Origin of the sequence: Burkholderia anthina, assembly GCF_001547525.1 — a bacterium.
GTDB classification, from domain to species: domain Bacteria; phylum Pseudomonadota; class Gammaproteobacteria; order Burkholderiales; family Burkholderiaceae; genus Burkholderia; species Burkholderia semiarida.
Map to the genome: position 1 here is coordinate 2,549,011 of NZ_CM003768.1, position 57,671 is coordinate 2,606,681.

43 protein-coding genes and 1 pseudogene (2 of these 44 only partly in view) are annotated in these 57,671 nt (G+C 66.6%); 27 read left to right on the forward strand and 17 right to left on the reverse strand.

Going from position 1 to position 57,671, the window contains the following annotated elements:
* From gatB to WS64_RS11665, 3 genes are all read left to right on the forward strand, one after another.
* A protein-coding gene (gene gatB, locus WS64_RS11655; protein ID WP_060966510.1) for an Asp-tRNA(Asn)/Glu-tRNA(Gln) amidotransferase subunit GatB crosses the window boundary here: on the forward strand, nucleotides 1–244 show its 3' end. 1,232 nt of this gene lie to the left of the window's left edge; only the last 244 of its 1,476 coding nucleotides appear in the window; its start codon lies beyond the left edge, outside the window; it ends in the stop codon at nucleotides 242–244.
* Between the two features lie 117 nt (nucleotides 245–361).
* Nucleotides 362–1,201: a polyphosphate kinase 2 family protein gene (locus WS64_RS11660; RefSeq protein ID WP_060966511.1), complete on the forward strand. Its 840-nt coding sequence runs from the start codon at nucleotides 362–364 to the stop codon at nucleotides 1,199–1,201.
* A gap of 34 nt (nucleotides 1,202–1,235) precedes the next feature.
* A complete protein-coding gene (locus WS64_RS11665) occupies nucleotides 1,236–2,009 on the forward strand; it encodes an exodeoxyribonuclease III (RefSeq protein ID WP_059573624.1) in 774 nt (257 codons plus the stop codon).
* A 106-nt stretch (nucleotides 2,010–2,115) separates the two neighbouring features.
* Here WS64_RS11665 and WS64_RS11670 read toward each other — a convergent pair whose 3' ends face one another.
* The gene (locus tag WS64_RS11670; protein WP_059573625.1) at nucleotides 2,116–3,168 is read right to left on the reverse strand and encodes an NAD(P)-dependent alcohol dehydrogenase; all 1,053 of its coding nucleotides are present in this window, start codon (nucleotides 3,166–3,168) and stop codon (nucleotides 2,116–2,118) included.
* 227 nt (nucleotides 3,169–3,395) lie between these two features.
* Between WS64_RS11670 and WS64_RS11675 the strand changes: the two genes are divergently transcribed.
* Nucleotides 3,396–4,340, forward strand: a complete 945-nt coding sequence (locus WS64_RS11675) for an AraC family transcriptional regulator (protein ID WP_059573626.1) — start codon at nucleotides 3,396–3,398, stop codon at nucleotides 4,338–4,340.
* 21 nt (nucleotides 4,341–4,361) lie between these two features.
* On the opposite strand, the gene WS64_RS11680 is transcribed toward WS64_RS11675, so the two are convergent.
* From WS64_RS11680 to WS64_RS11700, 5 genes are all read right to left on the reverse strand, one after another.
* Nucleotides 4,362–5,405 carry a M48 family metallopeptidase gene (locus WS64_RS11680; RefSeq protein WP_060966952.1) on the reverse strand — a complete coding sequence of 348 codons (1,044 nt, stop codon included), beginning with the start codon at nucleotides 5,403–5,405 and terminating at the stop codon, nucleotides 4,362–4,364.
* Complete coding sequence (locus WS64_RS11685) at nucleotides 5,395–6,816, reverse strand: AmpG family muropeptide MFS transporter (RefSeq protein ID WP_059573627.1); 1,422 nt, start codon at nucleotides 6,814–6,816, stop codon at nucleotides 5,395–5,397. Before WS64_RS11685 ends, WS64_RS11680 begins: the two co-directional genes overlap by 11 nt.
* Nucleotides 6,817–6,932: 116 nt before the next feature.
* Entirely contained in the window at nucleotides 6,933–7,541 is a 609-nt protein-coding gene (gene metW, locus WS64_RS11690) for a methionine biosynthesis protein MetW (RefSeq protein ID WP_059573628.1), read from the reverse strand.
* Nucleotides 7,538–8,683, reverse strand: coding sequence for a homoserine O-succinyltransferase MetX (gene metX, locus WS64_RS11695; RefSeq protein WP_059573629.1), 1,146 nt, complete (start codon nucleotides 8,681–8,683; stop codon nucleotides 7,538–7,540). Before metX ends, metW begins: the two co-directional genes overlap by 4 nt.
* 266 nt (nucleotides 8,684–8,949) lie before the next feature.
* On the reverse strand, nucleotides 8,950–11,925 hold the full coding sequence (locus tag WS64_RS11700) for an autotransporter family protein (protein ID WP_060966512.1): 2,976 nt from the start codon (nucleotides 11,923–11,925) through the stop codon (nucleotides 8,950–8,952).
* Between the two features lie 502 nt (nucleotides 11,926–12,427).
* On the opposite strand from WS64_RS11700, the gene WS64_RS11710 reads away from it, so the two are divergent.
* The 19 genes and pseudogenes from WS64_RS11710 to WS64_RS11795 all read left to right on the forward strand — a co-directional run bounded on the left by WS64_RS11710 (nucleotide 12,428) and on the right by WS64_RS11795 (nucleotide 40,897).
* Nucleotides 12,428–14,314, forward strand: coding sequence for a hypothetical protein (locus WS64_RS11710; protein ID WP_155720419.1), 1,887 nt, complete (start codon nucleotides 12,428–12,430; stop codon nucleotides 14,312–14,314).
* A gap of 444 nt (nucleotides 14,315–14,758) precedes the next feature.
* The gene (locus WS64_RS11715) at nucleotides 14,759–15,307 is read left to right on the forward strand and encodes a fimbrial protein (protein WP_059646110.1); all 549 of its coding nucleotides are present in this window, start codon (nucleotides 14,759–14,761) and stop codon (nucleotides 15,305–15,307) included.
* A 91-nt stretch (nucleotides 15,308–15,398) separates the two neighbouring features.
* Nucleotides 15,399–16,130, forward strand: a complete 732-nt coding sequence (locus tag WS64_RS11720) for a fimbria/pilus periplasmic chaperone (RefSeq protein WP_081059361.1) — start codon at nucleotides 15,399–15,401, stop codon at nucleotides 16,128–16,130.
* A 36-nt stretch (nucleotides 16,131–16,166) separates the two neighbouring features.
* A complete protein-coding gene (locus tag WS64_RS11725) occupies nucleotides 16,167–19,028 on the forward strand; it encodes a fimbria/pilus outer membrane usher protein (RefSeq protein ID WP_081103817.1) in 2,862 nt (953 codons plus the stop codon).
* Between the two features lie 49 nt (nucleotides 19,029–19,077).
* Nucleotides 19,078–19,632 carry a fimbrial protein gene (locus WS64_RS11730; protein ID WP_432206240.1) on the forward strand — a complete coding sequence of 185 codons (555 nt, stop codon included), beginning with the start codon at nucleotides 19,078–19,080 and terminating at the stop codon, nucleotides 19,630–19,632.
* A gap of 34 nt (nucleotides 19,633–19,666) precedes the next feature.
* Nucleotides 19,667–20,368 carry a DotU family type IV/VI secretion system protein gene (locus tag WS64_RS11735; RefSeq protein WP_060966515.1) on the forward strand — a complete coding sequence of 234 codons (702 nt, stop codon included), beginning with the start codon at nucleotides 19,667–19,669 and terminating at the stop codon, nucleotides 20,366–20,368.
* Complete coding sequence (locus tag WS64_RS11740) at nucleotides 20,365–22,032, forward strand: OmpA family protein (RefSeq protein ID WP_060966516.1); 1,668 nt, start codon at nucleotides 20,365–20,367, stop codon at nucleotides 22,030–22,032. The genes WS64_RS11735 and WS64_RS11740 overlap by 4 nt, the downstream gene beginning before the upstream one ends.
* 356 nt (nucleotides 22,033–22,388) lie before the next feature.
* Nucleotides 22,389–22,925 carry a type VI secretion system contractile sheath small subunit gene (gene tssB, locus WS64_RS11745; RefSeq protein WP_059573636.1) on the forward strand — a complete coding sequence of 179 codons (537 nt, stop codon included), beginning with the start codon at nucleotides 22,389–22,391 and terminating at the stop codon, nucleotides 22,923–22,925.
* A gap of 48 nt (nucleotides 22,926–22,973) precedes the next feature.
* A complete protein-coding gene (gene tssC, locus WS64_RS11750; RefSeq protein WP_059573637.1) occupies nucleotides 22,974–24,473 on the forward strand; it encodes a type VI secretion system contractile sheath large subunit in 1,500 nt (499 codons plus the stop codon).
* Nucleotides 24,474–24,678: 205 nt separating this feature from the next.
* Entirely contained in the window at nucleotides 24,679–25,161 is a 483-nt protein-coding gene (locus WS64_RS11755; RefSeq protein WP_059646121.1) for an Hcp family type VI secretion system effector, read from the forward strand.
* A 134-nt stretch (nucleotides 25,162–25,295) separates the two neighbouring features.
* A complete protein-coding gene (gene tssJ / locus WS64_RS11760; protein ID WP_081059360.1) occupies nucleotides 25,296–25,838 on the forward strand; it encodes a type VI secretion system lipoprotein TssJ in 543 nt (180 codons plus the stop codon).
* A 1-nt stretch (nucleotide 25,839) separates the two neighbouring features.
* Nucleotides 25,840–27,189: a type VI secretion system baseplate subunit TssK gene (tssK, locus tag WS64_RS11765; protein ID WP_059573640.1), complete on the forward strand. Its 1,350-nt coding sequence runs from the start codon at nucleotides 25,840–25,842 to the stop codon at nucleotides 27,187–27,189.
* Nucleotides 27,186–28,490 carry a type VI secretion system protein TssL, long form gene (gene tssL / locus WS64_RS11770; protein WP_060966517.1) on the forward strand — a complete coding sequence of 435 codons (1,305 nt, stop codon included), beginning with the start codon at nucleotides 27,186–27,188 and terminating at the stop codon, nucleotides 28,488–28,490. The genes tssK and tssL overlap by 4 nt, the downstream gene beginning before the upstream one ends.
* A gap of 14 nt (nucleotides 28,491–28,504) precedes the next feature.
* Entirely contained in the window at nucleotides 28,505–32,413 is a 3,909-nt protein-coding gene (gene tssM / locus WS64_RS11775; RefSeq protein ID WP_060966518.1) for a type VI secretion system membrane subunit TssM, read from the forward strand.
* The gene (locus WS64_RS11780; RefSeq protein ID WP_060966519.1) at nucleotides 32,410–33,195 is read left to right on the forward strand and encodes a TagF domain-containing protein; all 786 of its coding nucleotides are present in this window, start codon (nucleotides 32,410–32,412) and stop codon (nucleotides 33,193–33,195) included. The genes tssM and WS64_RS11780 overlap by 4 nt, the downstream gene beginning before the upstream one ends.
* Nucleotides 33,176–33,739, forward strand: a complete 564-nt coding sequence (locus tag WS64_RS11785; protein ID WP_059573644.1) for a hypothetical protein — start codon at nucleotides 33,176–33,178, stop codon at nucleotides 33,737–33,739. The genes WS64_RS11780 and WS64_RS11785 overlap by 20 nt, the downstream gene beginning before the upstream one ends.
* A 103-nt stretch (nucleotides 33,740–33,842) precedes the next feature.
* A pseudogene (locus tag WS64_RS11790) lies at nucleotides 33,843–36,092 on the forward strand (type VI secretion system Vgr family protein); the annotation flags it as partial.
* Nucleotides 36,093–37,160: 1,068 nt separating this feature from the next.
* Nucleotides 37,161–37,427 (forward strand): PAAR domain-containing protein, encoded by a 267-nt coding sequence (locus tag WS64_RS32715; RefSeq protein WP_081059253.1) that lies wholly within the window; start codon nucleotides 37,161–37,163, stop codon nucleotides 37,425–37,427.
* Between the two features lie 20 nt (nucleotides 37,428–37,447).
* Nucleotides 37,448–40,897 (forward strand): RHS repeat-associated core domain-containing protein, encoded by a 3,450-nt coding sequence (locus WS64_RS11795; protein ID WP_060966520.1) that lies wholly within the window; start codon nucleotides 37,448–37,450, stop codon nucleotides 40,895–40,897.
* 115 nt (nucleotides 40,898–41,012) lie between these two features.
* Here the strand turns inward: WS64_RS11795 and WS64_RS11800 are convergent, their stop codons facing one another.
* The 8 genes from WS64_RS11800 to WS64_RS11835 all read right to left on the reverse strand — a co-directional run bounded on the left by WS64_RS11800 (nucleotide 41,013) and on the right by WS64_RS11835 (nucleotide 49,848).
* Nucleotides 41,013–42,368, reverse strand: a complete 1,356-nt coding sequence (locus WS64_RS11800) for a GlcNAc-transferase family protein (protein ID WP_060966521.1) — start codon at nucleotides 42,366–42,368, stop codon at nucleotides 41,013–41,015.
* Between the two features lie 39 nt (nucleotides 42,369–42,407).
* The gene (locus WS64_RS11805; protein ID WP_244166551.1) at nucleotides 42,408–43,319 is read right to left on the reverse strand and encodes a fimbrial protein; all 912 of its coding nucleotides are present in this window, start codon (nucleotides 43,317–43,319) and stop codon (nucleotides 42,408–42,410) included.
* Between the two features lie 158 nt (nucleotides 43,320–43,477).
* Nucleotides 43,478–44,536 carry a type VI secretion system protein TssA gene (locus WS64_RS11810; RefSeq protein ID WP_060966523.1) on the reverse strand — a complete coding sequence of 353 codons (1,059 nt, stop codon included), beginning with the start codon at nucleotides 44,534–44,536 and terminating at the stop codon, nucleotides 43,478–43,480.
* Nucleotides 44,533–45,594, reverse strand: coding sequence for a type VI secretion system baseplate subunit TssG (tssG, locus tag WS64_RS11815; RefSeq protein ID WP_059584015.1), 1,062 nt, complete (start codon nucleotides 45,592–45,594; stop codon nucleotides 44,533–44,535). The genes WS64_RS11810 and tssG overlap by 4 nt, the downstream gene beginning before the upstream one ends.
* Nucleotides 45,595–45,597: 3 nt before the next feature.
* Complete coding sequence (tssF, locus tag WS64_RS11820) at nucleotides 45,598–47,478, reverse strand: type VI secretion system baseplate subunit TssF (protein ID WP_059642570.1); 1,881 nt, start codon at nucleotides 47,476–47,478, stop codon at nucleotides 45,598–45,600.
* A gap of 1 nt (nucleotide 47,479) precedes the next feature.
* Nucleotides 47,480–48,001: a type VI secretion system baseplate subunit TssE gene (gene tssE, locus WS64_RS11825; protein ID WP_060966524.1), complete on the reverse strand. Its 522-nt coding sequence runs from the start codon at nucleotides 47,999–48,001 to the stop codon at nucleotides 47,480–47,482.
* The gene (locus tag WS64_RS11830; RefSeq protein WP_060966525.1) at nucleotides 47,985–48,836 is read right to left on the reverse strand and encodes a type VI secretion system accessory protein TagJ; all 852 of its coding nucleotides are present in this window, start codon (nucleotides 48,834–48,836) and stop codon (nucleotides 47,985–47,987) included. The genes tssE and WS64_RS11830 overlap by 17 nt, the downstream gene beginning before the upstream one ends.
* Nucleotides 48,817–49,848 (reverse strand): TagK domain-containing protein, encoded by a 1,032-nt coding sequence (locus WS64_RS11835; protein ID WP_081103818.1) that lies wholly within the window; start codon nucleotides 49,846–49,848, stop codon nucleotides 48,817–48,819. The genes WS64_RS11830 and WS64_RS11835 overlap by 20 nt, the downstream gene beginning before the upstream one ends.
* A 520-nt stretch (nucleotides 49,849–50,368) precedes the next feature.
* Here WS64_RS11835 and tssH point away from each other — a divergent pair.
* Entirely contained in the window at nucleotides 50,369–53,038 is a 2,670-nt protein-coding gene (gene tssH, locus WS64_RS11840) for a type VI secretion system ATPase TssH (RefSeq protein ID WP_060966526.1), read from the forward strand.
* Between the two features lie 68 nt (nucleotides 53,039–53,106).
* Here the strand turns inward: tssH and slmA are convergent, their stop codons facing one another.
* The 3 genes from slmA to argB are packed head-to-tail and all read right to left on the reverse strand — an operon-like array spanning nucleotide 53,107 to nucleotide 55,426.
* Entirely contained in the window at nucleotides 53,107–53,772 is a 666-nt protein-coding gene (slmA, locus tag WS64_RS11845; protein ID WP_059584006.1) for a nucleoid occlusion factor SlmA, read from the reverse strand.
* Nucleotides 53,739–54,530, reverse strand: coding sequence for a pyrimidine 5'-nucleotidase (locus tag WS64_RS11850; protein ID WP_059642560.1), 792 nt, complete (start codon nucleotides 54,528–54,530; stop codon nucleotides 53,739–53,741). Before WS64_RS11850 ends, slmA begins: the two co-directional genes overlap by 34 nt.
* Complete coding sequence (gene argB / locus WS64_RS11855; RefSeq protein WP_006490510.1) at nucleotides 54,527–55,426, reverse strand: acetylglutamate kinase; 900 nt, start codon at nucleotides 55,424–55,426, stop codon at nucleotides 54,527–54,529. Before argB ends, WS64_RS11850 begins: the two co-directional genes overlap by 4 nt.
* 293 nt (nucleotides 55,427–55,719) lie before the next feature.
* On the opposite strand from argB, the gene WS64_RS11865 reads away from it, so the two are divergent.
* The 3 genes from WS64_RS11865 to WS64_RS11875 all read left to right on the forward strand — a co-directional run.
* Entirely contained in the window at nucleotides 55,720–55,944 is a 225-nt protein-coding gene (locus WS64_RS11865; RefSeq protein WP_059584003.1) for a cysteine-rich CWC family protein, read from the forward strand.
* 110 nt (nucleotides 55,945–56,054) lie between these two features.
* Nucleotides 56,055–57,473 (forward strand): ATP-binding protein, encoded by a 1,419-nt coding sequence (locus WS64_RS11870; RefSeq protein ID WP_060966528.1) that lies wholly within the window; start codon nucleotides 56,055–56,057, stop codon nucleotides 57,471–57,473.
* A 13-nt stretch (nucleotides 57,474–57,486) separates the two neighbouring features.
* Nucleotides 57,487–57,671 carry the start of a response regulator transcription factor gene (locus tag WS64_RS11875; protein ID WP_059642552.1) on the forward strand. It continues 358 nt past the right edge of the window, so only the first 185 of its 543 coding nucleotides appear in the window; it begins with the start codon at nucleotides 57,487–57,489; its stop codon lies off the right edge, out of view.

Genomic DNA, 57,671 nt, shown 5'->3' on the forward strand with positions numbered 1-57,671 from the left:
GGCGACCGACGAAGGTGCGGCCGATCGCATCATCGACGCGAAGGGGCTGAAGCAGATCTCCGACACCGGCGCGCTGGAAGCGATCATCGACGAAGTGCTCGCGGCGAACGCGAAGTCGGTCGAGGAATTCCGCGCGGGCAAGGAAAAGGCGTTCAACGCGCTGATCGGCCAGGCGATGAAGGCGACGAAGGGCAAGGCCAATCCGCAGCAGGTCAACGAACTGCTGAAGAAGAAGCTCGGCTGAGCATGCGCGCGCGCCTGACCCGCGCTTGACGACGGGCCGCACCGGACGCGTTCGGGCGGCCCGTCGCATTTGGTGGATGCGTTATCGTATGCATCGCACCGCCCAACGGAGGAACGAATGGCGAAACAACCGTCGCTCGACGATTTCCGCGTGCCGTACAGCACGCGCGAGAAGGAAGCCGCCGCATTCAAGCTCGACGCGTTCGACCCGGCCGCGAAGCCGTTTTCGTCCGGCTCGAAGGAGGCCGACCGCGAACGGCTGTCGGCCGTGTCGACCGAGCTCGACGTGCAGCAGGAGCGCCTGCACACGCAGCAGAAGAAGCGCGTGCTGCTCGTGCTGCAGGGCATGGATACGAGCGGCAAGGACGGCACCGTGCGCGCGGTGTTTCGCGACGTCGATCCGCTCGGCCTGCGCATCGTGCCGTTCAAGGCGCCGACGCCGATCGAGGCCGCGCACGACTTCCTGTGGCGCGTGCATGCGCAGGTGCCGGCCGCGGGCGAGCTCGCGATCTTCAACCGCAGCCACTACGAGGACGTCCTCGTGCCGCGCGTGCTCGGCGCGATCGACGACAAGGAGTGCGAGCGCCGCTACCGGCAGATCCGCGATTTCGAGACGATGCTGTTCGAGAACGGCACGACCATCGTCAAGTGCTTCCTGCACATCTCGAAGGACGAGCAGCGCGAGCGGCTCCAGGCGCGCATCGACGATCCGACCAAGCACTGGAAATTCGACATCGCCGACCTCGACGCGCGCAAGCACTGGGACGCCTACCAGTCCGCGTACCGTGACGCGCTCGCCGCGACGTCGGCCGAGCATGCGCCGTGGTACGTGATCCCGGCGAACTCGAAGACGCACCGCAACGTGATGATCGCCGAGCTGCTGCTGCGCACGATGACCGACATGAAGCTGGAATTCCCGCCGCCGAAGCCCGAGCTCGAAGGCGTGAAGATCCGATAACCCTGTAAAAACATCGAACTGAACGGAACCCGACATGATGCGAGTGATTACCGCCAACCTGAACGGCATCCGCTCCGCCGCGAAGAAGGGCTTCTTCGACTGGCTCGGCGAACAGAACGCCGATTGCGTATGCGTGCAGGAAATCAAGGTATCGGCCGACGACCTGCCGGCCGAATTCGTCGAGCCGCACGGCTTCAAGAGCTATTTCCACCACGCGGAGAAGAAGGGCTACAGCGGCGCGGGCGTGTACAGCCGCCGCGAGCCCGACGACGTGATCATCGGCTTCGGCAGCAGCGAATTCGATCCGGAAGGGCGCTACGTCGAGGCGCGCTACGGCAAGCTGTCGGTCGTGTCGGTGTACGTGCCGTCCGGCTCGAGCGGCGAGGAGCGCCAGCAGGCGAAGTACCGATTCATGGCCGAATTCATGCCGCACCTCGCCGCGCTGAAGAAGAAGCGCGAGGTGATCCTGTGCGGCGACGTGAACATCGTCCACAAGGAAATCGACATCAAGAACTGGAAGAGCAACCAGAAGAACTCGGGCTGCCTGCCGGAAGAGCGCGCGTGGCTCACGAAGCTGTTCGACGACGTCGGCTACGTCGACGTGTTCCGCACGCTCGACCCGCGTCCCGAGCAGTACACGTGGTGGAGCAACCGCGGCCAGGCGTACGCGAAGAACGTCGGGTGGCGGATCGATTACCAGATCGCGACGCCGGGCGTGGCCGGCACCGCGAAACGCACGTCGATCTTCAAGGACATCAAGTTCAGCGACCATGCGCCGCTGACGATCGACTACGACTATACGAAGTGATGGCCGGCGCCGCGCCTGGCGCGCAGCCGCCGAGCCATTCGTCCGGTCGCCGGATGCAAGACGGGCCGCCTGTCCGACAGGCGGCCCGTTTCGTTTGCCGCGGCGCTTACTGCTTGAGCGATGCCATGTCGATCACGAACCGGTATTTCACGTCGCTCTTGAGCATCCGCTCGTAAGCGGCGTTGATCTGCTGCATCGGAATCGTCTCGATGTCGGACGTGATCCCGTGCTCCGCGCAGAAATCGAGCATTTCCTGCGTTTCCGCGATCCCGCCGATCAGCGAACCCGCGAGGCGGCGGCGCTTGAAGATCAGGTTGAACACCTGCGGCGACGGATGGTCGTGCTCCGGCGCGCCGACGAGCGTCATCGTGCCGTCGCGCTTCAGCAGGTTCAGGAACGGATTCAGGTCGTGCTGCGCGGCGACCGTGTTCAGGATGAAGTCGAAGCTGTTCAGGTGCGCGTTCATCTGCGCTTCGTCCTTCGAGATCACCACTTCGTGCGCGCCGAGCCGCTTGCCGTCGTCGATCTTCGACGGCGACGTCGTGAACAGCACGACGTGCGCGCCCATCGCGCGCGCCAGCTTCACGCCCATGTGGCCGAGGCCGCCGAGGCCGACGATGCCGACCTTCTTGCCGGGGCCGACGTTCCACTGCCGCAGCGGCGAGTAGGTCGTGATCCCCGCGCACAAGAGCGGCGCGGCGCCGGCCGGGTCGAGCGTGTCCGGCACGCGCAGCACGAACGCCTCGTCGACGACGAGCTGCGTCGAATAGCCGCCGTACGTGATGTCGCCCGTCACGCGGTCCTGACCGTTGTAGGTGCCGACGAAGCCGTTCTCGCAATACTGCTCGAGGCCTTCTTCGCAGCTTGCGCAGGTGCGGCACGAATCGACGAGGCAGCCGACGCCGACCAGCTCGCCGACCTTGAAGCGCGACACCTGCGGGCCGGTCGCGGTCACGCGTCCGACGATTTCATGGCCCGGTACGACCGGGTAGATCGTGTTGCGCCATTCGTTGCGCGCCTGGTGAAGATCCGAGTGGCAGACGCCGCAGTAGAGGACGTCGATCTGGACGTCGAGGTCGCGCAGCGCGCGACGCTGGAATTCGAACGGGGCGAGCGGCGATTGCGAATCGGTCGCCGCGTAGGCATAGGTCGTGCTCATGCAATGGGCTCCTTGTCCGGAAAACATCCGGCGAAACAGACTGCCGCCGCACCCTGTGGCGATGCGGCGAGACAGGCCCTCATCGTAAGGAGCGCGGCGCCGCGGCGAAATACACGAAGGTCTGGAAGATTTGCCTATTCCTCTCGAATTGGCCGCGAACGGCCGTCAAAATACGTTCAAGGTGCTACATTGCGAGCCAGATTCTCTTGCCGGACAGGACCACGCCGATGAGCTTCCAGCCCCTTTTGGCCGACGCGGGCGAACGCCTGCAGCGCCGCATGATCGAGCTGCACACGCGCCTCGCGCCGAACGAGGGCGACACGCTCGCGGCGCTCGACGGCGTGCGCTTCATCCGTGTGACGCATCCCGTGCCGCGCATGCCGGTGCTGTACGAGCCGAGCATCATCGTCGTGTGCCAGGGGCGCAAGCTCGGCTATCTCGGCGACCGCTCGTTCGTGTACGACGCGCAGCAATACCTGGTGCTGTCGGTGCCGCTGCCGTTCGAATGCGAGACGTTCGCGAGCACGGACGAGCCGTTTCTCGCGATCTCGATCCGCGTCGATCTCGCAGTGATCGCCGAGCTCGCGATCCTGCTCGACGAGACGCTCGGCGCGGCGGTCAGCGAGCCGCTCGGCGTGTACTCGACGCCGCTCGATGCGCCACTGGCCGATGCCGTCGTGCGGCTGCTCGAAGCGCTCGCGTCGCCGCACGACACGCGCGTGCTCGGGCCGGCGATCATGCGCGAGATCGCGTATCGCGTGCTGACGGGCGAACAGGGCGACGCGATGCGCGCGGCGCTCGTGCAGCAGCACCATTTCGGCCGCATCGCGAAGGCGCTGCGGCGCATTCACGCGGAGCTGAAGGCCGATCTCGACGTCGAGACGCTCGCACGCGAAGCCGGGATGAGCCTCGCGGTATTCCACGCGCAGTTCAAGCACGTGACGGCGACGTCGCCGATGCAGTACGTGAAGACCGCGCGGCTGCACCAGGCGCGGCTGATGATGGTGCGCGACGGGCTCGGCGCCGGCGCGGCGGCCGCGCGGGTCGGCTACGCGAGCGCATCGCAGTTCAGCCGCGAGTTCAAGCGGCTGTTCGGCCGCAGCCCCGGCGACGAGGTGCGCTGGATGCGTGACAGCGGCGTGCGCCCGGCGATGGCCGACGCACACGCGTAGCGCGCGGCGCCGTGCGGCCGCTCAGCGCCGCACGACCTTGCGCCGCTGCGCGCTGATGCCCGCGTAGTCGGGCAGCGATTCGACGCGCTTGCCCGTTGCTTTCGCGTACAGCGGCATCAGGTCCGGCAGCCGGTTCAGCAGATCCTGGCGGCGCGCGGCGCCGTACGGATGCGTGTAGATGAAACCCGTCGCCTTGTTCGCGCGCGTCGCGGCCGCGAGCTTGTCCCACAGCGTGATCGCCGCGCGCGGATCGAAGCCCGCGCGGGCGGCGATGTCGCCGCCGATCACGTCGGCTTCGGTCTCGTCGGTCGGATCGTAGTGGAGCGACTGCAGGCGCTCGCCGAGGTTCAGCGCCTGCGGCAGCGGATCGCCGACGCCGAACAGCGGCGGCAGCGCGGCCGCGCGCAGCGACGTCTGGGAGGTCGCGCCGAAGTTGCTGCGCGCGTGTTCGCGCAGCGCATGCGCGATGCCGTGCGCGAGCAGCACGCCGAGCTCGTCGTCGTTCAGGCGCACACGCTCGAGCATGCCGCCGTACACGAGCACCTTGCCGCCCGGCAGGCAGGTCAGGCGAATGTCGCGCGAACGGATCGCATTGACGTCCCATGCCCAGCTTTTCACGCGGTCGTTCCACTTCACCGAATACGGCGCGAGCTTCGCGACGATCGCGCGCAGGCGCTTCACGCGCGGCTGGTTCGCGGGCAGCAGGCGGTTGCTGTCGGTGGCCGTCTGCACGATCTGCGCGTATTCGTTCGCGGTGAGCTGTTCGAGCAGCGGCGACGGGATCAGCGTGCGGAACGCGATCGCGTTGCCGTAGCGGACCTGCTGCGGCGTCGGCGTATAGGCCTTCGCCGGCACCGCGGCGCCGGTCGGCTGCGCGCCTTCGGCGGCGGACGGCGCGGCGGGCGCGGCAGACGTGGCGGCGGCGGGCGGCGTGGCTTGCGCCGCGGCCGGCGCGGAGCCCGCGGCCGTCGCGCCGGTGTCGGTCGCGTGCGCGGCGAGCGCCGCGGCGCCGACGCCCAACGCGGCCGCCACGCGTGCGAGACGGCGCAGGCGGTTACCGCGCACGGCTCGCCTCGCCGTTGCGCGCGGCACCGTTCCACGGCGCGATCCTGAACAGCAGCAGCATGCCGGGAATCGCGAGCGCGGTGCACACGATGAAGTAGTCGAACCAGCCGATCTTCGCGACGATGAAGCCGCTCGCCGCCGACGCGAGCGTGCGCGGCACGGAGGCCAGGCTCGTGAACAGCGCGAACTGCGTGGCCGTGTAGCGCGGATCGGTCGTGCTCGCGATGTACGCGACGAACGCGGCCATCGTCAGCCCGGTCGTGAAGGTTTCGAAGCCGTAGACGATCGCGAGCGCGACCGTCATCGGGCTGAATTGCGGCGTGACGGCGATGCCGAACACCGACAGCGCGGCCGCGATCGCGTGGCTCGTCGACACGGTGAAGTCGTACAGCATCGCGAGCACGGGTGAACCGGGGCCGAGCTGCGCGAGCCATGCGAAGCCGAGCGTCGACACCATCTGCAGCGCGCCGAAGATCCACAGCCCGCGGCCGATGCCGATCTTCACGAGCCAGATGCCGCCGATGATGCCGCCGGCGACGCTCGCGACGAGCGCGGTGGTTTTCGCGACGATGCCGATTTCGGTGCGCGTGAAGCCGATGTCGAGGAAGAACGACGTCGACAGCGTGGTGGCCATCGTGTCGCCGATCTTGAACAGGAAGATGAACGCGACGACGAGCAGCGCGCCGGCCCAGCCGTCGCGCTGGATGAATTCGCGAAACGGCAGCACGATCGCGTCGCGCAGGTTGCGCGGCGGCGCGCCGGCCACTTCCGGCTCGCGCACGACGAGCGTCATCAGGATGCCCGGCAGCATGAATGCGCCGGTGATCGCGAACACGGCGTCCCACGGCATGTGGTCGGACAGGATCAGCGCCAGCGAGCCGGGGATCAGCGCGGCGAGCTTGTACGCGTTCACGTGCACCGCGTTGCCGAGGCCCTGCTCGGTGTCGCGCAGCAGTTCGCGGCGGTACGCGTCGATCACGATGTCGGCGCTCGCGCCGAAGAACGCGACGAGCGTCGTGAGCGCGGCGACCGTCCAGATCGAGTCGCGCGGCGACACAAAGCCGAGCGCGGCGATCGCGCCGGCGACCAGCACCTGCGTGAGCAGCAGCCAGCCGCGCCGGCGGCCCGGCCGCCAGCCGGGCAGCCGCGGGATGTAGCGGTCCATCAGCGGCGCCCACAGGAACTTCCACGTATACGGGAACTGGATCAGCGCGAACAGGCCGATTTCCTTCAGGTTCACGCCCTCGGAGCGCAGCCATGCCTGCACGAGGTAGACGAGCGTGAACAGGGGCAGACCCGACGTGAAGCCCAGGAACACGCAGATCAGCATGTGCTTGTTCAGATAGGCGCGCCAGCCGGGGTGATCCTCGTGAGCGGTGAGTGCGGGCGCCTCGTGTGGCGTTTTCGACATGGACTGGAACTGGGTAGCGTTGACTGAAGGCGGCGGCAGCGCGGGCGGCGCGGCCGGCGAAGGTGGGGCGGCCGCGCGCGTGGGCGGGCCGGATCTTCCGTCAACGGCTCCCCGGCTCAGCTGCGCTTGACGCGATAGACAGCAAGACTACCACGCCAGTTCGCTCCCCATCGAATCGGCTGGCCTTCGTGCAGCACGACGCGGTCGAGGATCGTGACGCCGACTTCGGGCGCGAGCGCCTCGAAATCCTTGATCGTCAGCACCCGCACGTTCGGCGTGTTGTGCCACTGATAAGGCAGCGACTTCGACACCGGCATCCGGCCGCGCAGCACCGACAGCCGGTGCGCCCAGTAGCCGAAGTTCGGGAACGACACGATGCATTCGCGCCCGACGCGCGCGGTTTCGCGCAGGATCGCGGCGGTCTGGTGGATCGTCTGAAGCGTCTGCGACAGGATCGCGATGTCGAAGCTGTGATCCTCGAACAGGCGCAGGCCGTCCTCGAGGTTCTGCTGGATCACGTTGATGCCGTTTTTCGCGCTCGCGAGCACGCCCGCGTCGTTCAGCTCGATCCCGTAGCCGGTCACGTCCAGTTCTTCCATCAGCAGCGCGAGCAGCGAGCCGTCGCCGCAGCCGAGGTCGAGCACGCTCGAGCGCGGCTCGACCCAGCGGGCGATCGTGCGGAAGTCCGCGCGCGCGGACAGGGAATTCAGCGCTTGCTGGTTCATGCTCCCACCTCGATGGCGATTCGTTCGTAATACGCGCGGATCAGATTGTGATAGCGCGCGTCGTCCAGCAGGAACGCATCATGGCCGTGCGGCGCATCGATTTCCGCGTAGCTGACCGTGCGCTTGTTGTCGAGCAGCGCCTTCACGATCTCGCGCGAGCGCGCGGGCGCGAAGCGCCAGTCGGTCGAGAAGCTCGCGATCAGGTACTTCGCCTGCGTATGCGCGAGCGCGGCCGTCAGGTTGCCGTCGAACGCCTTGGCCGGATCGAAGTAGTCGAGCGCGCGCGTGATCAGCAGGTAGGTGTTCGCGTCGAAGTAGTCGGCGAACTTGTCGCCCTGGTAGCGCAGGTACGACTCGACCTCGAACTCGACGTCGAAGCTGAAGTTGTACGCGTCGAGCGCGCCGTCCGCGCGGCGCAGCGCCCGGCCGAATTTCTCGGCCATGTCGTCGTCGGACAGGTACGTGATGTGGCCGATCATCCGCGCGACGCGCAGGCCGCGCTTCGGCTTGACGTTGTGCGCGTAATAGTCGCCGCCGTGGAAATCGGGATCGGACAGGATCGCCGAGCGCGCGACCTCGTTGAACGCGATGTTCTGCGCGGACAGCTTCGGCGTCGACGCGATGTCGATGCAGTGCGCGACGCGCTCCGGATACATCAGGCTCCATGCGAGCGCCTGCATCCCGCCGAGGCTGCCGCCCATCACGGCCGCGAAGCGCTCGATGCCGAACGCGTCGGCGACGCGCGCCTGGGCGTGCACCCAGTCCTCGACGGTGACCACCGGGAACTTGGCGCCGTACGGCTTGCCGGTCGACGGATCGACGCTCATCGGGCCCGTCGAGCCGAAGCACGACCCGAGGTTGTTCACGCCGATCACGAAGAAGCGGTTGGTGTCGAGCGGCTTGCCCGGGCCGACCATGTTGTCCCACCAGCCGGTGCTGCGCGGATCGTCCGCATAGACGCCGGCGACGTGGTGCGACGCGTTCAGCGCGTGGCAGACGAGCACCGCGTTCGAGCGCGCGGCGTTGAGTTCGCCGTACGTCTCGACGACGAGCTGATAGTTGCCGAGCACGCTGCCGCTTTGCAAGCGCAGCGGTTCGGCGAAGTGCATGGTCTGTGGAGCGACGATGCCGATCGATTCCATTCGTTCCGCCTTATGACTGGGCGGCTAAACGGTGTCGGCGATGCGCGGAGGCGAAGGTGCGCGGCTGACGACCTCTTTAGCCGCATTTGTAGTGAACCCACCGGGGGAGCGACGCATCGACGCATCAAACCCCGGCCGGTTCGCGCGCCCGCAATCGAGTCAGCAAATCGGCGCGCTTCCGACCTGCCGCCAGGGGCGGCAGTCGGCAAAGTATAGCGGAATTCGGCGGGCGCGCGAATTCCGCCGCTCGTCGGCCGCCGCGGCCGTCACCAGCGATATTTCGCCGAAAGCTGCCCGGTTACCACCGAGTAGTCGGACAGGTTGCCTTCGACGCCAAGGCTCGCCGATATCGAGAATTGGCGGCTCACCTGCCCGGTGGCGCCGAACCTGACCGCGACGCGATCGCGCGGCACGTCGAACGAGAAGGCGTTGCGGTCGAGCGTCAGCGTACGTGAGCCGGGACCGTGCCACCAGTTCGCTTCGATGAACGGCCGAAGTTCACGCCCGTTCGGCATCGCGGTCACGCCGTGTACGCGCACGCCGAGCCGGGTCAGCACGTCGGTTGCACCCTGCCCGTCGAGACGGCCGCCGGCCGTGCCGTGTGCGTCCGCGCGGTAGTCCGACACGACGAGCTGCGCTTCGGGCTCGACGAAGAACCGCGTGTCGCCGCGCTCGTAGAACCCGAACGAATAGCCGGTCTCGATCGAACCCGTCACGGTGCGTGATCGATACGAATCGGCCGCGAGGCTGCCGCCGACGCTGTTCGCGTAGGCGCCGTACATGAACCACGCATCGACGTAAGGGCCGGTCAGGATGTCGCGGCTGCCGTACCACGTGCCGTACACGCCCGCGTTGTAGCCCGACACGCTGCCGCGCGCGGTGGCGTTCATCACGCGATGCTCGATCGCATTCCACAGCGGGCGCGTCGACCAGCTGGTCTGACTACCGTACATGCCCATCGCGCCGATCCGGAAGCTGCCGCCGCGACCGTCGTCGAAGCGGAGCAGATCGGCGCCCGCGTGAATCAGGCGACCGTTACCCGACACGCTGCGGCCACTGCCCGACATCGACGTCGTATTGCCCTCGGCGCGCAGCCACACGGCTCCGTCGAGCGGGCCGGCGGCCTCCGTGCGCAATGAGCGATCGTTGCGCTGATGCAGCGTATGGACCGCCATCGTCGATGCCGCATCCGCGTTCGCCAGATAGGCGTCCGGCTCCGGGGCCGTCGTGCGCGCAGGCGGCGTGGTTTCGGGTTCGATCGGCGGATCCGGGTTCACCGGGCCGGGCGGCAGCGGTGGTACGGGCGGTACGGGCGGTTCGGGCTTTGCCGCGGACACGAGATACCAGTCGTTGTCCCGCCCGCCGTCGCCGCCGCCGCGCTTCAGCATGTAGTCATAGCCGCCCGCGGACAATGTGCCGAATCCTTGCCGGTAGCCGTCGGAACTCGCGTCGAGCGTGAATGCCGACACGTCCGTCGTACCGCCGTTGCGCGTTTCGACGATCGGGATGCCGACGCTCGTCGGCGCGCCGTTGCCGCCGGCGCGCTTGACGACGACTCCGGTGTCGCCCGACGCATGGCCGCCGTCGATCACGAGCCGGTCTGTCGGCGATGCATCGTCCTGCAGCGTCGTATGGAGAACCAGCTTGCCGTTGCGCGCGGCGTAGTCGCCGGATACGACGAGCGTGCGCGGCGTCGCCGGCGCGCCGGCAGCCGGATCGGCGAACGCGATCGTCGAGTCGTTCAGCGCGACGGAGCCGACCGACGAATTCGCGGTGACGGTCCAGCGGCTGTCCGTGTCGAGCGACAGCGTGCGCACCGCGTTCGTCGCGCCGGTCCAGGCGGACGCGTTGGACAGCGTGACGTCTGTTGTCGCATGCGTCGGGCTGCCGTCGGCGGCGGGATGATTCACGATGTCGCCGTTGGCATGCGAGCCGGTGTCGAGCGTCAGCCGCACCGGCGCGTCGGGTTGCGCATGCACGGACAGCAACGTGCCGTTGCCGCCGCTGGCGCGCGTGCCGTTGCGCAGCACGATGGTCGCGCCGGACGCGTCGATTGCGCCGTGCCGCTCGCTGACGAGCGAACCGTCGTCGATGGTCAGTGCGCCGTCGTACACGCTTGCGGCATAGGCATCGTCGCCGCTCGCGCGCGCGGCGGTGCGCACGAGGTCGATCCGGCCGCCGGCGCTCGCATGAAGTGCGCTCGCGCCGGGCCCGCGCGTGTCGACGGTCATGTCGGTGAGGGCGACGACGGAGTCCGTGCCGCTCGACATCGCGCCGCGTGCACGCTCGCCGTCGGTTGCGATGCTGCCGCGCGTCATCGCGATCTTGCCGCCGAGCCGCGCGATCGCGCCGATCGAGCGGTCGCCGGTGGTCGTCACGTGCGTATCGGTTGCGTCGACGACAGGCGTGTCGGCGTACTCCTTCGACGCATACAGCCCGTGCGCGCTGGTGCCGTGCGTGACGACGCGCGTGCGTGCGAGTGCGACGTCGCCCGCGCGGGTATCGACGCCGACGGCGGCGTCGCCGCCCGTTTCCAGGTACGAGTCGTTGAATGCGACCGTCGACGCGCTCGGCAGGTACAACACGGACGCGTAGTCGCCGTCCGTCCGGATATCGGTGCGATCCAGCGTGGCGTGCGCGCCGTCGTAACTGATGGACAGGCCGGTCGCGATCAGGCCGCTGGTTCTGATCAACGTATCGGCGACGTTGACGGTGCCGCCCGGCGCGCCATTCACCGCGATGCCGGAGCTTTCCTTGCCGCGCGTGACGATCACGCTGTCCGAGAGGCGGAGCCGGCCGTTCGCGCCGTTGACGTACGCACCGTGCGCGAAATCGCCATCGGTGTCGATCGACGAGCGTTGCGCGGACGCGCCGGCGCCCTGACGGACGTCGATGCCGATGCTGTTGCGGCCGCGCGTACGGATTTCGGTATCGCGGAGTTCCACGCTCGAACCGGCGCCCGATGCGGCGGCACCGGCCGCGACGTGGCCCGTCGAGAACGCGCGGGTTTTGCCGACGGTCGTCAGGCGGCCGCCGTTGATCGCGGACAGGACGGACTGGCCGATTTGGGATGTCGAATAGTCACCCGGCGCGACTTCGAGCTCGATGCCGTTGGCCTGTTGCGGGCCGCCGGTGATTTGCGCGGCGGACGGCCACGGTATCACGGCGCCGGCAATCAGTGCGGAATGCGCGAGATGGCGGCCGGTGCGTGCTCGGGAAAATGGAAAACGACGGTGGTTCACCCGTGTACCTCCTTGTTGCGACGGGCGAAAAGTAACTTTCCAGCGCGAGTTTGGAAATTGGACGAGTTCGAATCTTGCGGAATCCATGAGCAACGGCCCGGCAGTTGCATGAAGACGGTCACGAACCGGCGACGGCCGGCGGCGGCATTTGCGCCGAATTGGTTCAAGCAGACGAGTCGCACGATCGCAATGGCCGGATGCGGCACGTCCGATCCGAACCCGACGCGCATTGCACCGAATGCCCGCGCGCCCGATCGCCGACCGCAGCCGGCCCGCGTTCGCTTGCGGGCATGAGCGGCAGCGCCTTTCGACGGTTGATCCAACGCATGCGATCGGGGTGGGGCGGGGCGCTTTGTGTCGATAAATCAGACGTGTCTGCGTGTCTCGGTATCGATTTCAAATATCTGTCCCATTGTTGATGCCGGTGCCCTTGGCTAGATTTGCGGCTTACCTCGAATGGACAAGGGCGCACACCGGCGGGCATGGGGCGGCCGATACGAGCATGACGAACGGAACGAGCAGGAAAGGCCGACGCGCGCGAGCCGCAGCGGTGGAATGGGCGAAGCGAAGTGCGGGCGGCACCGGTGTCATGACGGCCGCACTGATGGCCACCGCGCCGTATCTCGGTTCGTGCGCACCGGACGACTCCGGAGCGGCACGGGCGCCGGCGTCCGAGGTGCCGCGCAGCGTGCCGGCATCCGCGTCGTCGGCGGCGCCGCCGGCGGGCGTGCGCGATGTCGACGAGCGGACCGATCCGCCTGTGCAGTCTCGCTTCGACGAAGAGAAGGCTCCCCATCCCGTCCCGCCGCCATCCGCGTCTTCAGCGACCCCGTTCGCGCCGGTGCGGCGGCCGGCCATCGCCGCCGGACTCGACGATCGTCTGCTCGGCGGCCCGCTCGCGGCCGACAGCCTGGTCGACCGGCCGCCGCTGCCGAATGGTCCGCTGCCGGACGAACGTTTCGATCTGTTCCGGCCGCATCGCGGCGGGCCCGTGCTCAGTTATACAGGCGCGGCCGAGCCGTTGCGCGCGCGGATGCTCGACGGTGAGCGTCTGGCCCGCATCGCATCCCCGGACCTGCCCCCATTGCCCGGCGTCGCCGTCGAACTGGCCGGCGCGACGGATTCCCCGTTCTATGCCGATCAGGTGGCCGACGCGCTCGCGCGCTACGCCGCGGCGGGCGGTGCGGCGGTGCACGACGAAGCCGAGGCGGTCCGCACGGCGAGTGCGGACCGCGGCGACGCATCGGGGCGCGGCCTGGCCGCAGAACCGTTTTACGCGGATCAGATCGCGTATGCGCGGACACGCCCGTTGCCCGGCGGCGCGCCAGCGCTCACGGCCGACGCGAGCGAAGGCGTCGCGTCACTCGTTTCGCGATTCCCGTTCGATCTGTCGGGTCCGACGCGGGCCGCGCCGCCCAGTATCGCGTTGTCCACGCTGGGCGGCGAGGTGGCCTATCACGCGTTGTCCGAGCGACGTGCGGCGTCCGTCGAGCCGCGGTCGCTGACCGGCTTGCTCGATACGTTGAAGCCGGTTTTGGCGTTGCCCAAGCCGGTGACGGGAGCGGTCTCGACGGTCGCGCACGGTGGCGCCGTGCCTGCCGAAGCACGGATCGGTGACGCGGCCTTCGCGTCGCGCTTATCGCCTGCGGTGCGCGTGGCCGGATCGGCGCGGCCGCTCGACGGCCAACGGGCCGCGATGCTGGCGACGTCGGCGAGTCTTCCCGAGCTTGCGGCCCGGGTCGCGAGCATCGCCGGGCAGCGTCAGACACTGCCGGAGCTTGGCGCGCGCCCGCAGGGCGGCACCGCGTTCGCTTCTCAAGCGTGGCGCGTGACGACGCGCGTCTCCACGAGGGCGGTGCTCGGCGCGGGTGCCGGAGAACGAAGCCAGCCCGGTCGCGGCGCGCGCGGCGCGAAAAACGGACATGCATCCGAAGGGCTTCCGACGATCGTTGCCGATACACGGAACGTGTTGGCGTACGCGTCGCGCGCACCCGAGCGGCCTGCCGTCATCGATGGTTTGCCGAGCGCGGTGGAGATGGCCGCGGCACTGGTCCGGCCCGAAACGAGCGGGCGCGTGCCCAAGGGGGCGCGAGCGTCGTCGCGGATCGCGCGCGGCACGACGCATGCCGATGCGGCGCAGGACACCGGCTGGCGCACGGCGGCCATGAAGACCGAGGGTGACCAGCGGTACGGGCGTTTTCGCCGAGGCGATCCGCTCTACGACAACGTCATGGCGTCGGTGGCCACCGCGCGGCATCGCAGCGTCGCGATCGACATGCCGCCGCAGCGCCCATACCGCGACGTCGCGACGAGCGTGATCCTGGCGTCGAGCGGGCCGTCCGTCGATGCCGAACAACAGCGCGCGGCGACGATCGGCCACGTGTATTGATGCGAGCCGCGCCATCGGCGGCACGATATCGGATGCGGGCGTGTCGGTCGAACGCGGACGATCGACCGGCGGCACGGCGGCAACGGCACGGGAATCCGCAGCGTCGCTTCCGGCTGCAGATTGAGCAAGCGTCGTTGGCCGCACGACCGGATTTGCGTGTCGGCAGCGCCCAAATGCATGCGCCGCCGATCGCGATCGCGCTCGGCCATCGAGAGGCGGGTCATCGATTTCCTGACAAATTACACAATTCACTCGGTCTTTTACGAGAGTCCGGCCCGGATTCCTTTGAGGTTTGAACTCGTCCTATATCCCCGATATTGGGGGATTGATAAGATTTTTCGCGGGTTCGATTGCGCGAGATAACCGTGGTGCAGATGGGCGGCATGACGCCTCGTGAACCCGGTCGACCTGTTTGGCGTATTTCTATTTAAGTAGGAGTGTTAAATGAATAAGAAGGTATTGGGTGCTTCCGCTGCGATGCTGCTGGGTGTGCTGGCTGCATCGCCGGCGTTCGCGCAGGCCGTGACGCAAGGCAAGGTGACGTTCGACGGCGAACTGACCGCGAGCACGTGCTCGATCAAGGCCGGGGACGAAGAGAGGAAGGTGCTGCTGCCGAAGGTTTCGACGGTGACGCTGGCGAAGAAGGGCGACACGGCCGGCTCGACTTCGTTCGATATCACCGCGGAGAAGTGCGCTGCTGACGTGAGCAAGGTCGCCGCTCACTTCGAGATGACCAACATGGACCCGGCTACCGGCTTCCTGAAGAACCTGCTGACGGATCCGCAGACCGCGGCGACGAATGTCGTCGTCCAGTTGGTGAACGCCGACGGTACGGGGATTCGGGCCGGCACGACGGGCGCGTACTTCGACGTGACGGGCACGGGCGACACGCGCGGCGCGACGATGCTCTACGGCGGTCAGTACTACGCGACCGGCGCCACCACGGCCGGTAAGGTGAACACCTTCGCTCGCTTCACGCTCGCCTATCAGTGATCTTGAGTCGCAAGTAGCCCGCAAGCGGGCTCCGGAGATTTTGTCGTTCGGCCTCCGGAACTCGCTGCGGCGATGGATCAAGGAGGTATGCGTGCGGTTATGGAAATGGAAGGGCGTCGCGGCGGCTTTTGCGTTGGGCGCGATGGCGCTGTCGGCCCAGGCGGCGATCGTCATTACGGGTACGCGGGTCATCTACCCGGAGCAAAGTCGCGAAGTCAATGTCCGATTGAGCAACGTCGAGACGGCGCCCGTGCTGGTGCAGGCATGGATCGACGACGGGAATGCGGATGCCAATCCCGATCAGATCAAGGTGCCGTTCGTGTTGACGCCGCCGGTGTTCCGCGTCGAGCCGAAAAAGGGGCAGACGTTGCGCATCATGTATACGGGGGCGAATCTGCCGGCGGATCGCGAGTCGGTGTTCTGGCTCAACGTGCAGGAGATTCCGCCGCAGCCCGCCAACGCGGAAGAAACGAATCTGCTGCAACTGGCATTTCGCACTCGCATCAAGCTGTTTTTTCGGCCGGCCGCGCTTCAGGACGGCCCTTCGGGTCAATCGCTGACGTGGAAGGTCGCGCATGACGACAAGGGGCGGAGCACCCTGCGCGTCGACAATCCGTCGCCCTATTACGTGTCGTTCGGCCGTGTGGCGCTGAAGGCCGGCGACAAGGAAATCCAGTTTGACCCGGCTATGGTTCCACCGTTCGACCATGTATCGCTCACTCAATCGCAGGGGGCGCATCGTACGTTCGAGCGAGGCACGGTGTCGTACAAACTGCTCAACGATTACGGCGCGGAGGTGGCGGGTTCGGCCACCGTCGAATAACCAGCCGACTGTTCCGGAAACGATGAGGATCGAAGAGTGGTTCAAGCAGCACGAAATATCGCGCTTGGCGGTAGCCATGATGTCGATCTGAGCGTCTTCCGCCGCCGGCGGGTCGCTTTGGCAGTCGGTTTGGCGTTCGGCATCGGTTTTCCCGGTGATGACGCTGGCGCGGCGGAACCCGGCGGGTCTGACGTCGGGCCGCAAGCGGGGGGCGAGCCGGTAATGATCGTGGCGGCTCGCACCGCGTCCGATCCGGTGATGCAGATGGCGTCCCGCGCGACGACCGAGCCGGTGATGCAGATGGCATCCCGCGGGACGACCGATCCGGTGATGCAGGTGGCGTCCCGCGGGACGACCGAGCCGGTGATGCAGGTGGCGTCTCGCGCGCCGACGGAGCTGGCGGCAGTGGCATTCAACCCGCGACTGTTCGCCGGCGGTGGCGTCGATCTGTCTCGGTTCGCGAAAGGCAATCCGGTCGAGCCGGGCAATTATGCTGTCGACGTGACGGTCAACGGCAAAGGGCGTGGACGTCACGACGTGCTGTTCCTCGCGGTGCCCGGCAGCGACGTTGCCGCACCGTGCTTCACGCCTGCGATGCTGGAGCAATTCGGCGTCGACGGCGACAAGCTCGCGAACCGGCTTCGACGATCGAAGCAGGATGACGATGGCGCTCCCGCCACGCCCGAATCGGCGCCCGACGCCTGCCTGGCACTTCGCGACACGATACCCGATGCGACCTATACCTTCGACAGCGCGGATCTGAAGCTCGATCTGACGATCCCGCAAACCGCGATGAGCAGGACGGCCCAAGGCTATGTCGATCCTTCGCGCTGGGACGAAGGGATCAACGTCGGGCTGCTGCAGTACAACGTCAACGGATACACGAGCGAGAGCAATTTTTTCGGGCACAACTTCAGCAGCTTGTATGCGGGCCTGCAATCGGGCGTGAATATCGGGCCGTGGCGCCTTCGTCATCGCTCGACGCTGAACTGGGCCAGCCGCAGTGCCGGCGTATCGTGGCGCAGCCTCGAAACCTTCGTTCAGCGTGACATCACGCCATTGCGCAGCCAGATCGTGCTCGGCGACAGTTTCACGAGCGGCGAGGTTTTCGATTCGTTCGGCGTGCGCGGCGTCCAGTTGTCGAGCGACGACCGAATGCTGCCGAATTCGCTGCAGGCTTATGCGCCGACCGTCCGCGGTGTGGCGGACACCAACGCGCGCGTGGTCGTGCGGCAGGGCGGCAACACGGTGTATGAAGAGACCGTGTCGCCGGGGCCATTCGAGTTCAACGATCTGCCGGCCACCGGCTACGGCGGGGATCTCGACGTGACGGTCACCGAAGCCGACGGGCGCGTGCGGCGCTTCTCGGTACCGTTTGCCGCCGTTCCGCAACTGTTGCGGCCAGGTCGGCACCGTTTCAACGTGACGGTCGGCCAGTATCGGGACAACGCGGTCGATACGAAGCCGTGGGTTGCCCAACTGGTTTATCAGCGAGGCATCACGAATCTCGTGACCGGCTATGCCGGCGTACTGTCGTCGGCCGGCTACGGTTCGGGCCTGCTCGGCATGGCGCTCAATACGTCGGTCGGTGCGTTCGCGTTCGACGTCACGTCCGCACACGCGAGCGTGCCGGGCCGGCGCACGTACCACGGTCTCAGCTCGCGCGTCACGTACAGCAAGATGCTGGTGCCGACCGGAACCAATTTCTCGGTGGCCGCGTACCGCTATTCGACGTCGAACTTCTTCAGTCTGCAGGACGCGGTGAACGCACGAAAAGATTGGAACGGATCGATTGGTCAGTACAACTACCGGGCCAGGACGCGGCTGCAACTGAACGTCAACCAGCGCCTGGGGGATCGCAGTGCAATCTACGTCACCGGCAGTTCGCAAGACTATTGGGGCGGCGAGAGGGGGCGCGATCTGCAGTATCAGGTTGGCTTCAACAGCACTTTCCGGCAAGTGTCATATGCGGTGTATGCGCAGCGTGCCCGCAACGGCGACAACCGGACGGTCACCCAGGTCGGGATCAACCTGACTATCCCACTCGGCAAACAGTCGTACACGAAGAGCAGTCTCTTCAATTCGTTGACCACCTCGGCCTCGCGCGATTCGAGCGGCAACAGCGCCATTCAGATGGATATGTCCGGCAGCAAGGGAACCATTGCACCGTTCAGCTACGGGGTTACCGCATCGCGCGTTGCCGGCGGCGATACGAATGCGCTGTCGTCGTTCGGCGGATACGGTACCTATCGGTCGCCTGTCGGCACCTACAGTGCGAACGCATCGCTCAGCAATCGGATGCGTCAGGCGTCGATCGGCGCGAACGGCGCGATGATCGTCCATCGAGGCGGCGTCACGCTCAGTCCGCCGCTCGGTCAGGCAGCTGCGCTGATCGAGGCGAAGGGTGCAACCGGCGGGCAGATCGTCAACGGGCAAGGCGCGTCGATCGATCGTTTCGGCTACGCGGTGATTCCATCGCTGACGCCGTATCGCGTCAACACGGTCGAGATCGACCCGTCCAGGTTGCCCGACGACGTCGAACTCGGGAACACGAGCGAGGAGGTGGTGCCGCGCTACAACTCGGTCGTCTTCGTGAAGATGAGTACGGTGCGGGGCCGCCCGGTGTTCGCGACGATGGAGCGGCAGGATGGTTCGCCGCTGCCGATGGGCACTCAATTGTTCGATGCGTCCGGCAAATCGATCGGCGGCGTCGGTCAGGGCGGCATGGCATTCCTGCGCGGGCTGGAAGGCTCTGGCGAGCTGACCGCGAAGTGGGGAATCAGCGCTGCCGATCGGTGCAGCTTGCCTTATGCGGTACCGGCCGCAACGGCGAATGCGGGGAAGGTCAGGATGGCGACCCGTGTGCGTTTGCGTTGCGAGCCGGCGGCGATGCAATGACGCGCCCGTATCACGGTGAGGCACAGGAGTCATGGACAAAATGATACGCATGCATGCTTCGAAATGGATCCGTCGCGTTGCATCGGGCGCCACGGTCGCGATGGTCGCGGGGGCCGCGAGCACGGCCTGGGGGGCCGGTAATCCGACCGTCACGGTCAAGTTTCAGGGTTCGTACAACTCGGTGACGTGCACGATCGTAGGCGGTCAGGAAAATCAGACGATCAAGTTGCCACGGATCTCGACGTCGTCGCTGACGTCGCCGGGACAGACAGCGGGCTCCACGGCCTTCACCATTCCGTTGCGCTGCGACGGCAGCATCGATTCGGTCCGCATTTATTTTCAACGGGGCGCCACGACGAACGCGAACGGAAATCTCGACGTCGAGACGCCGAACGATCCTGCAAGCGCCAGAAATGTCCAGGTCCAGTTGATGAACGGCGACGGTTCGCCGATCCAGATCGGCAATGCGGCGACGATGCAGACGGTGAACGTCGATGAGTCGACTACGACGCTGGTGCCGTTCGGGGCGCAGTATTACGCGACCGGCGCGGCACGCGCCGGCACGGTTCGTACGTACGCGACTTTCGTGATTCAGATGCCGTGATGGTGTTCCATCGGCAGTTTTTCTTGATATTCGCATGACATTCGACAGTTCAGGCGCCGCGTTGCGCGCGTCGCTTCAAGAGACCCTACTGCACGTCGCGCTGCTTGCGCAGGGTGCGTCGATACCGGAGGTCCATGCGTGGCGAGCACGGTGCATCGGGCTCGTCGAGCGGCTCGAGCAGGCGATGCGCGACGACGGGCGCGCAGCCGACGTCGTGCGGGACGTCGGCATCGCGCAATGCATGCTGCTGGACGAGGCGACGCTGCGTCATCTGCCCGCTGGCACGCGCGACGAATGGCTGCGCGAGACGCTGCTGTTCCGATTTCATCGTGCGCACGGCGTTGCGCGGTCTTCGGCGCAAGTCGGCGCGTTGCTGGACGCCCCCTGTCCGGAAGCGTCGCTGCTGAGTATGTATACGACGTTGCTTGGGCCTGGACCATCGCGTCAGGGAGACGTTGCTCGGGCGCTCCCGGATGCGGGGTGTTCCGTGACATTGCAGGCAGGCCCGCGCGCGGCCGACGTGGGGGATGAGCCGGCGCAGCGGTTGCCGTGGCCCGCGCGCGCCGTTGCGACTGTCGCGACACGCGCAGGTAAGCCGCTTCGGCCGGTCTTGTTCGCGACGGTGGTACTGGCTGCCGTGTGGATCTTCTGCGACGTCTCGTTGCGTCGTGCGGTGGAGCGCTTGCCCGACTCGGGGCCGCGCGTGACGCAGAACAGCGACGGAGGGCGCCAATGAGCATGCGGTCAATCAAGGCGATCGGACTCGTCTGGATCGCAATGCCGATCGTGGTGTTCGGCGGTGCATGGGCACTCGCGGGGCTGCCGGATTGGCTGAGCGCGCTATGCATCGGATCGGCTGTCGCGCTCGCGCTGTGGGTCGTCACATGGTACGAGCGCCGGCATCCGGCAGCGGCTCCCGCCGAATCCGCCGTGGAGGATATCGGCGGCACCGCGCGCGAACTCGACGTGATCGTCGTCGTCGGGCCCTACGCCGCCGCGCTGTTCCCGCGCGAGGGCGGGCGCGCCACGATCAGGCGCGACGATCGGGCGGTGTGGCTGCTGGCCGATACGCCAGCGCGGCTCAACGATGTGATGACGCAAGTCAAGGCGGCGCGAGGGCGTTTCCCGGACGCCGCGCTGCTGCCCGTGGTACCGGAGGGCGACGACGAAAGCGTGTTGCGCAGGGAGTTTGCGCAATGGCGCATTGCGCTGCAGGCAGCGTACTGCCATCCCGAATGCGTGCTGCCGTGTCATGTCGCGGTATACGCATGTCTGGGGCCGGGCGAGGGCGGCGCGCCGCAAACGCGATGGTTTGGCGATTCGCTCGAGTTCGACGCGCCGCGCCTCAAGAACGCGATCGGCGTTTCAGACCGGTTGCCGGCGATCCGTGGCCAACTTGCCGAGTCGCGGCATGCCGATGCGGCGGGCCGGGGCGCTCTGGGGCTCGCGGTATTCGAATGGCTCGACGAGGCGGCGTTGCTGTCGTCGATTTCCGCGCTGTCGAATACCGTGCCGTTTGCGTTGCAGGGTGCGTCGCTGGCGGACATCGACCACACGCCCGTTCGGCCGGGCGCGTGGACGCGCTGGTTGATCGCGAAAACCGGCCTGCAGCCACGCGTGACGAAGCCGGTCGCGGGCCCGCTTCCGTTGCCGCGCATTCAGGCATCGGCGTCCGTATCGGCGGGTACGGCCGGGCGACTGCCCGCGCCGTCGCCGGTCGACCGGCGGGCATGGCCGCTTGCCTCCCACGTGCTGCTGTCAAGCGCGACGGCCGTGACGCTGGCCGTGGTGATATCGGGTGCAGTGAATTATCGGCTCGTCGAGCGGATCGCGGGCGACCTGTCTACCTATTGGAGCACGCCGTCCGTTCGCATCACCGCATCGATCGACTCGTTCGAGCGGCTGCGCGCGGCGCGCGACGAGGTGGCGCGCAATTTGCGCGACGGCGCGCCGTTCGGCGCGGGATGGGGGCTATATCCGGGGCGTGCGCTGCTGCCTCGCGTCGACGTGGCGCTGGCGGCCTACCGGCCGCCGCTCACGACCGTGGAGATCGATAGCCTTTCGCTGTTTCCAAGCGGCAAGGCGACGTTTTCCCCCGCGCACGCGCATCGTGAACTCGCACATGTGCTTCGGTTGATCCGGGAGAATCCGGACCAGCGCGTGCTGATCGAAGGGCATGCGGACAGCGAGGGCTCATCCGACGCGAATCTTCGGCTATCCGAGGCGCGGGCGCGCGCGATTCGCGATTGGCTTGTCGCCGAAGGCGGATTGCCGGTCACGCGTTTCGCGATTCAGGGAATGGGCGACGTCCGCCCGATCGCGGACAACCGGAGTGAAGCGGGCCGGGCACTGAACCGGCGCGTCGACATTTCGCTGATTCCGGACGGCCTGCGCCGCTGAGTGCGCGGTGACGCGCTCGACACGGTAGCGCATTGCATCATCGCTGTGACGATCCATACGGCCGGGGCGGTGCTTGCTCCGCCGCGTGGCAACGACTCGTCCAGGCACGCCCCATAGCCATTCCAGATAGGGATTCATCTCAGCCGAATGCGGCGTTTTCAATTCGTCGCTTTATTGAGATTAGAGATTTTTTGGATATTTCGTATATCTCCAATTATCGGCAATTAAGTTAGTACTGGTCCTATATAACGGCGCCGACGAGTGTCTTAAGATGCCCGGAGTTTACGCTGAAAGGGCGAAACGGACGAGCATTCGCTCATTGATTTTTTCCCAATCTGAATTCATCTGGAAAGTTTATGGCCATATCCAGCAGTGCACAGAAATTCATTGCGCGAAATCGTGCTCCGCGCGTCCAGATCGAGTACGACGTCGAAATCTACGGCTCCGAAAAGAAGGTCGAGCTGCCGTTCGTGATGGGCGTGCTCGCCGATCTGTCCGGCAAGCCCCTGGAGTCGTTGCCGGCCGTCGGCGATCGGAAGTTCTACAACATCGACATCGACAACTTCGACGAGCGGATGAAGGCGATGAAGCCCCGCGTCGCGTTCTCGGTCCCGAATACGCTGTCCGGCGACGGCCAGCTGATGGTCGACATCACGTTCGAAAGCATGGACGACTTTTCTCCGGCGGCGATTGCGAGAAATGTCGACGCGCTGTCGCAGTTGCTCGACGCGCGCACGCAGCTCGCCAATCTGCAGACCTACATGGACGGCAAGTCGGGTGCGGAAAATCTTGTCAGCAAGGTGCTGAAGGATCCGGCGCTGCTGAGCGCGCTCGCCAAGGCACCCAAGCCCGAAGCACGGAAGCCGGACGCTCGGGAACCGCAAGAGCAGTGACGCGGCCCTGGACGCTCAACCACGATCTAACACAGGTAAAGGTAAAAAATGGCTGTACGTGAATCGCAGGCGCGCGCTGCCGAGGCGCAGCTCGGCGCCCAATCGGATTTCAATGCACTGTTGTCGCGCGAGTTCAAGCCCAAGACGGAGCAGGCGCGCGAGGCGGTGGAATCCGCCGTCAAGACGCTCGCCGAGCAGGCGCTGGCCAATTCGGTGACGATGTCCGACGATGCCTACAAGAGCATCGAGGCGATCATCGGCGAGATCGATCGCAAGTTGTCGGAACAGATCAACCTGATCCTGCACCACGACGATTTCCAGAAGCTGGAAAGCGCGTGGCGCGGGCTGCATCATCTCGTGACGAACACGGAAACCGACGAGAAGCTGAAAATCCGCTTCATGGACGTGTCGAAGGAAGATCTGCGTCGCACGATGAAACGCTACAAGGGCGTGGCCTGGGATCAAAGCCCGTTCTTCAAGCAAATCTACGAAGAGGAGTACGGTCAGCTGGGCGGCGAGCCGTATGGCTGTCTCGTCGCCGACTATTACTTCGACCACACGCCTCCGGACGTCGATCTGCTGGCGTCGATCGGCAAGGTCGCCGCGGCCGCGCATGCGCCGTTCATCACCGGCGCGTCGCCGTCCGTGCTGCAGATGGATTCGTGGCAGGAACTCGCGAACCCGCGCGATCTGACCAAGATCTTCACGCAGAACCTCGAGTACGCACCGTGGAACTCGCTGCGCAATTCCGAAGACTCGCGCTACATCGGTCTGGCCATGCCGCGCTTCCTCGCGCGCCTGCCGTACGGCATCCGCACCAATCCCGTCGACGAGTTCGATTTCGAGGAGTCGACCGACGGATCGGACCACCGCAAATACGCGTGGGCCAACGCCGCATATGCGATGGCCGTGAACATCAATCGCTCGTTCAAGCACTACGGCTGGTGCACGCTGATTCGTGGCGTCGAGAGCGGTGGCGTGGTCGAGAATCTGCCGTGCCATACGTTCCCGACCGACGATGGCGGCATCGACATGAAGTGCCCGACCGAGATCGCGATTTCCGATCGCCGTGAGGCGGAGCTTTCGAAGAACGGCTTCATTCCGCTGATTCATCGCAAGAATACCGATTACGCGGCGTTCATCGGCGCGCAGTCGCTGCAGAAGCCTGCCGAGTACTACGATCCGGACGCGACGGCCAACGCGAACCTGTCCGCGCGTCTGCCGTATCTGTTTGCCTGCTCGCGTTTCGCGCACTACCTGAAGTGCATCGTGCGCGACAAGATCGGCTCGTTCAAGGAGCGCGACGAAATGCAGCAATGGCTCAACGAATGGATCATGTACTACGTCGACGCCGATCCCGCGAACTCGTCGCAGGAAACCAAGGCGCGTCGTCCTTTGGCTGCTGCCGAGGTGGTCGTGGAAGAAGTCGAGGGCAACCCCGGCTACTACCAGGCGAAGTTCTTCCTGCGCCCGCACTTCCAGCTGGAAGGTCTGACGGTGTCGCTGCGACTCGTCGCAAAGCTTCCGTCGGTCAAGGCGGCCGCCTGATCGCGGCGAGCGATTGCCGCGGGGACGGTTGCTGATCGGCAAGCCCCAGCACGCGCGCTGACCGTCGCGTCGGCGACGTTCCTCGTCCCGCGTATTCCGATGTGATGTTTGACCCCGGGGGAGTGGTGATCAGGCGCTCCGTAAATAAACCTGATCGCAAAGTTAGTTGTACAAAAAATTCAACCAAGACGTAAGGAGTGATGCCATGGCACACGACATTTTCCTCAAGATCAACGGAATCGACGGCGAATCCAAGGATGCTACTCACCATGACGAAATCGAGGTCTTGAGCTGGTCGTGGAACGTAGCGCAGCAATCGAACATGCACCTGGGCTCCGGCGGCGGGGCGGGCCGCGCGACCGTCGACGATCTGCAGTTCGAACACTACATCGATCGTGCGAGCCCGAACCTGATTCAGTACTGTCTGCTGGGCAAGCACATCGATCAGGCGAAGCTCACGGTGCGCAAGGCCGGCGGCAATCCGCTCGAATACATCATGTTGACGATGAATGACGTGCTGGTGACGCAGGTGAGCCCGGCTGGCGTCGCGGCCGACGAATCGCGTCCGCGCGAGATCGTTCGCCTGTCGTTCTCGCGCCTGAAGCAGGAATACGTCGTGCAGAACGCGCAAGGCGGCAGCGGCGGTGCGATCACGGCGACGTTCGACATCAAGCGGAACGCGGCGTAAGCGTCGACGCCCGTAGTTCAGGGCGATGCCGCCTGTGCTTGCGCGGGCGGCATCGCAAGCCGTTGACCAAGGCGTCTTCGCGATGCGTGGGGGCCTCGGTCAACGGCTGCCCCGGGTACGACAGGATCTTCCCTATGTTTTCTCGATTTCCGCCAGGTATGGCGACGCGCCGCAATGCACTGAAAGGTATCGCGGCCGGACTGACATTTCTGTCGCTTGCTGCGTGCGGAGGGGTGCCGTCGCGGAAGGATCTGGCCGCGTCGCTGAATCTGAAGATCAAGGTGAGCGATGGCGTCAATCCGGACGAGCTCGGGCGGCCGGCGCCGATCATGGTGCGGATCTATGAATTGAAGTCGGCCTATACGTTCGACAACGCCGACTTCTTCTCGCTGCAGAACGACAGCAAGAAGGTGCTGGGCGAAGACGCGATCGTGATCGACGAGTTCGTGCTGCGCCCCGGCGACGTCCGGGATATTCGCCGGCGTATCAATAGCGCGACGACCGCGATCGGCGTGCTGGCCGGATACCGCGAGCTGGGCAAATCGGTGTGGCGCGGCACGTATCGCTTGCCGCCGCCGCCGGAGGAAGCATGGCTTCGGGTGTTGACGGCGCGTACAAAAATCAAATTGAACGTGGATATCGGCCAGCGGGCCGTTCTGGTAACTGAATTGGATTGACATGAGTTGGCATAACAAGGTCGTGTGGAGCGAGGGTCTTTTCCTGCTGCCCCAGCTGTTCCAGCAACAAGAGCGCTATTTCGAACATTTCGCGCACAAGCGTTCCGCGCCGCTCAGCCCGTTCTTCTGGGGCTTCAGTCAGTTCGAGACCGATCAGGAATCGCTTGCGTTCGGCAAGCTGGTGTTGAAGAGCGGTGCAGGCGTGTTTCCCGACGGGACGCCGTTCGACGTGCCGGCGCATGCGCCGCCGCCGCCGCCGTTGACGATCGTGCCCGAGCACCAGAACCAGGTCATCTATCTGGCTGTCCCGTTGCGGCAGCCCAATACCGAAGAGACGGTGTTCCGCGACGAGACGGCGTCGCTGGCCCGCTATCTGGCGTTCGAAAACGAACTGCGGGACAGCAACACGATCGGCCAGGGGCCGAAGCCCGTGCAACTGGCGAACCTGCGCCTGCGGCTGCTGCCCGAAAAGGAACTGACGCAGTCGTGGATCGGCATCGCGCTGACGCGCATCAAGACCTTGCATGCGGACGGATCGGTGTCGCTGCACGTGACCGATCACATTCCGCCGGTCAGCCGGTACGGCGCCGATCCGCTGCTGCGCGAATGGGCGACGCAACTGCATGGCCTCACGAAGCTGCGAGCCGATGCGCTGGCCACCCGTCTGTCCGGTAGCGACGGGCGGGCGGGCGCGGCGGCGGAAGTCGCCGATTACCTGCTCCTGCAGGTACTGAATCGCTATGAACCGCTGCTCGAACATATCTGCCGGATTCGCGAGACGCCGCCGATGGTGTTCTATCGTGAACTCGCGATCATGGCGGGCGAGCTGTCGACGTTCGTGCGCCCGCAGACGCGCCGTCCGCTCCCGACTCCCGGCTACGATCACGCACAACTGTATGCAAGCATCCGGCCGCTCGTGGAGGAGGTCCACTATCTGCTCAACCAGGTGCTGATCCGCGGTGCGCAGCCGATTCCGCTTACCGAACAGCCGCACGGCATCCGCGTCGCGGCCGTGATGCCCGCGGAACTCTCCGGCTATTCGAGCCTTGTGCTGGCCGTCGGCGCGCAGATGTCGCCGGACGTGCTTCAGCAGCAATTCGCCGCGCAGACGAAGATCAGCCAGCCGCAGCGTTTGCCCGAGTTGATTCGTTCGCACCTTCCCGGGCTCACGATGGTGCCGCTGCCGGTGCCGCCGCGACAGATTCCGTTCAATTCGAGCTACATCTACTACGAGTTGTCGCGCAGCGGGCCGTTCTGGGAGCAGATCGCGCAGCAAGGCGGGCTCGCGATGCATATCGCCGGCCACTTCCCCGAACTGAAACTCGAACTGTGGGGAGTGCGCCATAAATGAACTCCGGTACGTTCGATAAGGACGCGTTCGACTTTCTCGCGGGGGATTCCGGGACGGTGCTCGATCCGCAGAAGGAACGCGCCGGAGACGAAAGGCGTGCCGCGAGCGCACCCGTCGATCCTGGCGAGTTCGATGCGGTCGTGGATATTCAGCAGCGTCTCGACGAGGTGCGCGCAGCCGCGAATCCGCTGCTCGAGGCGGCGCGCCCGTTGCTCAGAATGCTCGCCGACATGCCGGCGACGCTCGATACGTCCGAAGCGGTGGAGGGGCTGAGGACGCTGCTCGTGCGCGAGGTCAACCTGTTTCAAAAGGTGTGCGACAAGGTCGATCTGCCGTGGAAGCACATGGCGGTCGTCCGCTACTGTCTGTGCACCGCGCTCGACGAGGCGGCCAACCGCACCAGCTGGGGCGGGAGCGGCGTATGGGCAGCACGGAGCCTGCTGATCACGTTCGAGGGCGAAGTCGACGGCGGCGAGAAGTTCTTCCTGTTGATCGGCCGGATGGCGACCGATCCGCAGGAGTACGTCGATATCCTCGAAATCCTGTATCGCGTGCTCGGTCTCGGGTTCGAGGGCCGCTACAGCGTGATGGCCGATGGGCGCCGCTATCTGGAGCAGATTCGCCAGCGTCTGTGGACGCTCATCACCGGCGCGCGAGACGCGCTGCAGCCGGAGCTGTCGCCGCACTGGCGGGGGGCGCCGCCCGGCAAACTGCCGTTGCTGCGCAGCGTGCCGGCATGGGCGTCCGTCGCGCTCGCGGCGCTCCTTCTGTTCGGACTGTTCGTGTTCTACCAGTACCACCTGCTGACCGAGCGGCATCTGCTGGAGGCGCGCATTCTCGAGATCGGCAAGGAGCGGCTGGCGTCCGCGCCGCAGCGTCTGCGCCTGTCACAGCTGCTGACGAACGAGATCGCGCGCGGCCTGCTGACCGTTGACGAAGACGACCGGCGCAGCGTCGTCGTGTTCAGGGGCGATTCGATGTTCGCGTCGGGCCAGAGCGTGGTGTTGCCTGAGATCGAGCCGATCCTGAACAAGGTCGCGAGCGAAGTGGCGCGCGTCGGCGGCAACGTGCTCGTGAGCGGGCATACCGACAACCAGCCCATTCGTAGCGCGGCTTTCGCGAACAACCAGGTTCTGTCGGAAAAGCGCGCGGCGTTTGTCGCGCAAATCCTGCAACGGGACGGTACGCCCGCGGAGCGGATTCGCGCGGTCGGCAAGGGTGACACGCAGCCGATCGGCGATAACGCGACGGCGGCCGGCAGAGCACTCAACCGTCGCGTCGAAATCATGGTCACCCCGTAGTACCGGAATTCAGCATGTCTTATTTGAAACGTCTTTTCAGATGGTTGGTCTCGTGGCGGATGCTGGCGTGCGTGGCGATTCTGCTGGCATGCGTGGCGGTCTGGTTTCTGGGGCCGCTGTTCGTGTTCGGAGAGCTGCATCCGTTCGCCGGCGCCGTGATCCGCTCGATCGTGATCGCGCTGTTGGCGGGCCTGCTCGTCCTGTGGCTGAGAAGGTGGCCGCTGAGTCCGGTCTGGGTGATCGCGCTTTGCGTCGCGCTCTGGCACGTCGGCCCGCTGTTCGGGTTCGCGGAGCATCATCCGCTCCAGCCGATCTGGGTGCGCGTGTTGATCGTCGCGGCGATCGTGTTCTGCTACGCGCTCTACGGTCTGTACAAGTTGTGGCAGGCGTTGCGGTCGAACGATGCGCTGCTGAAGCGCTTTCTCGAGCCGAAAGGGGACGAGCCGGCCGAAATCGGCCGCGACGAAGTGCGCGCGGTTGCGATGGTGGTGTCCAAGGCCATCGCGCAGTTGAAGCGCTTGCGCGGCGGCACGCTCGGATGGCGTCGCCTGCTCGAGGTGGACCGTCATCTGTACGGGCTGCCGTGGTACATGATGCTCGGTACGCCAGGGGCCGGGAAGACGACCGCGATCCTCGGGTCGGGCCTGCAGTTTCCGTTGACCGACCAGATGGCGGCGGTGTCCGCGCACGGGATCGAGCACACCGCGAACTGCGAATGGTGGTTCGCGAACGAGGCGGTGCTGATCGACACCGCAGGTCGCTATGTCGAACAGGACGACGCGCGCGAAGAAACGGCTACGACGGTCAACGCCGCGGAATGGAAGGCGTTGCTCGGCCAGTTGCGCAAGCATCGGCCGCGCGCGCCGCTCAATGGCGCGATCCTGACCGTGAGCGTGGCGGACCTGGTCAACCGGTCGGAAGTCGAGCGCACCGCACTCGCGGCGAGCTTGCGGGCCCGGCTCGGCGAACTGCGCCAGCAACTCGGGATTCGCTTCCCCGTCTACGTATTCGTCACGAAGCTGGATCTGTTGCCGGGCTTTACCGAGTATTTCCAGTCGTTGACGGCTGACGGGCGCACGCAGATCTGGGGTTTCACGCTGCCGTGCGACGAGTCGGGCGCGGCGAGCGTCGACGGGCTGCGACGTCACTGCATGCGTGAACTGACGCTGCTGGAAGCGCGGGTCGACGCCGGCTTGAACAACCGCTTGCTCGAAGAATACGAGGGAGAGCGCCGCAAGCGGCTGTACCCGCTGGCACAGGAGTTCCGCAGCCTGTCGGCGTTGCTCGCGGATCTGGTGGAACTGGTGTTCCTCGATTCCCGCTACGACGACGCGCAGTTGCAGAACATGCTGCGCGGCGTCTATTTCACGAGCGCCGAGCAGACGGATCAGGTGATGACCGTCGACCGCGACACGGTGCTGCAGCGCCTGAGGCGCAAGCTGGCACGCCTGCGTACGACCAGCGACACGGCAGCGCACGTGCGTGGCGACGATGCGATCGCCGGCCATCGCAGCTACTTCCTGCGCAACGTGTTCCAGCACGTGATCGTGCCGGAGGCGCATCTGGTCCGCGCAGATCTGAAGTGGGAGATTCGCTTCAGAACGATGCGCTGGGCGGGCCATCTGCTGACCGTGGCCCTGTTCGTCTGGCTCGCGTTTTCGCTCACGGTGAGCTACGAAAACAACCGGAACTATCTGTCCGCGATTTCCGGCAAGACGTCGGCGCTGGCCGCGCGGGCCGCGGCATACAACAAGGCACCGAAAGCAGCGGCGATCGGCGGCCTGCTGGACAGATCGAGGGATCTCCCGCGCCACGGCGATCTCGATCTCGATGCACCGGGCCTTGCGTACCGCTACGGCCTTTATGTGGTCCCGGCCATCGTCTCGGCGTCGGATACGACCTATCTGAGCCTGTTGCAGCAGACGTTGATGCCGCAGATCGTGGCGCGCGTCGAAGGCGATCTGAACACGCAGATCGCCGCGCAACACCCGGACGATGTATACCGCACGCTGACCATCTACCTGATGTTGTACGAAGCCGGGCGTTACGACGCGAAGGCCGTCCGGGCCTGGGTGCTGCGGGACTGGGAGCGCGCCGACAGCGCGGCGGCGATGGGCGGCCGCAATGCGATGACGCGGCACCTGGAGGCGCTGTTCGTCGACGGCCGCCCGGTCAAACCTTCCATGAAGCAGGATGCCGCGCTCGTGCAGCGCGCACGCCTCTTCCTGAGCCAGAACCCCGCGCCGAGGCGGCTGTACGAGCGGGCGATCGGCGCGATGCAGAAGGAGGCGCCCGAAAACTTCACGCTCGCGCAGGCGCTCGGGCTGCAGGGCGCGTCGCTTTTCAAGCTCGTGGATGGGTCGCGCTTCGAGCAAGGCGTGCCGGGGCTTTACACGTACGACGGTTATCACGCGTTGTTCAGTCAGCGTCTGCCCGAATTTCTCACGCGCGCGCAAGACGACGACGATTGGGTCATGGGGCGCACGTCGAAGCGCAACGATCTCGTGGCATCGATACAGGGCACCCGGATCGTGGCGGCCAGATCGTCGCTCGCCGACGAGATTCGCCGCCAGTATTTGATCGATTACGGAAACTACTGGCAGCAGTTTCTCGCCGACATTCGGCCGGCCACGAGCGGCGAGAACGGCCGGGACGGCACGCTGGCGCTCGACCAGGCGACGCTGCGCGCACTCGCCGCCCCTGATTCGCCGCTGGTGAGGCTGGCGCGCGCGGTGGTCCGGGAAACGTCGCTGTCGGTCATCGATGCACCGGAGCCGTCGTCGCTGAACGACCTCGCGCTGGCAGCGGTCGGCCGGCGATCCTCGGCGGCGCGAACGGCGGCGGTCGAAGCCGGGAAGATCGCCGCGCAGCGGCCGGAAACGCGACTCGAGAAGGAGTTCGTCGACAACCGCTTTGCGGCGTTGCGCGAAGTCACCACCGGGCAAGCCGACACCGGCAGCGGTCCGGCGATGACGGACAAGCCGATTTCGGTGGGCGGCAAGGCCTTGCAGCTCGACGCGATCCTGACGTTGATCAACGAGCAATACACGCGTCTCGTCGTCGCGAGCAACGCACTGTCGGCCAACAGCATGCCGCCGGCGCTGGATATCGGCACGACGCTACAGACGGAAGCCGAAAAGCTGCCGGCGCCATTGCGGCTCGTCCTGGGCGGTATCGCGACGCAGGTGGCGGACAAGGTCGGGCAGGAGGTCGGCGGGCTGCTCGCGATGCAGGTCGATACGAGTGTCGGGCAAACCTGCCGGCGCACCATCGACGGCAAATACCCGTTCGTGCGCAGCAGCCAGGAAGTCGACGTGGAGGACTTCAACCGGATGTTCGCAAGCGGCGGCGTATTCGACGAGTTCTTTCAGAAATCGCTGGCGAGCTACGTCGATACGAACGCGAAGCCGTGGCGCTACAAGTCACTGAGCCCCGGCATGCCGCCGATCAAGGGGCCGAGCCTCGCACCGTTCGAGCGTGCGGCGGCGATCCGCGAAGTGTTCTTCCGCGATCAGGGTGCAAAACGGATGGCGTGGAAGATGGATGCGAAGGTGGCCGCGATCGACCCGGAGATCACCGAATTGCTGATTGACGTCGACGGTCAGACGCAGCGCTACGTGCACGGCCCGGTCACGCCGTTCGCGCTGAGCTGGCCCGGGCCGCGCGGCGGTGCGGTAGCGGAGATCGCGGCAAGGCCGGCGATCCGACCGGATACGTCGACGATCGTCGCGACGGGGCCCTGGGCGCTGTTCCGGTTGATCGAGCGCGGCCAGTTGACCGGCACGGCATCGGCCAGCCGCCTGACGCTCGCGTTCGATTTCGATGGTCGGCATGCGGCGCTCGAGCTGATGACGAGCGGGCAGTCGAATCCGCTGACGAGCAATCTGCTGACGGGCTTTCATTGCCCTGGGGGGCTCGCGTGACGGTCGGCATGCCGGCGCTGTGGGGGCGCCTTCCCGCGTCGGTCGAGCACATCCGGCACCGCACGACCGTCATGCAGGCTCTTCAATGGCAACACTGGCTGAAGCGTCATCCCGAGTGGGCGGCGCATCTGTCCGGCGAAGGCGGCACACATGCGTTGCCGTGGAGTTTCGTGCTGACGCCCGCCTGTTCGCCGTTCGCCGATGGGCGATATGTCGTCGGCGTGATGGCCGCTTCGTGCGATCGGGCCGGACGGCGGCATCCATGCATTGTCTGCTGCACCGTGTCGCGCCGCTGGCTGGAGCGCCGGCTGCGCGAGCCGCGCGGCGTGTTGTTCCAGATGGCGCGCTTGCTGGCGAGGTACGTGCCGCCGCGTGCGCAACCGGCCGATCCGGATCGCTTCGTGTCGTCGTTGTACGCGCAACTTGATGCGCTGTGGGACGCGGCGCACGCATTCGTATGGCCGCGCATGGGCGGGCGCGGCCGAAAGGCGGTCGTGCCGTCCGCGGATTCAGAAATTCAAGGGGCGGGCTGCGGCGACGATCCCGCGCGCGTGCTGACCGGCGTGCCCGAGGTGCCGTGGGCGGCGTGGCCGCGGTGTACGACGCAGCGCGAAGGCGGGTGGTTCTGGCAACAGGACGATCGCGGCGGTTTCGTCGATCAGAGGCGGATCGCCGGTTTGCCGGCGGGCGCGGCGGCGATCGCGCGCGACGCCGACGAACCGGATTCGGATTGCACCGTCGATGTCGAGCAAGAGCGGATTCATGAACATACGGAACGCTGATACATACACGTTCGATCAATTGCCGTGCGAGCACGAGCAGGGCACGCGTGCGCTGGAGCGGGCGATTGCTTCGAATTGCACGACCTTGCGCAGCCGACACCGCGAATATCGCGAGATTGTCGCGTTTCGTCGCACGCCGCACATCAAGAAGCTCGAGCGCACGTTGTGGTTGGCTGCGTGGCAACTGCACGACGTGGACGACGCGAAGGTGGCCGCGCTATGCGCGAACGGCAACCTGGCGACGATCGCGAGCATGCTGGCCGAATGGTTAGGCGTACATGCCGCGCCGGTCGAGTGGGTGGCGGGAATCGATCCCGGCGGCGGCGCGCCGCTGGTGCCGGGCGTGCGCGCGGTCTACTGCATGCGCCGCGTCGTTGCATTCGGACGGAAGGTGATCGATGCGCGCGACGCGAGCGATCTCGACCTGGCCGCAAGCTATCTGGTCGATGCCGCGACGAGTATCGGCGCCGATTTGCTGATCGACGTGCTGCTGAAGCTTGCGGCGGTGCGTGTCCGGTATCCGGCGCGCGCATCCGGCACATGACGCAGGCAACCGCAGGGCGGCGCCATACGGCGGCTGCATGCGGATATAGGGCAATGCGCGTGGGCGCATCTTTGTTTTGGGTAAGTGGGAGCGAATGGATCGCATGTCAATCAATTCTTCGGAAGGACTGATCAATCAGGAGCGCACGGTGGTGATTCGCAGCGATGCGATGCCACGGCTGCTTGGCAAGCCCGCGCTCCGATTCCTGTCGCTTCGCGGTGGAGAGCATCTCGGGAAACTTTACACGTACGAGGTGCTGCTGCGCACGCCGGACGATTTTCACGTGCCGTTGTCGACCAGTGCGAATCTCGATCTGAAGGCGATGATCGGCACCGAGATGACCGTCAGTGTGCAATTGGAGGGCATCGGGACGGGTGTGGAAGGCGGTGTCGGCGCCGGCGGGCGGGAAATCAGCGGCCTCGTCGTGAAAGCGGGTTTCCTGCGCACGGAAGGGCGCTACAACGTTTACCGCATCGTGTTGCGGCCGTGGCTCTGGCTCGCCACGCTGACGAGCGACTACAAGATCTTTCAGGACAAGACGGTGGTCGAGATCATCGACACCGTGCTGAGCGATTACCCGTATCCGGTCGACAAGCGGCTCGACGTCGACAAGTACACGGTGCAGGGCGAGAGTACGCGCAATGAGCCGCGGGCATTCCAGGTGCAATACGGCGAGACGGATTTCGATTTTATCCAGCGCCTGATGGAGGAGTGGGGGATCTACTGGTTCTTCGAGCACTCGGACGGCAAGCACCGGCTCGTGCTGTGCGATCACATCGGCGCGCATCGCCGCTCGCCGAGTGCCGCCTATCACGAAATCAGGCACCACCCGGAAGGCGGCAAGATCGACATCGAGTATCTGAATTATTTCTCGACGGACGAATCGCTGCGGCCGGGGCGCGTGGTGGTCGACGATTTCGACTTCACGCGGCCGAGGGCGCAGCTCGTGACGTCGAACCATCAGCCGCGCGAAACGAACTGGGGCGAAGGCGAACTGTTCGAGTGGCCCGGCGACTATACCGATAGCAAGCATGGCGATCTCATCAGCCGCGTCCGGATGGAAGAGCGCCGTGCGCCCGGCACGCGCGCGTTCGGCAAGGGCAACGTGCGCGGCCTCGCGTGCGGCCAGACCTTCACGCTGACGAAACACAAGCACGAGGAAGCCAACCGCGAGTATCTGATCATCGAAGCGGCGTTGATGCTGACCGAAATCGCCGACGAATCCGGCAGCGGTTACCGGTACGAATGCAATAACGAGCTGATCGTACAACCGACGAGCGAAGTGTTCCGGATGCCGCGCGAGACGCCGAAGCCGACCACGAGTGGCCCGCAGTCGGCGATCGTCGTGGGTCCGCCGGGACACGAAGTGTGGACGGACGAGTTCGGCCGCGTGAAGGTGCGCTTCCTGTGGGACCGGTATGCGCGCAACGACGCGACGGATTCGTGCTGGGTGCGTGTCAGCCAGGCATGGGCAGGCGTGAATTTCGGTGGCATCTATATCCCGCGCATCGGGCAGGAGGTGATCGTCGGCTTCATGAACGGCGATCCGGATCGTCCGTTGATTCTCGGCAGCCTGTACAACACCGTGACGCCGCCTCCGTGGGATCTGCCCGGAGAAGCGACGAAGAGCGGCTTCAAGAGCAAGACGATCACCGGCGGCCGCGAAAACTACAGCGGGATTCGCTTCGAAGACAAGAAGGGCGCCGAGGAATTCCACATGCAGGCGGAGCGGGACATGAACCGCCTGACGAAGCGCAACGAGTCGCTCACGGTCGGTGCGAGTCTGTCGGTCGGCGTCGCGCTGACACACACGCGCGCGGTGGGCGGCATGTTCACCAGCATCGTGGGCGGCGCCGCCAGCTACGCGGTGGGCGGCGCCGAGTCGACGATGATCGGCGGTGCTTGTGCGCTGAACGTCGGCGGCGCGTATGCGATTGCGGTGGGCGGTGCGATGTCGACGTCGGTGGGCGGTGCCTATGCGCTGAACGTCGGTGGTGCGCTTTCCATCGTGTGCGGTGCGTCGGCCATCAACATGACGGCCGACGGCACGATCAAGCTGGTCGGCACGAAGATCCGGATCGTCGGCAGCAATGAGGTCGTGGTTCAGGGTTCGCCGCTGCAGTTGAATCCTGGATGTGGCGACGGCTGTGCGGGCGGCGGCGGTGGGGGCGGGGCGATTCCGCCGATTCCATTCCCGACCTTCATGTTCAAGATGACCAAGCCGATTCTGCCGCCGCCGCCGCCGCCGCCGACGGTTGTTCCGCCGCCGCCGAGCGTTGCACCACCGCCGCCGACCGAGCCGCCGCCGCCGAGTGTCGAGCCGCCGCCGCCGAGTATCGAGCCGCCGCCGCCGAGTATCGAGCCGCCGCCGCCGAGTATCGAGCCGCCGCCGCCGAGTATCGAGCCGCCGCCGCCGAGTATCGAGCCGCCGCCGCCGAGTATCGAGCCGCCGCCGCCGAGTGTCGAGCCGCCGCCGCCGAGTGAGACGCCGCCGCCGAGCGAGCTGCCGCCGCCGAGCGAGACGCCGCCGCCGAGCGAGCTGCCGCCGCCGAGCGAGCTGCCGCCGCCGAGCGAGCTGCCGCCGCCGAGCGAGACGCCGCCGCCGAGCGAGACGCCGCCGCCGAGCGAGACGCCGCCGCCGAGCGAGCTGCCGCCGCCGAGCGAAACGCCGCCGCCGAGCGAGACGCCGCCGCCAAGCGAGCTGCCTCCGCCAAGCGAGACGCCGCCGCCGAGCGAAACGCCCCCGCCGAGCGAAACGCCGCCGCCAAGCGAAACGCCACCGCCGAGCGAGACGCCGCCGCCAAGCGAGACGCCGCCGCCGAGCGAGACGCCGCCGCCAAGCGAGCTGCCTCCGCCAAGCGAGACGCCGCCGCCAAGCGAGACGCCGCCGCCGAGCGAAACGCCGCCGCCGAGCGAAACGCCGCCGCCAAGCGAAACGCCACCGCCGAGCGAAACGCCGCCGCCGAGCGAGACGCCGCCGCCGAGCGAGACGCCTCCGCCGAGCGAAACGCCGCCGCCGAGCGAAACGCCGCCGCCGAGCGAAACGCCGCCGCCGAGCGAAACGCCGCCGCCGAGCGAAACGCCGCCGCCGAGCGAAACGCCGCCGCCGAGCGAAACGCCGCCGCCGAGCGAAACGCCGCCGCCGAGCGAAACGCCGCCGCCGAGCGAAACGCCGCCGCCGAGCGAAACGCCGCCGCCGAGCGAAACGCCGCCGCCGAGCGAAACGCCGCCGCCGAGCGAAACGCCGCCGCCAAGCGAGACGCCTCCGCCAAGCGAGACGCCGCCGCCAAGCGAAGCGCCACCGCCGAGCGAAGAGCCACCGGAATCGGAATTCTGATTGCGTGGCTAAACCGTGTGTCGCCGCACCCTGCCCGGGTGCGGCGACACCAAAGTGATGGGTTTTACGGGGAGAGAAATCACCATGAGCAATCCAGCAGCGAGAGTCGGTGACGCGATCGGCCATGGCGGAGCGATCGTGACCGGTTCGGGTGACGTGTTCACCAACGGAATATCGGCCGCCTATGTCGGCAGCGCCGCGGTTTGCGGCCTTCATTGTTCGGCCCAGGCCGTTGCGACCGGGTCGGGGTCCGTATTCATCAACGGTTCGCCGGCGGCTTTCGTTGCATGCTCGACGTCCTGCGGCGCCCCGGTCGCGTCGGGGTCGGGCGACGTGTTCATCGGCGGGTAACGGCAGGTCAGGGAGTTCAAATGAGTGGAATTGGAGGGTTGGGCGGCGTGCTTGCCGGCTTGCAGGGCACGGTGCTGGAGTCGCTCGACATCGCGCCGCGTCTCGATCGTCATCGCGGGCAGCCCGGTGATTTGGCCGGCCGCCACGGGGTGGAGCGGGCGTTGTCCGGCCTCCTCTGCGAGTCGGTCGACATGGTTTCGGGCAACAAGATTTGCCTGCCGCGAAACGAAGTCGACTTCAGGTTGCCCGGCCGTTTGCCGATCGAATGGTCAAGGTTCTATTCGAGTGCGCTGTCCGCGAACGGCATGCTCGGGGTCGGCTGGCGCACTGCCTGGGACGTCACGCTGCGACGCCGGGACGACGACCGGCTCGATTACATCGACGAGCAAGGCCGGATCGTATCGCTGCCGATGCCTGAACGCGGCGACCAGATCATCATTTCATCCGAGCAGCTTCATGTGGCCCGCCTGTCGGACGACCGGATCGTGGTCGCCGATCTGACGCCGCGTTACACGGTCTTCGGGGAATTCGACGAACACGGCATCGCACGCGTCAAGTATGTCGAGGATCTGGGGCGCCGCCGGGTGGGCTGCATCTGGGACGGCGGGCGCCTGCTCCGCATGCGCGGCACCTGCGGGCATGAGCTGCGGATGCACTACGGGCGCGACGAGTCACGCTTGACCGGCATCGAATGCGTCGATGGCGGGCCGACCGGTTTTCTTGTTCGCTACGCCTACGACGAGCACGGCCGGCTGGCCGAGGTGCGTAATCGACTCGGCGACGTCGTCCGCGGCTTCGCCTACGACGACAGCGGCCGCATGGTCGAGGAAATCGGTCCGCTTCGGCAGACCATGCGTTACACGTGGCAGACGATCGGCGGTGCGTCGCGCGTCGTCGAGCGCTCGACGTGCCGCGGCGCGCGCGAGCACTGCACGTACGAACTGGCCGAACGCAGTACGCAGGCGACCGACGTGTTCGGCCATACGGCTCACTGGCAATACGATGCACGGGGCCGCGTGCTCGCTTATGTCGATTTCGACGGGCGGCGGTATGCGTTCGAGTACGACAACGCAGGCTGGCCGAGCGCACTGACGTTGCCGGGCGAGCGCGAGGTGCGCGTCGTCAACGACAACCTGGGCCGGCCGATCCGTGAGGAGGCGCCGTTGAGCGGCGAACGCTCGACGGTCTACGCGTTCGCGAGCCGCGAGCCGCTGAGCATTCGCCTGCAGGACGGCCGGACGTGGCTCTGGCAGCGCGACGACGAATTGCGGCCGACCCAGTTCCAATCGCCGTCCGACGGTGTGATTCAGACCACGTATTCGGAACAGGACGGCGTCCAGATTCGGACCGACACGCACGAGCAGCGCGGCGCCGTCGTGCTCGAATACGACGGGCGCGGGCTCGTGTCGAAGCGGACCGATGCGGCGGGGCGCACGGTGAGCTATCTGCGCGACGGCAACGGACATGTCGTTGCCGTCACGGACCCGTTCGGGGCCGTGACGAAGATCGAGCCCGATCTGCTCGGGCGGCCGTTGATCGTGACGCTGCCGGACGGCCGGCAGGAGCGGCGGATCTGGAACGCCGCGGGGCAGTTGACCACGTCGACCGGCGTCGACGGGCAGGCGCGGCACTGGCATCGCGACCAGTACGGATGCGTGGTGAGCGCGGTGGACGAGGAAGGAAACGTCACGGCGCACGAGTTCGATGCGCACGGCCGCAGGATTCGCACCGTCGCCGGCAACGGCGGGATTCAGCGCCTGACCTGGGACCCGGTCAAGCGGTTGACGTCGATCGTCGACGCGGACGGCGTGACCCGGTCGTTCAGCTATGCCGCATCGGGCGCGCTGCAGCAGATCACGTCGACGTCGGATGGACAGACGCGCACCGAAACCTTCGCCCACGATGTGCTCGGGCGGATGGTTGGCCGCGACACCGAACACGCGCGCTATCGTTACACGTACGTGCGCGACGGCCAGCTCGGGATGGTGCACTGCCTGCCGACCGAAGCCGGGGCGGCGATCGGCGTCGAACCCGACACGCTGCGCTTCGAATACGATGCGGCCGGGCGTCTGACGGCGGAACACGACATGCATGGCGCGCTGCGCTACGTGTACGACGACGCAGGACGGCTCGCCGCCGTGACGCTGCCGGACGGGCACATCTTGAAATCGGAGCGCGACGAGGCTGGCGTAGTCACGCTGATGGGACTGGGCCATGGCGACGAAATGCATGGTATCGCCGCATTGAGTTACGAAGCGGCCACGCGCCAGTTGTTGCGCTCTCAAGGGGAACTGTACCTGCGCTCGGTTTACGCGGGCGCATTGATCGAGCGCTGGTTCGCGATGACGGTGATCCGGACGGCCGACAACGAGATGTTGCCGGGCAGCGCGGAATTCTGGCGCGAGTTTCATTACAGCCCGGCCGACAATCTCGTGCAGGTCGACGATCGTTTCAACGGCCGGAACTATTACGACTACGATCGTCGCGGCTGTCTGCTGCGCGTCGTCTCGGACGAACTCGGCATCGAATATTTCACGTGGGATGCGGCGGGCAACCTGCTCGAGACGCCGCGCACCGGATGGCAGCCTGCCGTGTATCCCGATCATCGGCTACGTGAGTGTCGAGGCTATCGCTACGAATACGATGCGTGGGGGCAGGTGGCCGTCAAGCGCGGCGCGGCGGACGAACAGACGTTCACGTGGGACGCGGACGGCCGGTTGATGAGCGTACGGAGCCGGCGCGGCGAGGTGCGTTATCGCTACGATGCGTTGGGGCGCCGCGTCAGTAAATCGTTCGGACAACCGCAAGCGGGCGGCGCGCGACGCCTGGATGACAACGCGGAGGTCACGCGCTTCGTCTGGCATGGCGAGCGCCTTGTCCAGGAAACGACGGGCGAGAACGTGCGGATTTATCTGTATCAGCCGGCACGGGACGGAGCCGTCGGTTATGCGCCACTTGCCTGCGTGGACCGGCGACGCAAGGACGACGGCACGTTTTCCGGGATGCACGTGTATTACTACCAGACCGATCTCGCCGGCACGGCGGTCGCGCTGACCGACGCGGCGGGCAAGCTCGTGTGGAGCGGCCGCTACAAGGCATGGGGGCAGGTGATACCGTGGACTCAACTGGCCACGCCGGTGCGGCAGCCGTTGCGGTTCGCGGGGCAGTACCTGGACGACGAGACCGGGCTGCATTTGAATGGCCGACGCTACTACGACCCCGATGCGGGCCGCTATCTCAGCCCGGATCGTGCCGCGCCGGCGGGCGTGAGCCCGTATCGCTACGTGTCGAGTCCGTTGAGCGTCGCGAACCCGAACGGTCACGCCGTTTCGCTGAGGCGGCCGAAGGGGGACGTGGACGGTGCATCATGCGCGGACGGCCCGATTGATCTGTCGGCGCGGCTGACGGGCGGCATCGACGAGTGCGATGTCATGTCGGGCGGCGAATGGCTGGCGTGGCTGGACCGTTGAGGCGGGGCGGCGTATCAGGTGGGGGGCTGTCGGCCCCCCGATTCATTTCGGTGAAGCCGGCGGCGTTTTCCCGGCACCGGCCGGTATCGCGGCCATGCTTCACGCCGCGGCCGGATCAGATCGAGCGCTGGAGTGCGCGCAGCAGGGTGCCGTCGCGGTCGAATAATTCGATCGTGTAGTGGTCGGGGACTTGTTCGAATCCGGTGGCGAAGTACAGATGCATGTCGAACCATTCACGCTTGATGTGCTTGTGAAACTTGCCGGCATCGAGCATTTCGCCGCGGTGAATCACCGTCCCGTCCTGCGCATGGGCGTTCATGCGGAAATGATCGAGCTGCGGCAGGATATCCGTGAAGCGGGCCCGATGCGCCCAGACGCGGAAGTCGTGGGCGCGCAGCAGCGTGGCCTTGTATTCCTCATCGGATGTGCAAACCGGCGTATCGGAATTCGGCGGTAAGCCATCGAGCGTTTCCCGGCGCACGCCGCGGTGCGCGAAGCTGATGCCCACGTAGGCTTCGTATTGTGCGAGCGTGCGCTCGACCCCGAGGCCGTACGGCCCGAAATCGATGCCGTCGGACGACGCGCCATCCACGCCGAGCAGCGCCCGGTTTCGCTCCAGGGAACGGTCGTTGCGGACATGCCAGTTCTCCGCGACGAGGCCGCTGGCTTGCGCCTCGGGCGTGTGATCGTCCCATATCTTGACTCGGCTGGCGCGCGTGTATTCGTGCCACGCCAGCACGCGATGCGGGATGTAGATATCGTAGCCGTGCGTGAACGCACGAGCGGCGATCGAGATTTCCTCGCCCAGAAAGAAGTAGTTCGGATCATGCCGCACATCGACGGCGAAATGCCCGTCCGCAAAAGCGAAGTGAGCGCTGTAGAACGCGCCCGGGACAGGCGCCTCCAACGCTTGCCAGTTATCGAGCCAGCCGGAACGAAGCGACAGCACGCCTTCCGGCATGAAGCGCTGGAAATACAGGCCGGTCGGCGTATGCGCGAGCGTGTCGCGCTGCGCGCCGGGCTGGAAGCCGGGCAGGTAGGTGGTAAGGAGCGGCTTCGCGCTGCGCGGGCGCAGCGACTCGAGCATCGCGATGGCCCGATCGTCCCACGCGTCGACGAAGTAGTGGTGAGAGTCGAGCTGCAACGTGTAGCGTTCGTCGCAGTACTGTTGCTGGATCAGATTGCGTGCCCAGCACGCGCCCTGGGATTGCCGATGGGGCACGTCGATCAGCTCGACGGTGGCGTCTCGATAGGAGAGCGTATGAGTCGGGAACGCGCCATCGTGGCACGCATGCCAACGCGAGAAGCCGTGCGCGAAGAAGGCGCCGATGGTCTCGTCCAGTGCGTGCTGCCAGCACACGACGACGCGGAGCTGGTCGGGTCGGGTGGCGCGCTCGATCAGGTCGAGCAGCGTCGGGATCAACTGCGGATCGCGATAGCTGGCGATCTGGACGAAAATGGTGCATTCCATGGGTCGATGAGTCGGGTTTCGTGAATCCCGTTGGAAAAGTTAGAGAATGTTCAGCGTGATGACCGAAGTCGCGTCGATCTTGCCCGTGGTGGGCGGCTGGTTGCCGACGCGCAGCACGGTGGCTTCGAGATCGAAACCGGACTCCATCGCGCCGCCCGGCTTCTGAACGAGCATGCTGCTCGCATCGCCGGGCTTGAGCAGGGTGCCGGTCGTTTTGTCGCGGAGACGGATCGCGAGGTGCTGGGCGCCGGTATTCTGGATCAGCGCGGGGTTGTCCGAGTCTCGAGGCGCGCTGAGCGTGGCGGTGATCGACGCCGGGGGCGTCGGGCCCGAGCAGAGCACCCGGAAGTTCACGGGGCGCGTCGGGCCGGTTGTCTGCGAAACGTCATAGGGGCCGAACTGCCCGAAGTCGATGTTCAGCGTGCTGCTGTCGACGCGGCAGCTCGGCAACACCCGGAGCGACACGTTGCCGGAGTAGATGTTGGTGACGGCCACACCGGGATTGCCGTCGCCATAGGTTCGGGCGACATGGCCGAAGCTCGTCGTCGAAAAGCTCGGGATGTCGTTGCTGGTCTTGACCAGATCGATCCTGTATTTTGCGCCGTTGCCGTAATTGACCGGCTGCGTGCCCGGGGTGGACGGATTTTCCTTCCAGTTGTTCGTGTAAGGCACGACGCTGGTGCTGCCGCTGGCGCGAACGTAGTTGAGCCGAAACCCGACGCCTGGCACGTTGGTATCGTAAATCTTGCCGCCGAGCGACGAAAGCTTGGGAGGGGTGATGAACTCCACATTGATCGTGCCGGTCGGCGGATCGCAGGCGATGAAAATCATCTCGGGCGTGGGAGCGGACTCACCGCTGACGAGCGGGCTGCCGATCGGCAGATCGGGGTCGACGTCGACGACCCCGGCCGGAAAGCTGATATTGAACGTCGTCAATATCTGGTTCGGCATGGGCCGTGTTTCGGCCCACCGCTCCGACTCCGCTTGAGTAACGGGCCGACACGCCGCCAGCACGGCCGGCGACGCGGACAGCAGGCACGCGGCAGCAAGGATAACTCGGGTCTTTTTCATCATTTGAATGCGCTGAAGACGATGAGAGGGCGAGGCGCTCAGATGTCGACGGCGTCCCATTGCGCGAGAAGCTCGGCAGGGATCACGTTCGCCAGCTCCGAGAAGCGCTTGCCGACCATGCGTTCGGATTGCCGGAGCAGCACGACGACGGGGCTGCTCGGCTCGTTTTGCTCGAACCACAGGCGCGTTTCCTGAATCGTTGCGAGCGCGCTCCAGCGATCCATCGGCCGCGCGTCATGCGTGGTCCGGGCCGCGGCGCCGGCTTCGTGCGGCGTCGCTTCGGTCGGCGGGCTCGCCGTCGCCTCCGGTGCCGAAGCCGGCTCCACCGGTGCATCGGACGGACCGGCGGCAACCGGTGCGCGGCCCGCGTCGAGGGCCGTCCGCGCGAACGGCTGCAGCAGTTTCACGATGCCGTCGAGATCGGGCGCATCGGCCTGCAACGTGTCGCGTGTCAGCGCGACGATCTCGGCGACGGCGCGTTGCGCATCCGCCAGTGCGACGATCGCGGCGTCGCGCCGGTTCCACAGTTCGCCGAGCAGCCGGCTCGCCGATTCCGGCGCGAGCGCGTCCTTCGCGCGCGGGACCGCGAACGCCTTCTCGATGTCGCGCAACTGCAGTTGCAGACCGGCGGTTTTCGGCAGCCGGATGTCGCGGGCGTCAGCCAGTGCCGCGTCGGCGTCGGCGAGCGCGGCGATCGCGTTCGAGTAGACGATCGGATCGCGCTCGCCGTCGAGCACCGGCATCGGATGCAACGCCTCGCCGTAGCGCTCGAGCATCTGCAGCAGCACCGCGATGCCGTCGCGCAGCCCTTCGGCGCCGCTTTGGCGGATCCGGCAGCGGGTCAGGATCGTGAGCAGCCGCAGGTCCTTGGTGCGTAGCAGCAGCGCGCGGCAGTCGCGCTCGGCTTCGGCCCAGTTCGCCTGCTGCGGCGCATCGACGAAATCGCCGTATTGCGCATCCGTGCGTGGTGCGACGGCCGCTTGCAGCATCACGAAGGCTGGGTCGTATTCGAGATCGGGGCCGCATGGATCGTCGGCCGATACGGGTTCGAGCAGGTCGATGTAGCGCGCGAGCGGGTCGTGTGCGGGAGCATTCATGCCGGATTCTCCAGTTGATCGCAGTATTTCTCGGGCTCGAACACCATGCCGACCACCGGTTTGTCGTCCAGCGATTGGCCGAGCCAGGTCGAATAGCCGAGCCGGTGCGAGCTGTCGGCGCGCGCCGGCGGCGCGGCACGCGGCTTGACCAGCAGCTTGATTTCCCAGTCGTATTCGAGACCGACGAACGCGCGGACCCAGTCGACCAGCGTCGGGAGATCGTCGCCATGCGGCGTGAGACGCAGGTACTGGTCGAGATCGAGCGGCCCGATCACGAGACGGAACTTGTGCTGGCAGTCGGGGATCATGTCGCCCAGCAGTGCACCCTCGCCCATGATCGTCGACGGTGCGGGCGCGCCGAGCAGGCAGCGCTCGGGGCCGGTGATCTGAATCCAGTGCGGCACGAACTCGTCGACGGCCACCGGTACGCCGAAGTAATGGGACAGCGTTGCCGCCAGGCCGTCCGGATTGCGCGCCTCGCGCACCAGGTGCGCCGAGGCCGCATAGCGCGCATGCGGCGGCGGGTGCGTACGCGCGGCTTCGTCCGGATCGGTGCCCATCAGGCTGCCGATATAGAACGAGAAGGTTTCCTGCGACGGCCGGTCGAGCGAGACGGTCGCCTGTGCCGACGCCCACGCCCGGTAGAACAGCGTGAGCGCCCGATGATGGAACAGGTTGGCGAATGCAATGAGCGTCTTGTCCTGATGGCTCTCCGCACGGCTGTACGCCAGTTCCGTCATGTGGAGCGGAAGCGGGCCCTGCGGACCCCACAGTCCAAGCCCGAAGAGCCGGACGTCGAGCCGTCCGCCCTGCACGCCGAGCGCTGCGATTTCGCGCGGCGCGAACGCCATCGACGGTTGCTGGCCGACGCGGAAGGGTTCCTGCCGCGGCAAACGCGCCGTGCCGGGCAGCGGCTGGACGGTGTCGCGCGCGCTGATCGCGCGCAGCAGGCTGAGGAAGCCGGCCTGCCACGGCGTGTGCTCGTCGAACCACGCGCGCAGTGAATCGGGATGCAGCGGCGAGCCGTCGTTGACCGGCACCGAGTCGAATGCGTCCATCGCTTACACGGCCCCCCGCCCGCCCATGCGCGGTTTCCAGCGCGTCACGAGGCCGCGCTGCATCGAGCGCAGCTCCGTCTCGGTGAAGACATTGATCGATACGTGTCGGGCCAGGTATTGCTCGAGCACGAGGCCGAACAGATAGGGGCTCACTCCGGAAAAGCCGGTCTCGTCGACCGTCAGTTCGCAGCGCACGCCACGCCCGTAGACGAGCAGCCCGTGATCCGGAAGGCGCCGGACGACGGGCTCGGTGCGCGCCCCGACGAGGCTCTCGATCTGCGTGCGCTGTTCGTGCTCGCTCGTCCCGACGAACAGCCGCAGCATGTTGCGCAGCGCCTGGCCGCCGTCGCGATGGTCGAGCTCCGCGAGCGGCATGTAGTTGAAGCTCAACTGGCGGATCAGCCGCCATGCCGTCTCGCCCGTCGCATAGGGTTCGCGCGGCGTGCTCGGCGGATGCACGAGACTCACGCCTTCGATCGGCACCGAGTCCTGCATCGTGAGGTCGCTGAACCCGTTGCGCGGAATCAGGCGCGGCAGATCGCGATTGGTCAGCCACGCGTCGACGGACAGATAGCGGATCGCGTCGTCGTAGGGTGCTTCGGCCTGATCGACGAGCGACACGAATACTTCGGTGCCGACGTACTCGCTGCGGGTGCCGTATTTGCGCGCGTTGGCCGACATCGCGCGCGGCTCGCGCAGAATCGAAAAGTAGCGCCCGTAATTGCCGATGTCGCTGTGCAGCGTCTGGTACAGCGGATTGAACGTCACTTCGGTCGACGTTTCGGCTTTCTGGCCGAATACGCGCGACACCGAGAAGACTTCGTAATCGAGCGGGCGGCTGCGGTCCGGAATCAGATGGAACGCGGTCAGCGCGCGGTTGATCTCGATCCGGTCGGTGCGCCGGGGAAACAGGTTGACGATCGGCGTGCAGAACAACTGGAAGCTCGACGCATCGACGTGTGTCGTCAGTTCGTCGGGCAGTCGGTCGAGCAGCAGCACGACTTCCGCTTCCTTGCCGTCGATCCTGGACAAGCCGGCCTGCAACTGCGTCAGCACGAAGAAATAGAAGCGCTGCCGGCAGGTGAAGTACTCGTGCAGCAGGTTGTGCCCGTGGAACGTATTCCACATTTGCGGCAACAGGCTCTGGTCGGGGCGAAGGCCTTCGAAATCGACCGGATGCTTGGCGACGACCGTGCAATCGTCGCGGGTGGCGCCGTGTGCGCGCACGACCGACGCGATGCCGCCGGCATGGATCAGTTCGAACAGATGCGACGCGATCCGTTCGTCGCCGCCGATATAGAGCGACAGCCTGTCGAGCCCGGTGATTTGCGAGAACTTGATCTCGCCCACCGTGCGCAGCCGCAACCGGAGCGCGCCGCGCAGCCGCATGTGCGGCATCAGTGTGCGCTGCAGGTCCGGAAGGTCCGGCGGGACGGCCGTCAGCTTCGCGTCGACGATCTCGATCGGCCAAAGCGTGATTTCATGGCCGCTGCGGAACTCGCAGGCGGTCCGCTCGCCCGGCGGGATCGACGAGCGCAATACGCTGTGGCGCGGCACCGTGAAACCCTTGCTGAAGTTGCCTTCGCGCAGGCTCGGGCGCAGCTTCGCCACGGCCATGGACGGCGTCGGCGCAACGTAGTTCGGATACACGACCTCGAGCAGGCGCTGCGTGAAGCGCGGGAATTCCGCGTCGAGCTTGAGCTGCGTACGGGCCGACATGAAGCAGAACGCCTCGATCATCCGTTCCACGTAAGGATCGGCTGTCTCGATGCCGTGCATGCCGAGGCGGCGGGCGATCTTCGGGTGCTGCGCGGCGAACTCCGCGGACAGCTCGCGCATGTAGGTCAGTTCGCGGTTGTAGTGGTCGAGAAATCTGGGATCCATATCAATGTTCGATGCGAGCGCCAGGATCGAGCGTCACCTTGTTCGATTCGATGTCGAAGGTGCTCTGGATCAGGAATTCGAGGGGGTACGGCGACCATTGCATCAGCCCGCGAATCTCGAACGCGAGCTTGTTGTAGCTGGCGGCTTCGCGCCCCGCGATGGGGCGAATCGCGATCGAATCCGCGAGCAGGCGCGGCTCGAAGCGGACGATCGCCGTCTTGACGAGCGTCTCGATCGTTTCCCAGTTGCGGTCGCTCAGGTAGCTTCCCGACAACGGCGGCACGCCATAGTTGACGACGGACGCGGCGGCCTGCGGATAGCGCGCGGCGTCCAGCTCGCCATCGAGATTGGTCGAGTTCAGCAGCAGCGCGAGATCGCGTTGAATGATCCGGCGCATGCCTTCGCCGTTCGGCGCATACGCGCGGGCGGTTTCGTGGCGCGCGTGCGGCGCGTCGTCCTGCAGCCGGTCAAGCAGGGACGGCAGGTACGCGGGCCGGTGCTGGTCTTCAGGATGACGTGCCATCGGTGTCTTCGTCCGTGAAGCGGCAGCCGCCGATATCCAGCAGGCCCCAGTCGCCGCGGTTGGTCGTCCAGGTTTTTTGGCCTAGCGCGATCACGTTCGTGTCGCCGAGATCCTGCCAGCGGGTTTCGCGTGCGAGCCGAATGGTGGCCGGGCCGTGCTCGGAGCCGGGGTAGCGGGTCGGTACGTAGCCGCGGAGAACCGTCGCGTCGCGCAGGATCAGCGTGGCAGGGCGCCATACGAGATCGGTCAACGTGCCGATCGGGGTGAGCGTGAGCGACTTGATACGGGCGAACGGAATCCACCGGTAACCGCCTGCCACGGCCATTTCGCAGATCGGACCGAGGCGCGTGTCGCTGTCGGTCAGCCAGTCGAAGTCGCCCATTTCGGCGCTTTCGCCCCGGCTCGCGGGCGCCGCGTCGAGCGCGAACTCGCGCAGTGCGTCGGCGCCCGCGACGTCGCCGGCGCCCAGACGCGCATTCGCCTGCAGCAACCGCTCGACCCACGCGGGCGCCGCTTCATCGACGAAGCCGGGCGTGCGCGTGCCGGCGAATACCTCGGCGCGAAACATCTCGCTTTCGATGAGGCCGCGATGCAGTTGCGCGCGCGCGGTGCCCTCGGGCTCGAGCGTCGCCCAGGTCTGCAACTGCTTGAGCGCGCGTTCCCAGTCGCCGTAGACGCACAGCAACTGGAAAAGCAGCCAGCGTTCCGCCGGATCGGACGGTCGCCGCCGCACCGCTTCGATGGTTTGCTCTTTCAGCGCGTCGAGCGACTGGGTCTGCAGCAGGTTCTGTACCGTTGGGCGGCCGGTGGCGGTATCACGGGCGTTCATCGTCATGTTGTTCGGTCGTTGAAGTGTCGGTGAAGGTGGTCAGCATCGGGAAATGGCTATCGACGCTGATCAGGTGATGCTCGCGACGCGCGAGCAGCGCGGCCGTCGGAAAGTGCGGACGCGGCCGTTGCGCAGGCGCGAGCAGGTGGAGGACGTCGTGGCGTGCGTCGTCGACGAACAACTCGTCGGACAGGAACGGGTTCATGCCGTCGAGCACCCGGTCGATTTGCTGGCGCGCGTCGAGCAGATCACTCAGCAGCGAGCCGGTCCGATAGCGCTCGGTATCGAGGAACGGGTCGGGCGGCAACGGGACCGCGATCTGCGGCGGCTCTATTTCCTTCATCGCGTGCACGGCGGACCGCTCGCGGTGGATCAGCGCCCGCCGGTATTCGGCGAGCAGCGCGTCGAGCGGGTCGCCGTTGTCGAGATCGGGCGAGACCGGTGCGACCACGCCGAGCGGTTCCTCGTCCAGCACGGTGCGCGGCGGGTCGCCGTGCGCGCCGTTCGATGTCGCGTCCGCCAGCGCCGTCAGATCGACGAACCCGGCCGGCTCGCTGCGCGGCAGCGCATTGCCCAGCGCGATCAGGTCGACGGGCGCCGGCGCGTCGTCCTGCGCGATGGCGGAGGACGGCAGGCCGATAGTCAACTCGTCGACGCCGACCGTGACCGTCTCGCCGAGCCGAACCTCACATGCGCGATGTCGCGGCACCAGGGTGGCGCCGACGCGGCAGGCGAGTGCTTCGCAGTGATTTTCCAACTGGATGCGGCCATCGGCGTCGATGAGGAAGACCACATGGTCGGTGAGCGGATTCGCATCGCCCGACACCGCGGCGAATTCGCCGGACGACGCCGAATACGCGCAGCGGTCCCGGCCGAGCGCGTGCTGCACCGGCGCGCGCGGCGCGCGGCCGCCCCGCCGGACGAGCTTCGCGAACGGCGGCGGCGCGGGATCGGCCGGCTGATGGTCGGGCGTCGTGCAATCGGGCTCGCGAGCCGCGTTCCTGCTCATTTTCGGCATAACGGTTGATCAGTAAAAAGCGAGGGTTTTATCGGTGCAGCGGCATGGCGCACGTGCCTCATTAATTCGAGATAAAGGGGCGCTTCGTTTCGGATTAATTCGAGATAAATCCGGCGAGCAAGCGAGAATGAAGGTGCGATCGACGATTCGAGCGGGAATATTAGCGTGCGCCGGTTTCGAGGTATATCGGAATTGTTCTAAATGTACGGGTCGTATTTCGTGCAGCGACTTCGAAAGTCGGGGCGGCATGACTGTCGCGACGGATGTCGGGGCGCCCGTGGTGGCGGCGATGTGACCCGCCAGGGCGCCGTGCGAGGCGATTTGGGACGAACGCGCGGGGATGGAGGCATGCGGTCCTTTTCGCGAAAAAGCGGATGAAAAAATAATACTTGTCCGATTGATAGATGAATGATGTGGGAGGTAATGTTGGCGGTTTTGATTTAGCCTCCGCGGCGACGGATGACGTGACTGTATTCACGTTGGTCTTGCTTGCGGCGCGACTTATTTCCAGATCGATCTCATGACAATTTCAAGGCAGGCCTTATTCGGCAAACTGGGGCATTCGCTGTTCCGAAGCGTCGAATCCGCCACGACTTTCTGCAAGCTGCGCGGCAATCCTTACGTCGAACTGGTGCATTGGCTGCATCAACTGCTGCAGGCGCCCGACGGCGACCTCCAGCGGATCATCCGGCACTGCGACGTCGACTCCGAGGCACTCGATCGGGACGTGCTGCGCGCGCTGGCCGCGCTGCCGGCCGGCGCGAGTTCGATCAGCGATTTCTCCCATCACGTCGAAACCGCCGTCGAGCGCGCATGGGTGCTGGCATCCCTGGATTTCGGCGACCGCCGGATCCGCGGCGCTTGGCTCGTCGCCGCGCTGGTCAGGACGCCCGAACTGCGCCGGGTGCTGCTGTCGATCTCTCCGGCGTTCGGCAAGATCCCGGTCGAGAACCTCGGCGAGATGCTGCCCGCGTGGATCGACGGCTCGCCGGAGGCAGCGGATGCGCCGTATGACGGGACCGACTTCGGCGGCGCGGTGCCCGGCGAGGCCGCCGGCGCGCTTGCGCCCGCGGGGGCCGGCGGCTCGCCGCTCGAGCAGTACTGCAGCGATTTGACGGCGCGCGCGCGCGCCGGCGAGATCGATCCGGTCGTCGGCCGCGAACTCGAGATCCGCACGATGATCGATGTCCTGTTGCGGCGGCGTCAAAACAATCCTTTGCTGACAGGCGAGGCGGGCGTCGGCAAGACGGCCGTGGTCGAGGGGCTCGCGCGCGCGATCGTCGACGGCGACGTGCCGCCGAAGCTGGCCGACGTGCGTCTGCTGAGTCTCGACGTCGGCGCGCTGCTCGCCGGCGCGAGCATGAAAGGTGAATTCGAGGCACGCCTGAAGGGCGTGCTCGAGGCGGCAACGAAGTCGGCGGTACCCGTCATCCTGTTCGTCGACGAGATTCATACGCTGATCGGTGCGGGCGGCCAGGCCGGCACGGGCGACGCGGCAAACCTGCTGAAGCCGGCGCTCGCGCGCGGCACGCTGCGCACGGTCGGCGCGACGACCTGGGCCGAGTACAAGCGCCATATCGAAAAGGATCCGGCGCTGACGCGGCGCTTCCAGGTGCTCCAGGTGCCGGAGCCCGAGGAGGCGGCGGCGATCGACATGGTGCGCGGGCTCGCGCGCACTTTCTCGCGGCATCACGGCGTCGTGGTGCTCGACGAGGCGATTCGCGCCGCGGTCACGCTGTCGCATCGGTACATTCCGTCACGGCAACTGCCGGACAAGGCGATCAGCCTGCTCGACACCGCTTGCGCGCGCGTGGCGCTGTCGCAGCACGCGCCGCCGCGCGAGCTGCAGAACGTGCGCCAGCGCCTGCAGGCGGCGCAAGTCGAATGCGACCTGCTCGATCAGGAGCGATGCATCGGCCTGGGCGACGCGGACGCGCTGGCCCGCACGCAGGCGCGCATCGCCGAGCTGGAGCGCGAGGCGGCGAACGTCGATGCACGCTGGCGCGCGCAGGCCGACGCCGCGCAAGCGCTGTTGAGCGCGCGCGAGGCGGTGCGCGAGGCCGCCGACAGCGTGTCGGCCGACCGGCTGCAGGCGCTCGAGCGTGCGCTCGTGGAGCGGCAGGGCGAGGCCGCGTTCGTTTTCCCGGAAGTGAACGAGGCGATCGTCGCGGCGATCGTGTCGGACTGGACCGGTATTCCGGTGCGCCGGATGGTCACCGACGAGGTTGCCGCGGTGCGCACGCTGCCCGACACGCTCGCGGCGCGCGTGATCGGTCAGCCGGACGCGCTGCAGCAGATCGGCGAGCGCGTGCAGACCGCGCGCGCGGGGCTGACGGATCCGAAAAAACCGCTGGGCGTGTTCATGCTGGCCGGCCCGTCCGGCGTCGGCAAGACCGAGACGGCGCTGGCGCTGGCCGAAGCGCTGTACGGCGGTGAGCAGAACCTGATCACGATCAACATGAGCGAGTATCAGGAAGCCCATACGGTGTCCGGGCTGAAGGGCGCGCCGCCCGGCTACGTCGGTTACGGCGAGGGCGGCGTCCTGACCGAGGCGGTGCGGCGCCGGCCGTACTCGGTGGTGTTGCTCGACGAGATCGAGAAGGCGCATCCCGACGTGCACGAAATGTTCTTCCAGGTGTTCGACAAGGGCTACATGGAGGACGGCGACGGGCGCTACATCGATTTCCGCAACACCACGATCCTGCTGACGAGCAACACGGGCTCCGAGCTGATCGCGAGCCTGTGTTCCGACGAGACGCTCGCGCCTCGTGCGGATGCGCTGTGCGCGGCGCTCGGGCCGGTATTGCTGAAAACGTTCCCGGCCGCGTTCCTTGGCCGCGTGACCGTGGTGCCGTACAGGCCGCTCGCACAGGCGGCGCTGGCGCAAATCGTGCGGCTGCATCTGGATCGTGTAGTGACGCGCATGGCGGACGGGCACGCGGTGGCGTTCGGCTATGCGCCAGCGGTGCTCGACTACATCGTCGAGCGCTGTCTCGTCCAGGAAACCGGCGCGCGGCTGCTGATCGGCTTCATCGAGCAGCACGTGCTGCCGCGGCTCGCCGCGCACTGGCTCGATGCGCTGGCGTCGCAGCGCACACTCGCACGTGTCGACCTCGAGGTGATCGACGCGAACGCGGTACCCGCGGAGGCCTTCGTGTTCCGCGCATCCTACGCGCACGCGGGCGATTGACGTACATCGGTACCACCCGATACGAGGCGCTCGCTCCGTGCGGCGTATCGGGCGCGCATCGTCGTCGCCTATTGCAGGATCAGCCTCAGATGGGCATCCGCCTGCTCGCCCGGCGGTTTCTGAAACCCGCCCTTCGCGAACCGATGCCACCGGCCGATCACGTAGCTGACGAGCAGGCTCGCGCGGGCGCCGGGATCGTAGTCGGCCGGCAGCACGAACGGCGCCGCGCCCTCGTGCGGCGCATTCGCCTCGGTGCGCGCGACCCGCAGGCATTGCTTGACCGTCGCCTCGATGCGGTCGAGCAACTGGTTCACGCGCTCGGTCAGTCGCTCGTCCTCGCCGACCAGCGCCTCGCCGGTCAGCACGCGCGTCATGCCCGGGTTCTTCGCGGCGAAATTGAGCATCGTCAACGCGATCGTGCGCGCCTGCAGCACGCCGTTCGGCTCCTTCGCGACGATCTGGTTGACGAGCCCGAAGAGCGCCTGCTCGATGAACTCGATCAGCCCTTCGTACATCTTCGCCTTGCTGGTGAAGTGCCGGTACAGCGCGGCTTCGGACACGTCGAGCCGGGCCGCGAGCGCGGCGGTCGTGATTTTCTCGGGTTTCGGAGCCTCGAGCATCGCGGCGAGCGTCTGCAGGATCATCACGCGCCGCTCGCCCGGCTTCGGGCGCGGGCGAGAGGGTGTGGCCTGGCCTTCCGTTACGGCTTGGTCCTGCGGGTAAGTCGGCTGCATTTCTGTCGCCCCGATCGTGTGCCCAGTCGCAGCGATTTTAACGAACGAATGCGCTGGTCGACATAATGAGGGCGTCCGGTTGCCGGCAGATGACCGGGCAGGTGGCCGGTGATCCATACGGTACCGATGCCCAGACGCTTGTAGCGCTTCAGGTGGCCGCGCGTATCCTCGACGAGGATCGCGTCGGCGAGCCGCGCATGCGCGGCGCGCAGCGTCCGGCGCAGCATCGCAGGGTCGGGCTTCGCGCGCCACGTGCGGCGGTCGCGCATGTGCTCGATCGCGATCACGCGCTCGAACAGCCGCTCGATGCCCAGCTCGCGCAGCACCGCACGCGCATAGTTTTCCGGCGCGTTGGTCAGGATCAGCTTGCGGCCCGGCAGCGCGGCGACGATGCGCGCAAGGCCGCGCTCGGCGCGCACCATCGCGGGCAGGTCGGAAAACGTGTGGACCACGCGCAGGAAATCGTGGGGATCGATCGGATGATGGCGCGTGAGGCCGAGCAGCGCGGCGCCGTAGCGCTCGGTGTAGCCGATTCGCAGCCGGTCGGCTTCGGCGCGCTCGACCTGCAGCGCGTCGATGATGTATTGCGTCATCGCACGGTTGATCTCGGGAAAGATCGCGTGCGACGCGTGGTGCAGCGTATTGTCGAGATCGAACAGCCACACGGGCGCGCCGGCGCGCGGCCGGCTGCGGGAGATGCGCCGGCGCCGCAGCGACGCCGGCAGGCCGGGGCTGGCAGGCGGGCGGCGCGCGCTCAATGCGAGCGGATCATCGTGCCGAACGGCTGCTCGGTCAGGATTTCCAGCAGCACCGAGTGCTCGATGCGGCCGTCGACGATGTGTACCGACTTCACGCCGCTCTTCGCGGCGTCGAGCGCCGACGAAATCTTCGGCAGCATGCCGCCCGAGATCGTGCCGTCCTCGAACAGCGCGTCGATCTCGCGTGCGGACAGGTCGGTCAGCAGGTTGCCGTCCTTGTCCATCACGCCGGGGATGTTGGTCATCATCAGCAGCTTCTCGGCGTTCAGCACCGTGGCCAGCTTGCCCGCGACGAGGTCTGCGTTGATGTTGTACGACAGGCCGTCCTCGCCGAAGCCGATCGGCGAGATCACCGGAATGAACGCGTCGTCCTGCAGCGCCTTCACGACTGCCGGGTTGATCGCCTCGACTTCGCCGACCTGGCCGATGTCGATGTACTGGCCCGGGTTGTCGCGATCCGGCATCAGCAGCTTGCGCGCATGGATCAGGCCGCCGTCCTTGCCCGTGAGGCCCACCGCGTGACCGCCGAAGTGGTTGATCAGCATCACGATGTCCTGCTGCACTTCGCCGCCCAGCACCCATTCGACGACTTCCATCGTTTCTTCGTCGGTGACGCGCATGCCCTGGATGAAGGTGCCGGCCTTGCCGATCTTCTTCAGCGCGTGATCGATCTGCGGACCGCCGCCGTGGACGATCACCGGGTTGATGCCGACCAGTTTCAGCAGGATCACGTCGCGCGCGAAGCCCTGCTTGAGCCGCTCCTCCGTCATCGCGTTGCCGCCGTATTTGATGACCACGGTCTTGCCGTGGTAGCGGCGGATGTACGGCAGCGCCTCCGCGAGGATTTCTGCTTTCAGCGTGGGGGCGATCTGCGAGAGGTCGATGGGCTCTGACATGGCGGCGGCTCTGGCTGGGAACGGTTGAAACAGGCCGAATTGTACAGGAGTGGCGCAGCGCAGCATCGGTTTTTGGGCTGGCCGGACGGTGGGTCGCGCAGGTCGGCCGGCGCGCGCGGCGGCCCGCCGGCCAAGGCTCCCGCTGCCGCGGCGGCGCGCGGGGCGGGCCCGCGCCCGGCGCATCAGGCGGGCGCGGCGGCAGCCGTCGGCCAGACGGCCGACGTGCAAAATCCGTCGGCCGCGCTATGCTAGTCGCGTAGGGCGACGTTCGTGCCCGCTTCCGCACCTCGACCATGACCGATTCCGCCGCCGACGCCCGTTCGGCCCCGCGCCGTGCGCGTTGTCCGCACTGCGGGCGCGGTTTCGACTGCGGCGCGCACACGCAGCCGTTCGACTGCTGGTGCGCTGCGATGCCGGTCTTGCCGGGCGACACGGCCCCGGCAGCCCGCGCGCGCTGCCTCTGCCCGGAATGCCTCGCCGACGAGATCGCGCGGCGCATGGCGGCGGCGCCCGGCTGACGTCGCTCGCTCGCGCACCCGGGCGCCGCGCCGGGGCGTCCGACCGTCCATTCGTCCTTCCCGATCCGGCCCCGTGGAGGCGCCGCCCGCTAAACGGGTAAACTGCTCGGATGCAACGAATCACCACCACCGGGCGCGTCAACCTCAGCCACCTGTTCTGGCTGCGCAATCTCGCGATCATCGGCCAGCTCGTGACGATCGGCGTCGTGCAGACCTATTTCGGCGTGCACCTGCCGTTGCCGGCGATGCTGATGGTCATCGCGCTCGAAATCGTTTTCAACGCGCTGACCTGGGTGCGCGTGCTGCGCGCGCGGCCCGAGACCAATTTCGAGCTGCTCGGCCAGCTGTGGGTCGACCTCGGCGCGCTGTCCGCGCTGCTGTTCCTGTCGGGCGGCACGACCAATCCGTTCGTGTCGCTGTACCTGCCGTCGCTCGCGATCGCCGCGGCCGTGCTGCCGTGGCACCTGATGATCTGGCTCGCGGCGTTCGCGGTGGCCTGCTACGCGGCGCTCGGCTTCGATTCGGTGCCGCTCAACATGGACAATCCGGCGAACCTGTTCGACTACTACCGTACCGGCATGTGGGCGAACTTCATGGTCAGCGTCGGGCTGATCGCGTGGTTCGTCGCGCGCATGTCGAATGCGCTGCGCCAGCGCGACGCGGCGCTCGGCGAGGCGCAGCAGCACCTGCTGCGCGACGAGCGGGCGGTTGCGCTCGGCGTGCAGGCCGCCACCGTCGCACATGAAATGGGCACGCCGCTGTCGACGATCGCGATGCTCGCCGAGGAGTTGCGCGATGCGGCGCGCGCCGATCCGGGGCTCGCGCGCTACGAGGCCGACCTGAAGGTGCTCGAGGAACAGATGACGCTCTGCACGTCGGCGCTCGCGCGCCTGCGCAGCCGCGCGAGCGCGCCGGCGAGCCGCCAGCCGGTGGACGACTGGCTCGACACGTTCGTCGAGCACTGGCGCCTGCGGCATCCGCACGTGCAGTTCGAGCTGCTCGGTGCGCGCCCGGCCGGCGTCGCGCTCGACGATACCGTCGCGGCCGGCCAGATCCTGACGATCCTGCTCGACAACGCCGCGCGCGCGAGCCCGCAGCGCGTGACGCTCGCGGCGAAGGTCGCGCATGGCGGCACGGCCGACGAAATCGAATTCGAAGTATGCGACGACGGGCCCGGCATTCCGGCCGCGCTGCGCGAATCGCTCGGCGCGATGCCGGTCGACAGCACGCAGGGCGGGCACGGCGTCGGCCTGTACCTCGCGTTCAGCGCGGCCGCGCGGCTCGGCGGCGAGATCGAGCTGTCCGATGTCACGCCGCGCGCCCCGAGCGGCAACGGGCGGGCCGGCGGCGCGGCAAACGGCCACGCGGCGGCCGCATCGGGACAACGCACGGGCGCACGTACGGTCGACCGGCCAGCCGGCACGCCGGAGAGCCGCCCGGCCGGCGCAGCGGCCGGGCGCGGCACGCGGGCCGTGCTGCGCCTGCCGGTCGTGCGCGTCGCGATGCCGGCGGCCTCAACCAACACGTAGACGGAGAAACCACATGAGCGAGAACAATTTCCTGGTGATCGACGACAACGAGGTGTTCGCGGGCACGCTCGCGCGCGGCCTCGAGCGCCGCGGTTACGCGGTCCAGCAGGCGCACGACAAGGAAGCGGCGCTCAGGCTCGCCGCGGGCGGCAAGTTCCAGTTCATCACCGTCGACCTGCATCTCGGCGAGGATTCGGG

Bases quoted from the DNA above. Each gene is read 5' to 3' on its own strand.
- tssK (WP_059573640.1), top strand. From the start codon at position 25,840: ATGAGTTGGCATAACAAGGTCGTGTGGAGCGAGGGTCTTTTCCTGCTG.
- WS64_RS11710 (WP_155720419.1), top strand. From the start codon at position 12,428: ATGACGAACGGAACGAGCAGGAAAGGCCGACGCGCGCGAGCCGCAGCG.
- WS64_RS11795 (WP_060966520.1), top strand. From the start codon at position 37,448: ATGAGTGGAATTGGAGGGTTGGGCGGCGTGCTTGCCGGCTTGCAGGGC.
- tssL (WP_060966517.1), top strand. From the start codon at position 27,186: ATGAACTCCGGTACGTTCGATAAGGACGCGTTCGACTTTCTCGCGGGG.
- WS64_RS11715 (WP_059646110.1), top strand. From the start codon at position 14,759: ATGAATAAGAAGGTATTGGGTGCTTCCGCTGCGATGCTGCTGGGTGTG.
- tssF (WP_059642570.1), bottom strand. From the start codon at position 47,478: ATGGATCCCAGATTTCTCGACCACTACAACCGCGAACTGACCTACATG.
- WS64_RS11800 (WP_060966521.1), bottom strand. From the start codon at position 42,368: ATGGAATGCACCATTTTCGTCCAGATCGCCAGCTATCGCGATCCGCAG.
- metX (WP_059573629.1), bottom strand. From the start codon at position 8,683: ATGGAATCGATCGGCATCGTCGCTCCACAGACCATGCACTTCGCCGAA.
- tssG (WP_059584015.1), bottom strand. From the start codon at position 45,594: ATGGACGCATTCGACTCGGTGCCGGTCAACGACGGCTCGCCGCTGCAT.
- WS64_RS11810 (WP_060966523.1), bottom strand. From the start codon at position 44,536: ATGAATGCTCCCGCACACGACCCGCTCGCGCGCTACATCGACCTGCTC.
- WS64_RS11675 (WP_059573626.1), top strand. From the start codon at position 3,396: ATGAGCTTCCAGCCCCTTTTGGCCGACGCGGGCGAACGCCTGCAGCGC.
- WS64_RS11785 (WP_059573644.1), top strand. From the start codon at position 33,176: ATGAACATACGGAACGCTGATACATACACGTTCGATCAATTGCCGTGC.
- WS64_RS11870 (WP_060966528.1), top strand. From the start codon at position 56,055: ATGCAACGAATCACCACCACCGGGCGCGTCAACCTCAGCCACCTGTTC.
- WS64_RS11670 (WP_059573625.1), bottom strand. From the start codon at position 3,168: ATGAGCACGACCTATGCCTACGCGGCGACCGATTCGCAATCGCCGCTC.
- WS64_RS11805 (WP_244166551.1), bottom strand. From the start codon at position 43,319: ATGCCGAACCAGATATTGACGACGTTCAATATCAGCTTTCCGGCCGGG.
- WS64_RS11735 (WP_060966515.1), top strand. From the start codon at position 19,667: ATGACATTCGACAGTTCAGGCGCCGCGTTGCGCGCGTCGCTTCAAGAG.
- tssE (WP_060966524.1), bottom strand. From the start codon at position 48,001: ATGGCACGTCATCCTGAAGACCAGCACCGGCCCGCGTACCTGCCGTCC.
- WS64_RS11740 (WP_060966516.1), top strand. From the start codon at position 20,365: ATGAGCATGCGGTCAATCAAGGCGATCGGACTCGTCTGGATCGCAATG.
- tssC (WP_059573637.1), top strand. From the start codon at position 22,974: ATGGCTGTACGTGAATCGCAGGCGCGCGCTGCCGAGGCGCAGCTCGGC.
- tssH (WP_060966526.1), top strand. From the start codon at position 50,369: ATGACAATTTCAAGGCAGGCCTTATTCGGCAAACTGGGGCATTCGCTG.
- WS64_RS11830 (WP_060966525.1), bottom strand. From the start codon at position 48,836: ATGACGATGAACGCCCGTGATACCGCCACCGGCCGCCCAACGGTACAG.
- WS64_RS11685 (WP_059573627.1), bottom strand. From the start codon at position 6,816: ATGTCGAAAACGCCACACGAGGCGCCCGCACTCACCGCTCACGAGGAT.
- WS64_RS11660 (WP_060966511.1), top strand. From the start codon at position 362: ATGGCGAAACAACCGTCGCTCGACGATTTCCGCGTGCCGTACAGCACG.
- tssB (WP_059573636.1), top strand. From the start codon at position 22,389: ATGGCCATATCCAGCAGTGCACAGAAATTCATTGCGCGAAATCGTGCT.
- WS64_RS11835 (WP_081103818.1), bottom strand. From the start codon at position 49,848: ATGCCGAAAATGAGCAGGAACGCGGCTCGCGAGCCCGATTGCACGACG.
- WS64_RS11730 (WP_432206240.1), top strand. From the start codon at position 19,078: ATGCATGCTTCGAAATGGATCCGTCGCGTTGCATCGGGCGCCACGGTC.
- tssM (WP_060966518.1), top strand. From the start codon at position 28,505: ATGTCTTATTTGAAACGTCTTTTCAGATGGTTGGTCTCGTGGCGGATG.
- slmA (WP_059584006.1), bottom strand. From the start codon at position 53,772: ATGCAGCCGACTTACCCGCAGGACCAAGCCGTAACGGAAGGCCAGGCC.
- WS64_RS11865 (WP_059584003.1), top strand. From the start codon at position 55,720: ATGACCGATTCCGCCGCCGACGCCCGTTCGGCCCCGCGCCGTGCGCGT.
- WS64_RS11755 (WP_059646121.1), top strand. From the start codon at position 24,679: ATGGCACACGACATTTTCCTCAAGATCAACGGAATCGACGGCGAATCC.
- WS64_RS11665 (WP_059573624.1), top strand. From the start codon at position 1,236: ATGATGCGAGTGATTACCGCCAACCTGAACGGCATCCGCTCCGCCGCG.
- metW (WP_059573628.1), bottom strand. From the start codon at position 7,541: ATGAACCAGCAAGCGCTGAATTCCCTGTCCGCGCGCGCGGACTTCCGC.
- WS64_RS32715 (WP_081059253.1), top strand. From the start codon at position 37,161: ATGAGCAATCCAGCAGCGAGAGTCGGTGACGCGATCGGCCATGGCGGA.
- argB (WP_006490510.1), bottom strand. From the start codon at position 55,426: ATGTCAGAGCCCATCGACCTCTCGCAGATCGCCCCCACGCTGAAAGCA.
- tssJ (WP_081059360.1), top strand. From the start codon at position 25,296: ATGTTTTCTCGATTTCCGCCAGGTATGGCGACGCGCCGCAATGCACTG.